The sequence below is a fragment of the Mesorhizobium sp. M0293 genome, from assembly GCF_040321735.1.
GTDB lineage: Bacteria > Pseudomonadota > Alphaproteobacteria > Rhizobiales > Rhizobiaceae > Mesorhizobium.
Map to the genome: position 1 here is coordinate 1 of NZ_JAMYSA010000022.1, position 56,180 is coordinate 56,180.

A 56,180-nucleotide genomic window follows, 5' to 3' on the forward strand; every position below is an offset into this window, starting at 1 on the left:
CAAAAAGCACAGCCGATCTCCCCCTCAAGGGGGGAGATCGGCTGTGCTTTTTGCTTTCGCCAATTGTGAATGCTGAAAAAGAGGCGGTTCGACCGAAGCTGCCAATCTCCCTCCTTGAGGGGGAGATGTCCGGCAGGACAGAGGGGGGTAGGCCTTGATACCAGCCTCTGGCTCCTATCGCCTTGCCAATGCACGCGTTCATCAATCCATCACGCCTGGCTTTGCCGCAACCTTCGATAACGACGGTTTCGCGCTGGCCGACATTACCGTCGCCGACGGCAAAGTCGTCAGCATTGCAGCGCATGGCAAATCGAAAGCACCTGCTGGTGCCATCGACCTCGCCGGCCGCATAATCCTCCCGTGCTTCGTCGACTGCCACACGCATATCGACAAGGGCCATATCTGGCCGCGAAAGCCCAATCCCGACGGCACCTTCATGGGCGCGCTGAACGCCGCCGGCGCCGACCGTGCCGCACGCTGGAGCGCCGAGGACGTAGCGCGGCGCATGGATTTTTCGCTGTGCTCAGCCTACGCGCATGGCACCAGGGCGCTGCGCACGCATCTCGACAGTGTCGCGCCGCAGGAGGAAATCTCCTGGCCGGTGTTCGAGACAATGCGCGAGGCATGGCGTGGCCGCATCGAATTGCAAGGCGCCTGCCTGCTCGGCATCGAGGGCGTGCGCGACAAGAAGTGGTTCGACAGGCTGGCAAAGCGGGTTGCCGCGGCCAAGGGCGTGCTCGGGGTCGTCACCTATATGGTGCCGGACCTCGAAGAATTGCTCGACCACGTCTTCGCGCAAGCCATCAGGCATGGCCTCGATCTCGATTTCCATGCCGACGAGACCGACGATGTTTCCGCCATATCGCTGAAGAAGATTGCAGAGGCCGCGCTCTGGAACGGCTTCGAGGGCAATATCCTCGTCGGTCATTGCTGCTCGCTGGCGCGCCAGCCGGATCTCGATGTGCTCGACACGCTGGACAAGGTGGAGAAGGCGGGGCTCGCCGTCGTCTCGCTGCCGATGTGCAATCTCTATCTGCAGGACCGTCGCGGCGACGGCACCACGCCGCGTTGGCGTGGCGTGACGCTGCTGCACGAAATGAAGGCGAGGGGCATTGCGGTTGCCGTCGCATCCGACAACACGCGCGATCCGTTCTATGCCTATGGCGATCTCGATATGCTGGAGGTCTACCGCATGGCGACGCGCATCCTGCACTTCGATCATCCGGTCGCCGACTGGCCGCAAGCTGTCACCGCGACGCCGGCCAAAGTGATGCGGCTCGATGGTTTCGGCACGCTGGCCGCCGGCGGCGATGCCGATTTCATTGTGTTCAAAGGTCGAAGCTGGACGGAATTGCTGTCGCGGCCCGAATCGGATCGCATCGTCGTGCGCCGCGGACGCGCAATCGAGCGGCAATTGCCCGATTATGCCGAACTCGACGAACTGATGGTGGAATGATGGACGTTTCGGCGCTCAAACGCGATCTCGAAGGCCTGAAGGTTGACGACAATCCGGCCATCGTCCAGCAGAAGAGCCGCGATTTCTATTGGTATAGCCCGGTGCTGAAGCAACAGCTCGATCATGTCACCGGCGATTTGATCGTGACGCCGAAGAACGAGGCCGAACTGATCCGCGTGCTCGCCGCCTGTCATCGGCATGGCGTCCCGGTGACGCCGCGCGGCAGCGGCACCGGCAATTACGGCCAGGCGATGCCGCTTTCAGGCGGCGTCGTGCTCAACCTTGCCGAGATGAACGAGGTCAAGTCGATCGCACCGGGGCGCGTTGTGACCGGACCTGGGGCCATTCTGGCCGACATCGACAAGGCAACGCGGGCGCATTCCGGGCAGGAGCTGCGGTTGTCGCCGTCCACCTACAACACGGCCTCGATCGGAGGCTTTATCGCCGGCGGTTCGGGCGGCGTCGGCTCGATCAATTTCGGTGGCCTGCGCGATTTCGGCAATGTGCTTCGCCTGCGCGTGGTGACCATGGAGGTGGAGCCGAAGGTGCTCGAACTCACCGGCGAGGATCTGCACAAGGTGACCCATGCCTATGGCACCAACGGCATCATCACCGAAGTCGAAATGCCGCTGACGGCAGCCTACGACTGGGTCGATGTCATCGTCGGCTTCGACACTTTCATGGATACGGCGCGCTACGGCAACGCGCTGGCTTGCCAGGACGGCATCCTGACCAAGCTGATCACGCCGATAGCGGCACCCGTGCCGCAGCTCTATTTCAAGCGGTACCAGAAGTTCCTCAGGGAAGGGCAAAGCATCTGTGTCGTCATGGTGGCGCAGCATGGGTTGGATGCCTTTCTGGCCTTCACCCGCCGTGCCGGTGGCGAGGTTATTTTCAGCGCCGCCACAGCGACGCCGGACGAGAAAAAGGGCCTGCCGCCGGCCTATGAGCTTGCCTGGAACCACACGACGCTCAGGGCGCTGCGCGTTGACCCTTCGATCACCTATCTGCAATCGCTTTATCCCTTTCCCAACCAGCTGGCGCTGGTCGAAAAGATGGACGCGATGTTTCCGGGCGAGGTTTTTTCGCATCTGGAATTCGTGCGGCTGGACGGCAACATCACCTGCTTCGGCCTGCCGCTGGTCAAGTTCACCACCGAAGCGCGGCTCGACGAGATCGTGCGCCTGCATGAGGAGAACGGCTGCCCGATTTTCAACCCGCATCGCTACACACTGGAAGAGGGCGGCATGAAGCAGACCGACGCGGTGCAGCTTGCCTTCAAGCGCGAAACCGATCCGCAAGGCCTGCTCAACCCCGGCAAGATGATCGCCTGGGAGAACCCGGACTACGACTACCGGTCGGGCCGGACATTCCTGTTCAAGGGGCTGCAGAGGACGGGATGAGAGGTTCGCGCTTGAGCACCCCCCTCTGGCCTGCCGGCCATCTCCCCCGCAAGGGGGGAGATTGGCAGCGAGGGCGCTGCGGCCAATCTGCCACGCTGACAGTTGGCGAAAGCGATGCGGCAGTCCGATCTCCCCCCTTGCGGGGAAGATGCCCGGCAGGGCAGAGGGGGGTGCCTCGCGCTGACCTGCGAGACTTCATCCCATGAACATCCTCGTCCTCTACGCCCATCCGGTCGAGACCAGCTTCAATGCCGGCCTGCACCGGATGATCGTCGAGCGGTTGACGGCAGCGGGCCATACGGTCGATGACTGCGACCTCTATGCCGAAGGTTTCGATCCGCGGCTGACGCGACATGAACGGCTGGACTATCACAACCAGCGCGGCCCCGCCGACGCTGTGGCGCCTTATGTCGAACGCCTGCTGCGCGCCGAGGCGCTTGTGCTGTCCTATCCAGTCTGGAATTACGGCTTTCCGGCGATCCTGAAAGGTTTTTTCGATCGCGTCTTCCTGCCCGGCGTGTCGTTCAAGCTGGTCGACGGCAAGGTGCAGCCGTCGCTGCATAACATCCGCAAAATTGCAGCGGTGACCACCTATGGCGGCAGCCGGTTCCGCGCCATGCTGATGGGCGATCCGCCGCGCAGACTGATCAAGCGCATGCTGCGCGCCACCGTAAAACCGGGCGCGCCGGTGACCTATCTCGCGCATTACGCGATGAACCTGTCGACCGACGGCACGCGCGACGCTTTCATGGCCAAGGTCGCGGCACGCATGGAGGCGTTCTGATGCGTGCGCTGGTGGTCTACTGCCATCCGGTACCCGACAGCTTCTGCGCGGCAATTCGTGACAGCGCCGTCGAGGTCCTGACGCGAAGAGGCTGGGAGGTGCGGCTGCTCGATCTCTATGCCGAGAAATTCGACCCGGTGATGGGCTGCGACGAGCGGCGCTCCTACAATGACCAGGCGCCGCAGGACCCGGCGCTGAAGCCGCATTTCGAACTGCTCAACTGGGCCGAAGCGATCCTGTTCGTCTATCCGACCTGGTGGTATGGGCTGCCGGCGATGCTGAAGGGCTGGCTCGACCGGGTGTGGGCGACGGACGTCGCCTTCAAGTTGCCGGCGGGCAAGGGGCGGATCAAGTCGCTGATGACGCATGTGACAAAGGTCGGCGTCATCACCACCTGCGGCGCGCCGACCTGGTGGAGCGTCGTCGTCGGCCAGCCCGGACGCAAGACCCTTTTGCGCGGCATGCGCGCGCTGTGCGCGACGCGCTGCCGGACGTTCTTCCTGGCGCACTACCTGATGGATTCCTCGACACCGCAGACGCGGGCAGCGTTTTTGGCGAAAGTGCGGGCGAAATTGGAGCGGTTTTGAGTTTTTCACCCTCCCCCTTGAGGGGAGGGTCGCGCAGCAAATGCCGCAAAGCGGCTTTTGCGAAGCGGGGTGGGGGTCTCGTCGGGCGCTATCCCCCACCCCGTCCCGCAATCTCCGCTCCGCTCCGATCGCGAGCCGACCCTCCCCACAAGGGGGAGGTAAGAGGCGCTACATCCTCACCCGCTCCGACTTCGGGTCGTACATCGGCTTCAATGACGCTTCCGCCGCAAAACGCTCGCCGGCGATCTCGATCTCGTAGGATGAGCCCAGCACGTCCGCCTCGCTCTCGCCCTGGCACTTGATATAGCCCAGCCCGACAGCGCCGCCGAGATGATGGCCGTAATTGCCCGAGGTGATCGGACCGACGATCTTGCCGTCGCGCAGGATCGCTTCGTTGTGGAAAAGCAGGGGTTGCGGGTCCTTCAGGCGGAACTGGACCAGCCGGCGTGACAGGCCGGCTTCCTTCTTCTTCAATACTGCATCACGCCCAATGAAGTTGCCCTTGGCCGTTTTGACCGCGAAGCCAAGGCCGGCTTCCAGGACATTGTCCTCATCGGTGATGTCATGGCCGAAATGCCGGAAGGCTTTTTCGATGCGGCAGGAATCTAGCGTGTGAAGGCCGCAGAGTTTCAGGCCGACTTGGGCGCCGGCCTCGTCGATCGCTTCGAAAACATGGGCCGCCTGGTCGGTCGAGACATAGAGCTCCCAGCCGAGTTCGCCGACATAGGTGACACGGTGCGCACGGGCCAGGCCCATGCCGATCTCGATCTCCTGGAACGTGCCGAACGGATTGGTTTCGTTGGAGAAGTCGTTCGGGCTGACTTTCTGGATCAGTTTTCGTGCGTCCGGTCCCATCAGGCAGAGTACGCTTTCGGCCGCCGTGACATCGGTGATGACGACGAATTCATCGGTCAGATGCTTGCGCAGCCAGGCGAGGTCGCGCTGCAGCGTGGCGCCGGGGACGACTAGAAAGAAAGCCGTTTCCGACAGGCGCGAGACGGTGAGGTCGCTCTCGATACCGCCGCGCTGGTTGAGCATTTGGGTGTAGACGATCTTGCCCGGCGCGACGTCCATGTCGTTGGCGCACAGCTTTTGCAGGAAAGCGCAGGCGTCGCGGCCCTCGACACGGATCTTGCCGAACGAGGTCATGTCGAACAGGCCGACCTTGTTCCTGACCGCGAGGTGCTCGTCGCGCTGGTTGTCGAACCAGTTCTGCCGCTTCCAGGAATAGCGGTATTCGCGCTCCTGGCCCTCGCGGGCGAACCAGTTGGCGCGCTCCCAGCCGGCGACTTCGCCGAAGACAGCGCCACGCGCTTTCAAATGCTCATGCAGCGGCGAACGCCTGACATTCCGCGACGTCGCCATCTGTCGGTAAGGAAAATGATCGGCATAGAGCAGGCCGAGCGTTTCGGAGACGCGCTCCTTGAGGTAACGGCGGTTCTTCTGGAACGGCTGCGCGCGGCGGATGTCGACTTCCCACAGATCGAAGGGGGCTTCGCCGTCATTGATCCACTGCGCCAGCGCCATGCCGGCGCCGCCGGAGGAGACGATGCCGATCGAATTGTAGCCGGTCGCCATCCAGTAGCCGGACAGCTCCGGCGCTTCACCCAGGTAATAGCGGTCGTCCGGCGTGAAGCTCTCGGGACCGTTGAAGAAGGTGTGGATGCCGGCGGTCGCCAGCATCGGCATGCGGTTGACGCCCATTTCGAGGATCGGCTCGAAATGATCCATGTCCTCGGGCAACTGGTCGAAGCAGAAATCCTCGCGGATGCCGTCCATGCCCCAGGGCTTGGCCACCGGCTCGAAGGCGCCCAGCATCATCTTGCCAGCGTCCTCCTTGTAGTAGGCGCATTCGTCGGGCACGCGCAGCACCGGCAGCCGGCCGAGGCCGGGGATCGGCTCTGTGACGAGATAAAAATGCTCGCAGGCATGCAGCGGGATGGTGACGCCGTTCTGCGCGCCGAGTTCGCGCGCCCACATGCCGGCGCAGTTGACGACGATGTCGGCCTCGATGGTGCCTTGTTCTTCGCCCTGTGCCCAGGAAACGCCGGTGACGCGGCCGGCCCTAGTGTGGACCTTGGTGACCTTCACATTCTCGACGATGGTGGCGCCGCGCTGGCGGGCGCCCTTGGCCAGCGCCATGGCGATGTTGGCGGGGTCGCACTGGCCGTCGAGCGGCAGATGCACGGCGCCGACGACGTCCGAGACATTCAGATGTGGGTACATCTGCTTGACTTCATTGGGAGAAATCTCGCGGACATCGACATCGAAGGCGCGCGCCAGCGACGCCTGCCTGTAAATCTCGTGCTTGCGCTCCTCGGTCAGCGCCACAGTGATCGAGCCGACCTGGCGCATGCCGGTGCCGACCTCGGTCTCGGCTTCCAGCTTGACGTAGAGATCGGCGGAATATTTCGCCAGCCGGGTCATGTTCTGCGAGCCGCGCAACTGGCCGATCAGGCCGGCGGCGTGCCATGTCGTGCCCGATGTCAGCTGCTTGCGTTCCAACAGCACGATGTCGGTCCAGCCAAGCTTGGCCAGGTGGTAGGCGACCGAACAGCCGGAGACGCCGCCACCAATGATGACGGCTCTTGCTTTATTTGGAATGGCCTTGGCGGTCATGCGGCCTCGCGACGGTAGCTAGAAGCAAAGCGGCGCAGCCGAAGCGCTGCTTCTTGCAGCACGGGCTCTGGCTGGCAGAGGCTGATGCGGATATGGCCGGCGGCGGCCTCGCCGAAGCTGGAGCCGGGCATCACGCCGACATTTTCCTTGTCGAGCAAGGCCCAGGCGAATTTCTCGTCATCGGGTTCGACGGCTGAGATGTCGAGCATGACATACATGCCGCCCTCTGAACCGCGCACGGTGACATCGTTCATGCCGCGCACGGCATCGAGGAAGACGGTCCGGCGCGCGGCGTAGCGCTCGGCGATGTCGTTGACGCCATAATGGTTCTCCAGCGCTTCGGAACAGGCGATCGAGATGAAGGCCGGCAGGCCGTAGGTCGTCACCAGATTGAGATTGATCATCAGCGTGATCATCTCCTCCGGCCCCGTCAGCCAGCCCATGCGCCAGCCGGTCATTCCATGGCTCTTGGACATCGAATTGATAACCAGAGTGCGCTCGGCCATGCCGGGCAGCGAGCGCGGCGAGACGTGCTCGCCGCCACCCAGCGTCCAATAGACTTCGTCCGACAGCAGCCACAGGTCGTGCTCCCGGCATACTTCCGCCAACTGCTCCAGCCGCTCGCGCGAATAGACCGCACCGGTCGGGTTGTTCGGCGTGTTGATCAGGATGGCGCGCGTGTTCGGCCGGATTGCCGCGCGGATCATGTCGGCACGCGGTTGGAAGCCATCCTCGGCGGGTGTCTCGACGACGGTGAAATCCGCGCCTGCGGCGCTGAACGTGTTGGGATAGGTGGCGTAGTAGGGCGCCACGACGATAGCGTGGTCGCCCTGGTCGAGTACCCCCTGCACGGCAGCGTATAGTGCGGCCTGGCCGCCCGGCGTGGCGATGACCTGATCCGGCGACGTCTCGACGCCGGTGCAGGCGCTCGAGGCTGCCGCCATCGCCTTACGCAGGCGCGGCAACCCGGGAAGCGGGGTGTAGTGATGATTGCTGCCGCGAACCGCGGTCACGCAGGCTTCGATCGTCTGCGAAGGCGTGTCGAAATCATGGTCGCCAACCGACAGCATGATGATGTCTTCGCCGGCCTCCTTGCGGGTCCAGGCGGCGAAATGGACCTCCCAGCCGTCCTTGCCAGAAGGCACGATGCCGGAAATGCGCGATGATGGTCTAGGCATGCAAAACTCCCGAAATTTTGTAGCCGGCCTGTTCGAGCCGGTCGCGCAGAGCGGCGATATGCGGCGGTCCGACTTCGCAGCAGCCGCCAACGATGCTGGCGCCAGCCTCCACCCAGCCGATCGCCTGGTCGGCATAGGCGTCCGGGCCGAGATCATGGCGGGCATGCAGCACGTCGACGGTGCCGCCGTGCTTGAGTGCTTCGGTCGAGGTGAAGCCATTGGCATAGGCGCCGACCGGGCCGCCGAGGTTGATCAGTTCAGGCAAGGCTGCGGCGATTGCTTCCGGCCGGCAGCAATTGACCAGCCGCGCCGCGACGGTCAGGCCGTCAAGCGCGCCTGCCGCGGCGGCTATTGCCTCGCCGCTGCGCAGCCGCGGTTTGCCGTGATCGGCCAGCGTCCACGACACCCAAACCGGCTTGCCGCTTTCCGATGCAGCGGTGACGGCCGCGCGGGCTTCGTCCGCCGACGCCATGGTTTCACACAGGAACAGATCGACGCCTTCGGCCTGCTCGGCAACGATGCGGCGGTAGATGTCGAGCGTCTCCTCGAAGGAAATGGTCAGTGCCGGCGCATAGCTGCCGAACAGCGGCGACAGGCAGCCGGCAATCGCGGTGTCGCCAGCCTCGTCGCGGGCTTGCCTGGCCAATTCGATGCCGCGCTTCTGCAAAGGCTTGAAGAGGTCTTCCGCGCCTTCGCGCGCCAGGCGTTCGGGTGTCGCCGAATAGGTGTTGATGGTGATGACACGGGCGCCGGCACGGATGAATTCCGCGTGCAGATCACGCACCAGATCCGGTTCGTCGATCAGTACCCTGGCCGACCATAGCGGTGTCGGCTCGGACTTGCTGCGGCGGACCAGTTCCTGGCCCATGCCGCCATCGGTGAGGATGACGTTCTTCATGCGCGCAGCCTCTCGTTCTTCGGATCCCATAGCGGCTCATCTTTCTGCACGGTCGCCTGGAAACGGTCGCCGAAGATTTCGACCTCGACGGTCGTGCCGGGTTCGGTCAGGTCGGCGCGCAGCATGCCGAGCGCGATCGATTTATCGATGCGATGGCCCCAGCCGCCCGACGTCGTCTCACCAACGATCCGCCCGTCATGCCACAGCGTCGACATAAAGGGAGCGTCGCAGTCGCCGGGATTCTCGACGACCAGCGTGACGAAGCACTTCTTCACGCCCTGTTGTTTTTCGTTCAGCAACGCCGCCTTGCCGCGGAACTCGGGCTTATCCGATTTGACGAAGCGCTCGAGCCCGCCTTGCAGGATCGAATAGTCGGTCGAAAGGTCGCCCTTCCAGGTGCGGTAGCCTTTTTCAAGCCTGAGCGAATCCAGAGCATACATGCCGAACGGCTTGAGCCCATGCTGCTGTCCGGCCGCGCAGATGGCGTCGAAGATGGCGGCGGTGTCGTCAACCCTGGTGTGGATTTCCCAGCCGAGTTCGCCGGCGAAGGAGACGCGCACAAGCTTCGCCCACCGACCAGCGATTTTCGTCTCCTGATGCGTCAGCCATGGCAGAGTGAGGTCAGCCTCGCAGACATCGGCGAGGATTTTCCGCGAGTTAGGGCCGGCCAGGATCTGGGTCGAGAATTCCTCGGTCCGGTCGATCAGCTTGAACGGCGCATCCTTGGGCATGCGCGATTTCAGCCATTCGAAATCATGCCATTGCGCGACCGCGGCGGTGATCAGCGTCATCACATTCTCGTCGTGGCGCACGACTGACATTTCGGTGACGATGCGGCCCTTATCGTCGGCAAAATAGACCAGGCCGATGCGGCCGGGCTTGGGCACCAGCCCGGTGACCTGCAGGCTCAGCCATTCGGCGGCACCCGGCCCTTCGAGATTGAAGCGGGAGAAGCCCGGCAGGTCCAAAATGCCGGCGGCATCGCGCACCGCCAGGCACTCCTCGCGCACGCGATGTTGCCATGGCCCGTCGCGGCGGAAGGTCAGCGTCGCTTCCTCCGAAACATCATCGCCATCTTTCGCGTACCAGGTGGCGCGCTCCCAGCCATTGTAGGCGTCGAAGCAGGCGCCGAACGCCTTGATACGATCGTGGATCGGCGACAGTTTGCGGTCGCGCCCTTCCGGCCAGGCATGGCGTGGAAACTGGATTGCGTATTCGTTGCCGTAGATCTCCATGCCCTTGGCGACACAATAGTCCGGCGCCGAGGCAAAGGAGGTGAAGCGGCGCGGATCGCACGACCACATGTCCCATTCGGTCTGGCCCTCTGTCACCCATTCGGCCAGTACCTTGCCGGCGCCGCCGCCCTGGGCGATGCCGAAGGTGAAGACGCAGGCCTCGAAGGCGTTGGGAACGCCGGGCATCGGCCCGATCAGCGGATTGCCGTCCGGCGTGTAGGGGATCGGCCCGTTGATGACCTTGGACAGGCCGGCGGTGCCCAGGATCGGCACGCGGGCGACGGCGTCGGCCAGATAATGTTCCAGCCGGTCGAGATCGTCGGGGAACAGCTGGAAGGAAAAATCCTCCGGCATCGGATCATTGTGGGTGGCCCAATGCGCGCGGCAATTGCGCTCATAGGGGCCGAGGTTCATGCCGTTCTTCTCCTGGCGCAGATAGTAAGAGGTGTCGACGTCGCGCAGCAGCGGCAGTTTTTTGCCCTGTTCCTTCGACCACGCCGCCAGCTCGGGGATTTCCTCGAACAGTATATACTGATGGCTCATCACCATCATCGGTACCTCGCGGCCGAACATCTTGCCGACTTCGGCGGCGCGATAACCGGCGGCGTTGACGACGATCTCGCAGCGGATCTCGCCTTGTCCCGTCTCGACCACCCATTCGTCGTTCTCGCGGCGCACGCCTGTGACCGGGCAGAAACGGATGATTTTTGCGCCCATGTCGCGCGCGCCCTTGGCCAAGGCCTGGGTGAGTTGCGCTGGATCGATGTCGCCATCGCTCGGGTCGTAGAGCGCGCCTTTCAGATCATGCGTCTCGATGAACGGGTAGCGGCGCTTGATCTCGTCGACGCCGACAATGTCGATGTCCATACCCTGGTAGCGGCCCATGCCCTTGGCGCGCTGGAACTCCTGCATACGCTCGACGGAGTGGGCAAGGCGCAGCGAGCCGGTAACGTGATAGTTCATAGGATAGTCGACCGCTTCGGCCAGTCCGCGATAAAGCTCGGTCGAATAGCGCTGCATGTTCATCAGCGACCAGGACGAGGAGAAGGTCGGCACGTTGCCTGCGGCATGCCAGGTCGAGCCGGAGGTTAGCTCGTTCTTTTCCAGAAGCACGCAGTCGGTCCAGCCCGCCTTGGCGAGATGATAGAGCGAGGAGGTGCCGACGGCACCGCCTCCGATGATCACCACGCGCGCCGTGCTCGGCAAACCCGCCATGTTCTTCTCCCACACATTCACTTAGTAGACTGGTGGCGAAACCACCCAGATGACAATTGCCGGCTCGGAACCCGGATTGCGCCAGCGGTAGGGCTTGCCTTCGAAGCGAAAGGAATCGCCCTCGCCAAGCCGATGCCAGACGCCCGCTATCTCGATATCGAACAGTCCGGACGCGACGTATCCGGCTTCCTCGGTCGGCCGCTGCGCCTCGGCCTTCAGTTCCGCGCCCGGCGCGAAGACCGACCGCACCATCTCGAAGCTACCGCCGAGATCGGGCGACAGAAGCTCCTCCACCAGGCCGGATTCGCTTGTGCCAAGCGTCCGGCGCCGGCCGGCGCGCACAACCACGCCGCGCTCGCTTTCGATAGGCACGTCATGGCTGAAGAACAGGCTGATCGGTACACCGAACAATTCGGCGAAGGCCCTGAGATCACTGAGCGACGGCGTCGACAGGCCGCGTTCGACCTGGCTGACCCAGCCGACCGAACGGCCAAGCTTCAGGCCGATCTCGGCCAGCGTCAGTCCGCGCGCCTTGCGCAGCGCCCTGATGTCGCTGGCCAGCACGCGTTCGTCAGGTCCCTGCAATGTTCTTGCGATAGGCGAAGGCAAAGCGCTCACTTCGTGAAAAATTCCAGATGAATTTCATGAGAAATCAAGCGCATGAAAAAATCAAGCGGATTTTCACGCATGCTCAAGATTTGCTTGCACGATTTTGACGGTTCATGCAAAGGCTCGGGCACGAACGGCGAGTGGGGACGTCTGGTCGAGACGAGGGTTAAGGGACGGCCCATGCTGGAAAACACCACCCGAATTGCGGGCGAAGCCGAGATTGTCGACGAGGCGATCCTGTCGCGCCGTTCGGTGCGCGCATTCCTGCCCGACATGGTCGACGACGACACCATTCGTGCCATTCTGGAGGTTGCGGCGCGGGCTCCGTCGGGCACCAACATGCAGCCCTGGAAGGTCTACGTCACCAAGGGCGAGACCAAGCGGCGGATATCAGACGCCATTCTCAATTCTGGCATTCGCGCCGAAAAAGCCGACTGGGACGAGTACCGCTACTATCCCACCCAGTTCTTCGAGCCGTATCTGACCCGGCGCCGCGCCAACGGCTTCGGCCTCTATGGCGCGCTCGGCATCGGCCGCCGCGAGGTCGACAGGATGCGCGCCCAACACGACCGTAACTTCGTCTTTTTCGACGCGCCGGTCGGCATGATCTTCACCATCGACCGCCGGCTCAACCAGGGCTCGTGGATCGACTACGGCATGTTCCTGCAGAACATCATGGTCGCGGCGCGGGGCAGGGGTTTGCATACCTGCCCACAAGCGGCGTTCGCGCCCTACCACCGGCAGATCAGGCCGGTGCTCAACATTCCCGACGAGGAGATCGTCGTTTGCGGTATGGCGCTTGGCCATGAAGACACGTCAAAACCTGAAAACACCTTCCGCACCGATCGCGTGCCGCTGGAAGAGTGGGTGACGTTCAGCGAATAAGCCGGCCGGCTAGGAACCCGGGTGGTAGGTAGGCAAGCAGCGCACAGAGCGTGATGACGCCATCGATCACGACCAGGAGGCGGAAGTCGTCGGCGAGAGGCCGGCCGCCTACTGCACCTCGTAGCCGACTTCCTCGCTGGCGTGACAGAGCGCCTTCCAGAATGAGCGCGCGAAGGAGCGGAAGACATAGATGTCGAACTGGTCGGCGCCGGTGCGCTGGAGCTGGGCGAAGACGTCGTGATGGGTGGTCGAACGGCCGGCGCCGACCGGAAAGGCCGGCAGCGAAAAGTCGATGGCGAAGAACTTCGCCAGCACCCATTCGGCCTTCGGCCCGGCGATGCGGATAGCGGTGCGGCCATGCGAGAGGTCGGTGACGGTACCAATGGCCGGGGTAACCACCTTGGCAAAGGCCGCGGCCAGCCCTTCGGCCTCGTCGGCAACGGTGAACTTTCCCGGCGCGAAGCCGAACACCGACTTCACGCCGTCGCTCAAGCCGCCGCCAGCACCATCGGGTAGAGCAAGCCCGGTGACGCTGCGGATGGCTGCAATCAGCTTCTTCTCCTCGCCGGGCCAAGCCGCGAGCTGCACGATCGAGCCAGGCGTCGTTTCGGTCAGGATGATTTCGACGCCATGCTCGAAATTGCCGTGCGAGCCGACGTGAAATTCCGGCTCGAGTGGCGATTGACGCTCAACCATGCATGCGGCTCCCGTCCGGATCGAAGAAGTGGTTGGAGACGATCTCGACCGGTCCGAACCGGTTGCGCAGGGGATCGGAGACATGGGCGCGTGTGCCTTGCCTTGCGTTGCCGCCCTTGACCAGCGCCAGCGCTATATGCTTGCCGAGCGCCGGCGAATAGCAGCAGGCGGTGATGTGACCGATCGAGCCGTGCGGATTGGCTTCGTCAACCTCCTCGACGATGTGCGCGCCGCCATTGAGCGGCCGGTTGTCGAGGGCGATCAGGCCGACCAGTTCCAGGCGGTCAGATGCGATCAGGCCTTCGCGATCCATCATCGCCGAGCCGATGAACGGCTTCTTCTTCGACAGCATCCAGTCGAGATGCAGATCGCGCGCCGTCGTGCGGCCGTCGATCTCGGCGCCGGTGACATGCCCCTTCTCGATGCGCATCGTGCCCAGTGCTTCAAGACCGTAGGTGACGAGCCCGAACGGCCTGCCGGCCTCGACCAACGCTTCCCAGACATGGGTGCCGTAGCCGGCGCCGGAATAGACCTCGAAGGCCATTTCACCGGAGAAGGAGAGCCGGCAGATCATAACCGGCACGCCTGCTATCTCGCCACGCACGATGCCCATGAAGGGCAAGGTGGCATTGTCGACCGACGTGCCGGTGACACAAGCGGCGAGGATCTGCCTGGCCTTCGGCCCGCCGATCGCGGCACCCGCCCATTCGTCGGTCACCGAGGTGACGTGCACTTTCAGGTTCGGCCAGATCACGTCGAGGAAATACTCCAGATGCTGCATCACCTTGCCAGCGTTGGCCGTGGTGGTGGTCATCAGGAAATCCTGCTCGCCGAGCCGCCAAGTGGTGCCGTCGTCGAAGGCGAGGCCGTCCTCGCGCAGCATCAGCCCGTAGCGCGCCTTGCCGACGGCCAGCGTCGAAAACATGTTGGTGTAGACGCGGTCGAGAAACGCTGCGGCGTCGGGCCCTTGCACCGCAATCTTGCCCAGTGTCGAGACATCGACGATGCCGGCGCTGTCGCGCGTCGCCTTGGCCTCGCGGACATAGGCCTGTTCGACCGTTTCGCCGGCAAGGCCGTAGATCATCGGCCGGTACCAGAGGCCGGCGGAGTACATCGTCGCGCCATTGGCGACGTGCCAGTCATGCATCGGCGTCAGCCGCTCGGGCTTCAGGTCGCCAAAACGCTCCGCCGCCAGCGAGCCGATCGACACCGGCGCAAAGGGCGGCCGGAAGCGCGTCGTGCCGACCTCGGGGATCGGCTTGCCCAGCGCTTCGGCCATGATGGCAAGGCCAGGCACGTTAGAGCTCTTGCCCTGGTCGGTCGCCATGCCGAGCGTTGTGTAGCGCTTCAGATGCTCGACCGAGACGAAGCCTTCGCGGTGAGCCAGCCGCACGTCCTCGGCCGTGACGTCGTGCTGGAAGTCGACAAAGCTCTTGCCGTTGGCCCTGATCTCGAACACCGGCGCCGGATCGGGATCGCCGGGTGCTGCCTCAACCGTAGGCAGCACGGCGGGTGTGCTCTGCCCGCCGGCGGCGGCGAGGCCGGCGGCGCGTCCTTCGGCGAGCGCTTCGAGCGTCGAAAAACTGCCGGTGAAGGCACCGGCGCCGATCCATTGCTGTGTGGGCCACTTTTGTGTCGGCTTCGGCGGCAGAAAGGCTTGCCGCGCGGCGTTCCATTCCGCCTTGGCGCCGGCCTGGCTGGCCAGATGGATGGTCGGCGACCAGCCGCCGGACATCAGCAGGCAATCGGCATGGATGCTGCGCGCATCGCCGATGAGCGCGCCATTGGTCATGTCGAAGCGTTGCAGCTTGAGGCTGGACAGCGCCTTGCCGCCTTCGGTGGCGACGACCGCATGGCCGGCGAAGATTTCGGCTTCGGCTTCGGCGGCCAGCTTGCGCATCTCTGGCGAAAGTTCCGGCCTGACATCGGCGATGGCGACGACCGCGGCACCGGCTTTCTTCAAGGCGACGGCCGCCCGATAGGCGCTGTCATTGTTGGTGAACAGCGCGATCTTCTCGCCCGGCAGCACGCCGAACTCGTTGGCATAGCGCTCGGCTGCATGTGCCAGCATCACGCCTGGCCGGTCATTGCCGGGGAAGACCAGCGGGCGCTCAAAAGCACCGGTGGCCAGGACCACGGATTTGGCGCGGATCGCCCAGTAGCGATGGCGCGGCTCGCCCTTGCCGGGCTGGTCCTTGTGGTCGCTGACCCGTTCGAGCGCGGCAAGCGTGTTGTTGTCGTAATAGCCCCACACCGTGGTGCGCGGCAAAAGCCGGACATTGTCGCGGCCCTCGAGCTGGGCGACGGTGCGGCGGGCCCAGTCGCCGGCCGGCGCACCGTCAATCGTTTCGTCGGACCAGTTGGCCGAACCGCCGAAACGCGGCTCGAGATCGGCCAGCATGACGCGCGCGCCCTGATCGGCGGCGGCCTTGGCGGCCATCAGGCCGGCCGGGCCGGAGCCGACCACCAGCACGTCGCAAAAGGCGTTCATGCGCTCGTAGCGGGCCGGATCCTTTGCCGATCCGGCGCTGCCGAGACCGGCGGCGCGGCGGATGAAGTGCTCGCAGAACATCCAGAAGCGCGTGCCCTTGAGCGGACCGAACACCGGTCCCATGAAGGTCTTGTAGTAGAAGCCGGCCGACAGGATCTTGCCGCCAAGCTGGTTGACGGCGTTGATGTCCCAGGCAAGCGACGGAAAACGGTTCTGGCTGATGGCAACCAGCCCGTCATGGATCTCGACCATGGTCGCCGGAATGTTGGGCTCGCGAACCTCACCCTTCAGGACCGTCACCAGGGCGTTGGGCTCCTCGACACCGGCAGTCAGCAATCCGCGCGGGCGGTGGTGTTTGAACGAGCGGCCGTAAAGGGTGACGCCCTTGGCCAGCAGTGCCGATGCCAGCGTGTCGCCGGCATGGCCGGTATAGGGCGCGCCGTCAAAGGTGAAGCGGATGGTTTTCAGCCGGTCGATGCGGCCGCCGGTGTCGGTGCGGCGCGGGCTCATGACTTGCCCTCCGCCTTGCGGCGCGCGGCCGAGGTGTGATCGCCGCGCCCATGATCACCCCTTACGAAGGCGACGCTCAAAATCTCATGCGTCAGCGTGTTGCGCACGACCCGCAGATGCGCGCGGCAACCGCCGGAATGTTGCCAGATCTCATTGTGGTCACCGGCCGGATTCAGCCTGTCATAGACATAGGCGTTCCACGCCTCGAAATTCTGCGAGGCGGGGTCGGGACGCTCACGATTGCCGTCACCTTGATAGGTGAACTCGATGACGTCGCGCGGGCCGCAATAGGGGCAAGTGATCAACATTGGATTTTATTCTTCTTGTTTGACCATGATCTTATCGGAAAACCGGCATCCACTTTTCCGGATCATGGTCTAATGCAGCCGCGGGTTTGCACCCTGGCCCTTGTCGTCGATCACCAGGCCGCGGTGGAAGCGGTCGAGGGTGAAGGGTGCGTTGAGGTCATGCGACTGGTCCTTGGCGATGGTCCAGGCGAAGCACCAGCCGGAAGCCGGCGTCGCCTTGAAGCCGCCATAGCACCAGCCGCAGTTGAGATACATGCCGGGCAAGGGACCGGCGGTGATGATCGGCGAGCCGTCCATCGACATGTCGCAGACGCCGCCCCAGGAGCGCAGCATGCGCACGCGGGCAAGGCCCGGAAACAGCGCCAGCATCTCGCTCATCACCTCGTCGACGACAGGCAGATTGCCGCGCTGGGCGTAGCTGTTGTAGCCGTCGATGTCGCCGCCATAGATGAGGCCGCCCTTGTCCGATTGCGACATGTAGAAATGGCCCATGCCGAAGGTGACAACCGTGTCGATGAAGGGTTTCAGCGATTCGGTGACGAAGGCCTGCAGCACATGGCTCTCGATCGGCATCGTCTCGATGCCGGCCAGCTGCATGACGCGTCCGGTGCTGCCGGCAACCGCGACAGCCACCTTCTTGGCGCGGATGTCGCCACGCGAGGTGGTGACGCCGGTGACGCGGTCGCCGTCGCGCAGGAAGCCGGTGACCTCGCAATTCTCGATGATGTCGACGCCGCGACGGTCGGCGCCGCGCGCATAGCCCCAGGCCACCGCATCGTGGCGGGCGGTGCCGGCGCGCCGCTGCATCAGGCCGCCGACCACCGGAAAGCGTGCGCTGTCGGAGATGTCGAGCGCCGGGATCAGGCGCTTGATCTGCGCCGGCGTCATCAATTCCGCATCGACGCCGAGATGGCGCATGGCATTGCCGCGCCTTGCATACTCGTCGAACTGGGCCGGCGTGTGTGCCAGGTTCAGGCAGCCGCGCTGCGAGAACATGACGTTGTAGTTGAGGTCGTGCGAGAGGTTCTCCCACAGCTTCATCGAATGTTCGTAGAAGCGGGTGTTGGCCGGCAGCAGATAATTCGAGCGCACGGCCGTCGTGTTGCGGCCGACATTGCCAGAGCCGAGCCAGCCCTTTTCCAGCACGGCGACATTGGTGATGCCGTGTTCCTTGGCGAGATAGTAGGCGGTGGCCAGCCCGTGACCGCCGCCGCCGATGATGATGACATCATAGGATGCCTTCGGGTCCGGCTTGCGCCATGCCGGCTTCCAGTCCTTGTTTCCCTTGAGCGCGTTCGCGAGCAGCGAAAAGGCCGAGTACTCTGCCATCATTGTCATCCGGTTCGGGCAATGCGGCAGACTATAGAGCAGGCCGCATCGGCAAAGCCAATATTGCGCCATGGCCTTTCGACTGGCCGACGCCTGTGTGATCGGATGGGCCAGCGATGGTTGCGACGGCTTGCCCCATGATATGGCCGTCTCTATCAAGGACAGGCTTTCAAATTGCCTTTGCCGCACGAGTCGCCGTCAAAATCATGATTTTCCGATTGCTTCGCCGCATTTTGATTCTCGCGCTCGTTTTCTCGGCGCCGCCCTCGTTCGACGCCATGGCGCAAGCGCTCGGCCAGGGCGCCGCCGGACTGATCACCGATCAGCAGAAAGTCATTCAGGGCCTGACGGCCAAGACTGACGACCTCGACAAGAAGATACAGCAGGACGGTGAGGACGATGCCTCGCTGGTGGATGTCCGTCTGCAGCTGGAGGATCTGTCGCGGGCGGCACTCACCAGTGCGCTGGCGTTCCGTTCTCGCCTCACCGATATCAACAATCGGATCGAGATGCTGGGTCCGTCGCCCGCGGCGGGCCAGCCGCAGGAGCCCGACATAGTGACCGGCGAACGCCAGGCGCTGGCGTCGGAAAAGGCCGAGATCAACGCGGTCGTCGCCAGCGCGCAGAACCTGTCGATCCGCATCAGCGGGCTGATCGACAGGATCGGCAACATACGCAGCGAGCTATTCCGCAACCTTTTGACCAAGCGCTACGTGCTGTCCGATGCCCTGAGCCCGCAGGTCTTCTCCGACGCCCAGGACGAATATGCCAACCTGTACAAGGCTGTGTCGTCCTGGCTGAGCTTCGCTTTCAAGTTCAAGTTCCAGGCCATCCTGGCAGCGACCTTCGTGGCGCTCGGGCTGGCGCTGGTGCTGCTGGTCGGCGGCAGGCGGCTGTTCGGACGCGTGTTCGAAGCCGATCCTTCCAACGAGGATCCGTCCTATCTCAGCCGCTTGTCGGTGGCCTTCTGGTCGACATTGCTGCCGTCGCTGGCGGTCAGCGTGTTTCTCGCCTCCACGGTGTTCTTTTTCAACTATTACAATGTGTTACGCGGCGACATCGGTGTCTTCCTGAATGCGCTGGCGGCCGTCATCGCGGGGGTGTTCTGCGTCAACCGGCTGACCAATGCGGCGCTCGAGCCGCGGCTGCCGAACTGGCGGCTCATTCCCGTCGAAACCGGCCCGGCGCGCTGGCTGGTGCGGCTGACGACCGCCATGGCCGTGGTCATCGGCGTCAACTATTTCCTGTCGATCGTCAACGACAAGATGGGCTCGCCGTTGTCGCTGACCATCGCCCGCAGTTTTGGCGCCACCATCATCGTCGGCGTCATCCTGATCCTGATGGCGATGCTGAGGCCGTTCAAGGCGCGTGATGGAAGCTGGCGGCCGTGGCCGGCATGGCTGCGCTACACATCGCTTGCGCTTGGCCTTTTCACCATCATTGCCGCGCTGCTCGGCTATATCGGCCTTGCCTTGTTCGTGTCGCTACAGGTCGTGGTTACCGGCACCGCGTTGATCACCGCCTATATCGGCTTCCTGTCGGCGCGCGCGATCGGCGAGGAGGGCGCTTTCGCCAACACATCCGTCGGGCGCTGGCTGTCGGCCAATTCCAGCTATGAGGATACGGCTCTCGACCAACTCGGCCTCGTCGTCAGCGTCGCCATCAATGTGATGATCGTGCTGGTGTTCCTGCCGCTGATCCTGCTGATGTGGGGCTTCCAGCCCGGCGACATCCAGGCCTGGGCCTACAAACTGGCAACCGGGATCAATATCGGTTCGGTGACGATTTCGGTCACCGGCATCCTTTCGGGCATCGTCGTCTTCATCATCGGCTATTTCCTGACGCGCTGGTTCCAGGGTTGGCTCGACGGTTCGGTGATGGCACGCGGCAAGGTCGATACCGGGGTACGCAATTCGATCAGGCTGGCGGTCGGCTATGCCGGTGTCGCGCTGGCGGCGCTGGTCGGCATCTCTGCAGCGGGCATCGATCTGTCCAGTCTGGCACTGGTTGCCGGCGCTCTTTCCCTCGGTATCGGTTTTGGCCTGCAGAATGTGGTGTCCAATTTCGTTTCCGGCCTGATCCTTCTGGCCGAGCGGCCGTTCAAGGTCGGCGACTGGATCGTCGCCGGCGATGTCAGCGGTACCGTGAAGAAGATCAGCGTGCGCGCAACCGAGATCGAAACCTTCCAGCGGCAATCGGTGATCCTGCCCAATTCGAACCTGATCAACAACGCAGTCGGCAACTGGACGCACCGCAACAAGCTTGGCCGCATCGACATCAAGGTCGGCGTCGCCTATGGCAGCGACGTCAAGCAGGTTCATGCCGTCCTGCTGGACATCGCACGCGGCCATCCGCTGGTGCTGAAGAATCCCGAACCCTTCGTGCTGTTTTCCAATTTCGGGCCCGCCGCACTCGAATTCGAGATCCGCGTGTTCCTGGCCGATGTGATGAACGGCAACGTCGCGCAAAACGACATCCGATTTGCCGTGCTCGAAAAATTCAGCGGCGAGCACATCGAGATTCCCTCGACGCCGCGCGCCGTCGTCGAAGTCCACAAGCCCAAGGCCTGGCCGACCGACGACGACAAGATCGAGGCCGACTTCGCCGAACAGGAGCAGGCCAGGGTAGAGGCCGCGGCCGAAGCGAAACGGGCCGCCAAGACGGGGCGCAAGCTGCGCAAACCCGATCCCGACTAGGGGTATGTCGATGTTCAGCCAGCCTGCCCGGCTAAAGCCAATTGCGGCATGAATGCGGCATTCAGTTGCGGTTCAGCTTCCATCTCATATAAGCTCCCATGCAAAGGCGAAAATGCCTTGCGAAATGCAACAGAGGCGGTGGGAACACCGATATTGCAACATGTGGAAGTCTCTCGTCGCTGCCGTCGCCCTGGTCGCCGCCATCGGCTCGGCCCATGCCGCAAGCGCGGTCAACAAGGACGCCGAGACCCGCACGCTGATCGTGACGGAGGGCGGCAGCAAGACTGACCTTGCGCTGGCCGGTGGCGAAACGGTCGAGTTCTGCCCGAATGGCTGTTTCGTCACCTTGCCCAATGGCGACCTCGAAGCCCTGACCGGCTCGGAAACGGTCGAAATCTCAGGCGGCGTCGCCCGCATCAAGTAATTTTGGTGGCATGATTGGAAAGGCCGGGCATTTGCTCGGCCTTTTATCGTTTCCGGTATCGATTGTTTAACAATGACGCCGGAAATACCACCACGGCAGCCGTCTACAACCGTGCGTTTTAACGTTCGCTACGCCGTTCCCCGCTATACCAGCCTCAAGACGCCGAAAAGCGGCGCGCAACGAGATCCGGGGTTCCGGAACATACGCGGGCAGGGCAGGACAGACATGGATGCGCGGTCGGACAGGAACGCAATACCGCTTGCGGTCGATCTCGACGGCACGCTGATCGCGACCGACCTGTTGTGGGAAGGGCTGTTCATCCTTCTCAAGAAGAACCCGCTCTATATTTTCCTCGTGCCCTTCTGGGCGGCCGGTGGCCCGGCGCGGTTGAAGCAGGCGATCGCGCAGCGCATCGACATCGATCCGGCATCGCTGCCCTATCGTGAGACGCTGCTTTGCCGCCTTCGGACCGAGCACGCCGAGGGCCGCAAGATCGTGCTGGCGACCGGTACGCCGCGCAAGTTCGCGAACGCCATCGCTGCCCATCTCGGCATTTTCGATCGGGTGCTGGCCACCGACGGTCTCGCCAATCTCACCTCGGGCAGGAAGCGGGCCTCGCTGATCGCGGCCTATGGCGATGGCGGCTTCGACTATGCCGGCAACAGCCGCCACGACCTCCAGGTCTTCGACGCCGCGCGCAACGCGATTGTCGTCGCGTCCGACCGCCATGCCGCGCGCTGGCAGATGGCACACGGCGCCGAGACGATGCCGGTGCCGAAGCCAAATTTGCGGACCATCGTCAAGATGCTGCGCGTCCATCAGTGGCTGAAGAATTCGCTGATTGCAGTGCCGATGGTGCTCTCGCATGAATATTTCAACACCGATATGATCTGGGAATGCCTGCTGGCGTTCGTCTCGTTCAGCGCGGTGGCATCGGCCATCTACATCCTCAACGATTTCTTCGACCTCGCGCTCGACCGCAAACACCTCACCAAGCGCAATAGGCCGTTCGCCAGTGGTGCGCTGTCGATCCCGTTCGGCCTTGGCGCGATCGCGGTGCTTTTGGCGATCGGCGTCGGCACCGGGCTGTTCTTGTCGCCTGAATTCCTGGCCGTGCTCGGTGGCTACATGGTCGTCACCACGGCCTATTCGCTGTCGTTCAAACGCATGCTGCTGGTCGACGTACTGACGCTCGCCGGCCTCTACACGATCCGCGTCCTGGCCGGTGCGGCGGCGACCGGCGTCGACGTTTCGTTCTGGCTGCTCGCCTTCTCGATCTTCTTCTTCCTGTCGCTGGCGCTGGTGAAGCGCTTCGTCGAACTGCGCACCACCGCCATTCCACATGGCGAGCGCATTGCCGGCCGCGGCTATCGCACCGAGGACCAGGAGATCGTCGCCCAGGCCGGCGTGGCCTCGGCCTTCTCCTCGGCGCTGGTGCTGGCGCTCTACATGGACAGTGTCGCGGTGCGCGAGCTTTATCCGCATCCGTGGCTGATCTGGCCGCTGGCGCCGATCGTGCTTTATCTCACCATGCGTGTCTGGATCCTGGCGCGCCGCAACGAGATGCATGACGATCCGGTCGTCTTCATCATTCGCGACTGGCGCAGCCAGATCGTGGTGCTGATCGGCGCGGTGATGCTGGTCATCGGGGGCTGGTAGGCATGGCCGCCGGACGCTTCCCCAGCTTTGGCCTTGCCACACCGCCGGCGCCGCGCGCGATCGGCGCCGATGAGGCGATCGCGCTGCTGAAGGGCGGTCAGGCGAAGCCAGCGTCTTTGCTTGCCTATGGCAACGGGCGCTCCTACGGCGATTCCTGCCAGAACCAGGCCGGCGCGGTCGTCGACATGCGATCGCTGAACCGGATCCGCGCCTTCAACGCCGAAACCGGTGTTCTCGAGGCGGATGCCGGCGTGCTGTTGTCCGACATCATCGCCCACGCCGCCCCTTACGGCTTCTTCCCGGCGGTTGTGCCAGGCACGCAATTCGTCACGCTCGGCGGCGCCATCGCCAACGACGTGCATGGCAAGAATCACCACCGGCGCGGCACATTCGGCTGCCATGTCGAGAGCTTCATGCTGCTCAGGTCCGACGGGAAGACCCGTCGCTGCTCGGCATCAGACAATACGCGGCTGTTTCGGGCGACGATCGGCGGCATGGGGCTGACCGGTGTCATCCTGTCTGCCTCGATCAGGTTGATGCGGGTTCCTTCCCTCGACATCGTCGAGAAGGCGACGCCGTTTCGCGATCTGAGCGAATTCTTCGGCCTGGCCGAGGCTGCCGATCAGGCCAACGAGTACGCGGTGGCCTGGATCGACCAGCTTGCCGGCGGCCGCAACAGTGGCCGAGGGCTGCTGTTGTCAGGCAATCATGCAGAACACGGCTCGCATGCCGCCTCGCGAGCCGGCGGCAATCTCTCGGTGCCGGTCCAGCCGCCGTTCAATGTGCTCAATCGGCCGTTCCTGGCCGCCTTCAACGCCGCCTACAGGTGGAAGAAGGGCCGGGCAACCGTGCCGCGCCAGGTCGGATATCAGGGCTTCTTCTTCCCACTCGACGGCGTGCGCGACTGGAACCGGCTTTACGGACCGAAAGGGCTTTTCCAGCACCAGAGCGTGGTGCCGGAAGAGACGGCGCGCGAGGCGGTGCCGGCGCTGCTGGCGGCTGCGAGGCAAGCCGGGCAGGGCTCGTTCCTCACCGTGTTGAAACGCTTCGGCTCGATCCGCTCGCCGGCGCTGCTGTCGTTTCCGCGCCCCGGCTACACTTTGACCCTGGATTTCCCCAACAGGGGGGCTGCGACGCTCGCCTTGCTGCGGGAACTCGATCGCATCACGGTCGCGGCCGGCGGCGCGGTCAACCCCTACAAGGACGCCCGCATGGGCGCCGACATCTTCGCTTCGTCCTTTCCCGAATGGGCACGGTTGGAGACACTGCGCGATCCCGCCTTCATGTCTGATTTCTGGGCGCGGACGGCAGGGAACCTGGACACGCGGCGCGGCGTGATCGAGGCGGCGGAATAGATAAAACCTGAGTAATTCTTGGTTATCAAATCGTTAAATCCAGGATTCACTCAAAACATTCTTGTGGCTTCACGAAATGTTTGCGGGTTTGTAGTAGTAAACGTGAAGGGGTGGCTTGGAACACATGAAATACATCGTCTTCATTCTCTTCACCGTCGTGACCAATGCTGCTGCACAGCTGATGCTGAAGCAAGGCATGATGTCGCTTGGGCCGATCTCGTTCGAGGGCGTCAATCCGCTGGTCAAGCTGTTGCAGATCGTCTTCAGTCCGTGGGTGTTCCTGGGCCTCTGCACCTTCGTCATCTCGATGGCCTCGCACCTCTATGTGCTGTCCAAGGTCGAGCTCTCCTTCGCCTATCCATTCCTCAGCCTCGCCTATGTCGCTGTCGCCATCTTCGCCTATTTCGTCTTCCGCGAGGACCTCAATGGCTGGCGCATCGCCGGCATCGCCTGCATCTGCGTCGGCACGGTGCTGATCGCGCAAAGTGGACGCGGGCATGACACGGAAACAGCTTCCCTTTCGTCCGACAAGATTCACAGCGAGACCGTTCGATGAGACATGTGATTTTCGGCGGCGACGGTTTCGTCGGCCGCCACCTTGCCCCGAAACTTATGGCCGATGGTGAAGAGGTTGTCGTCGCCGACATCGTCAGGAGCGACCTGCCGCACTACCGCAGCGTCCGCTTCATCAAGTGCGATGTCACCGATCCTGCGTCCGTTGCCAGGGTTGGGCTGAAGGTCGACGACATGGTCTACAATCTGTCGGCCAAGATGCTGTCGCCGATCCAGGTGCGCGCCAAGCGGCACGACTTCTTCTTCCCGGTCAATTTCCATGGCACCGAGCATATCATGCAGGCCATGGACAGAGCCGGCGCAGCCAAGCTCGTCCATTACACGACCGACATGATCTACGGCCACACGGTCACCCAGCCGATGACCGAAGAGCATCCGGTCGCGCCGCTCGGCGAATATGGCTGGTCGAAGCAGAAGACCGAGGAGCTGGCCGCCGAATGGCGCAAGCGCGGCATGTCGATCTCGCTGTTTCGCCCGCGCCTGATTATCGGACCCGGTCGGCTCGGCATCCTCGAAAAACTGTTCAAGCTGATCGACTGGAGTTTCCCCGTGCCGATGATCGGTTCGGGCAAAAATCCCTATCAGTTCATCTCGGTGTTCGATTGTGCCGAGGCCGCCCGCGCGGCCTGGAAAGCCGGTGTGCCTGACGAGGCTTATAATCTGGGTTCGCTCAATCCGCCGCCGGTCAGGAAATTGCTCGGCGATCTGATCAGGCATGCCGGCTCGAAATCGATCCTGATTCCGACACCCGGCTGGGCGGTGAAGCGCACGCTCGACCTGCTCGACCTCATGAACATGCCGATCATGGATCCGGAGCAATATCTGATCGCCGACGAGGAGTGCGTGCTCGACGTGTCCAAGGCCGGGCGCCAACTCGGCTGGGTGCCGCAATATCGCGACGAGGACATGCTGATCGCCGCCTACAGCGAGTACCGCGCCAAGAAGGCCGGTCATGCTGTCGCCACCAAACATGTGCCCGCCGAATAGCGGCTCGCAAAACAGATTTCGTTGCGCCCGATCCTGGTCGTGCGTGCAGACAGGAGACTGAAATGACCGTCATGGCCAAGCCCGAACAGACGAACGTGCGCACCATGGTCAGCGCGCCGTCGCTGTCGCCCGCCACCATCGCCAAGCCTGACCTGATCAGCGTCGAACAGGCCAAGGCGATGGACGTCGCCCGCATGACCGACCTGTTCAAGGCGCATCTCAACCCCGGCCAGCTGCATTTCATGAAGCTGCTAGGCTTCCACAAGATCAAGATCGAGCGCGCCGAAGGCATGTTCTACATCGACCAGAATGGCCGCAAGATCCTCGACTTCTTCGGCGGCTTCGGTTCGCTGGCCTTCGGCCACAACCATTCGCGTATTCTGGAAGCACGCAAGAAATTCCAGGAGGAGAAGCGCCAGGAAATCGCCATCGCCTTCATGTCGCAATATGCGGCGGCCCTTGCGCACAACATCGCGAAGTGCTCGCCTGGCGATCTCGACATGGTGTTTTTGGGCTCGTCCGGCTCGGAAGCCATGGAAGCGGCGGTGAAGCTCGCCGAGCGCGCCGCCGGCCCGAAGCGACCGAAGATCGTTTATGCCGAGAATTCCTTCCACGGCAAGACCAAGGGCGTGCTGGGCATCACCGACGGCCAGCTTTACCGCGCCGACTTCAAGATGGCCGACAACACCGTCCGCATCCCCTTTGCCGACATCGAAGCCGTCGAGCGCCTGTTCCGCTCCGACCCCGAGGTCGGCGTCATCGTGCTGGAGACCATCCAGGGCGGCGGCGGCATCATCCAGGCGCCGGCCGAATACTGGCAGAAGCTGCGCACGCTTTGCGACCAGTATGGCGTGCTGTGGGTCGCCGACGAAGTGCAGTGCGGCTACGGCCGTTCGGGCCGCTTCTATGCCTTCGAGCATTACGGCGTCATTCCCGATGTGACGGCGCTGGCCAAGTCGCTCGGCGCCGGCAAGGCGGCGGTCGGCGCCATGATTGCCCGGCGAGAGGTCTACATGAAGGCCTATGGCACGCCGAAGACGGCGATGATCCACGCCATGGCGACCTTCGGCGGCATGGGCGAGGCCTGCGTCACCTCGATAGAGGGACTCAACGTGCTCTATGACGAGGGGCTGATCGACAATGCCGCCGTCACCGGCGACTATTTGCTGCAGCGGCTGCAGGCGCTCAGGGAAAAATACCCGAAGATCATCAAGGATGTGCGCGGCAAGGGTTTTATGATCGGCCTGGAGTTCCACGACTTCTCGCAGACCTTGCCGATGGTGCTGCGGCCGATCGTCAGCGTGCTCGACGACAAGCTGAAGGGCTCGCTGTCCGGCTTCGTCGGGGCGCTGCTGCTGCGCGATTATGACGTGCTCGTCGCCTTCACCGAATACAACCGCAACGTCATCCGGCTCGAGCCGCCACTGATCTGCCAGCGTGAGCATGTCGACCGCTTCGTCGATGCCTTCGACAGCCTGCTGTCGCGCGGCATCGTGTCGATCGTGAAGGACTTCGTCAAAAGCCAAGTCCGTTAAGCGAAGGCGCCGAGCAAGACCATGCTGACCAAGTCTCCCGCTCCGAAAACCCCGCTCGACCGGCTTACCGAGGCCGGTCTGGCGTGGGGCGAGGGGACTTATACGCGGCTGGCAGCACCGATCGGCGCGGCGACCTTCGCGCTCTACATCCTTTTGACGGCGTTTACGGCATGGGTGATGCCGGACGCCAACTGGGACATGCTGCCCTATCTCGCCATATCAGAGGAACGCACTTATCCCGATGCGCAGGCACTGCACGACTACGCCTACAATACTGTCAAATCAGGCGTTTCGGCCGGCGACTACAAGGCGCTGACCGATGATGGCGGCGGTTTTCGCAGCCATATGACGGAGAATGCCGCCGATTTCCATTCGCTGCTCGGCATGTACCGGATCAAGTTCCTTTATGCCGAGATATTGTCGACACTGAGCGCGGTAATGTCGCCGGTCGAGGCGATGCGCCTCGTCTCGGTGTTGTCCGTGGTGCTGTTTGGCACGATCACGTTGCTCTGGCTGCGCTCCGAGGGCGCGCTGGCCTTGGCGCCTCTGGTCGGCGCGGTGATGATCATGGCCGATTTCGGCGATGCGGCGCGTGCCTCGACGCCAGACCTGTTGTGCTCGGCGCTGTTGCTGGGCGGGCTTTACGCCTATGTCCGCGGTCGCGAGGTGGCAACGGCGATCCTGCTCTTCCTCGCCTTCATGGTGCGGCCGGACAATATTGTTTTCCTTGCTGTTTTCGCGGTATTGCTGGTCGCCTTCCGGCAGAAGGCATGGGGCGCGCTGGTCGGCTTTGCTGCGTCCTTCATCGCCTATTTCGCCATTTCGCACTGGGCTCATCATCCCGGCTGGTGGCCGCATCTGTGGTTCTCCAGCATCGAGCAGCATTACAATATGGACGGGTTTGAGCCGCCATTCTCGGTTGCAGCCTATCTCAGGGCCTTTGCCACCTCGCTGTTGCGTGCCGTCAGCCTGAACAGCTGGGTCGGCGTATCGGTGCTGGCACTGGCCGGCTGGTACGCGGCCGGTCGCGCAGGCTTCCGCCTCGATCGCCGCGCCGGCATCCTGTTTGCGGCGCTGGTGCTCGGTGCGCTGGCGAAGTTCACCGTCTTCCCGATTCACGACACGCGCATCTATTTCCCGCATCTGATCCCATCCTTCCTGCTGCTGGCGACGCCGCTCATGGCTCTGTGGGCAACGGCGGGGCGTGGCCAGCATCGCCCCACCTTGCAAATCATTCCTGGAGACAAGCCATGAGTTCGGTATCCAGCCTGGCGCGCGTAGCCCTGTCGCTGGGGCTTCCGGCCGGTCTGCTCGATCGCGGGCCGTCGCTGCGCGGCACGAAGTTCCTGGCCAAGGCGGCGCTGAAGGCGCGTTTCGGTAGGGCAGGGCGGCCATTTCAGATGGTCAATGTCGGTGCCTGCGACGGCGCGCTGTTCGACGATGTGACGCCGTGGCTGCACCGTATTCCGGGCGCGCGCGCCATGCTCGTCGAGCCGATCCCGTATAATCAGAAGAGACTGCGCGCCAACTATCGCGACACGGACCGTTTCATCATCGAGCCGGTGGCGGTGACAAAGGCCAAAGGCACGATCACCGTCCACACCTTCGATGCCGCAGCACTTGAGGCCGGCACGCTGCCCATCGAGTTCATCGGCTGCTCGTCGGTCACCGACACCAATTTGATGTCGGGCAAGAATGCCTGGGGCGAGGCCGACATCAACTTCAACAAGTTCGCACCGCATCTCAGGGATATCGAGGTGCCGTCGGAAACGCTGCAGACATTGCTCGACCGCAACGGCATCACCCATATCGACGCCTTCCTGGTCGATTGCGAGGGCGCCGACTGGATCGTCTTCGAACAGCTCGACCTCAAGCGCTACCGCCCCGGCATGATCAAGGTTGAGGTCGGCGCGCTGCCGGCGGCGGAGATCGGCCAGGTCGTGGTCAAGCTCAAGACGGCGGGCTACCAGGTCGGGTTCCAGGCCGAGGATGTCTGGGCGTTTGCGTGAGTTGGCTCCACCTCGGAAAGCGAACCGCCCAAGGCGCCCGACGTGAACCATTTCACCCGATGGTCGCTCGGCTTTTTGCTAATGTCGCAAACAGGCTTCATCAGGCCCATCGCTCCGCCCTATAGTCCGCCCGCTTTATCACTTTGGAGTCGCGGGCAATGGCAGAGTTTCCGAAAAAGGCGAAGGTCGTCATCGTCGGCATGGGCGGTATTGTCGGAGCATCGATCGCCCATCATCTGATCGAACGCGGCTGGGACGATATTGTCGGCATCGACAAGTCAGGCATCCCAACCGATATCGGCTCGACCGCGCACGCCTCCGACTTCTGCTACACGACCAGCCACGATTTCCTGTCGTGCTGGACGACGCTCTACTCCATCGATTTCTACGAGAAGATGGGCCACTATGCGCGCATCGGCGGGCTTGAGGTCGCACGTGTCGGCGACGACAGCCGCATGGAAGAAATCAAGCGCAAGATCGCGTCGGCCAAGGCGTTTGGCACGCGCGCCCGGCTGATCGAGCCGGCCGAGATCAAGGAAAAATTTCCGCTTATCGAAGAAGCGATGGTGCAGGGCGGCCTGTGGGACCCGGACGCCGGTCTCGTCATTCCGCGCTCGCAGACCGTCGCCGGCAAGCTGGTCGACCAGGCTGAAGCGTCGGACAAGCTGAAGTCCTTCGCCAACACGCCGGCCCGATCGCTTGTCGTCAAGGACGGCCGCATATCAGGCGTGGTGACCGATCGCGGCACCATCGAGGCCGATTATGTCATCGTCTGCGCCGGCATCTGGGGCCGGCTAATTGCCGAAATGGTGGGTGAGGACCTGCCGGTCATGCCGATCGATCATCCGCTGACCTTCTTCGGCCCGTACAACGAGTTCGCCGGCACCGGCAAGGAGATCGGCTGGCCGCTGCTGCGCGACCAGGGCAACTCGGCCTATATGCGCGACACAGGCGATCCCAGGACCGCTGAGGGCGGGCAGATCGAATGGGGCTACTACGAGGAGACCAATCCGCGCCTTTGCCACCCGCGCGACCTGCTTGAGAAGGACCAGGCGCGGCTTTCACCCTCGCAGCGCGATCTCGACATGGAACAGATCCTGGCGCCGCTCGAACGCGCCATGGAGCTGACGCCGATCCTCGGCGAACTCGGCTATAACGAAAGCCACTCCTTCAACGGTCTCTTGCAGGTGACCGCGGATGGCGGCCCGTCGATGGGCGAAAGCCAGAAGGTGCGGGGCCTGTGGTATGCCGTCGCCATCTGGGTCAAGGACGGCCCCGGCATGGGCAAGCTGATCGCCGATTGGATGACCGACCGCCGAACCGCGATCGATCACCACGCCATCGACTATGCGCGCTTCTATCCGCACCAGACTAAGGAGCAGTTCATCTGGGATCGCTGCACCGAAACGGCGATGAAGGTCTACAATCCGGCGGTGCATCCGCGCGAGCCTTTTTCCAAGGCCCGCAACATCAGACGTTCGCCGTTCTGGGAGCGCGAGAAGGAACTCGGCGGCTATTTCATGGAGCTGGGCGGCTGGGAGCGCGCCCATGGTTATGCCGCCAACGAGCATCTGCTGGAAAAATACGGCAACCGGGTGCCGGTGCGCGAGAACGAGTGGGACAATCGCCATTTCTGGCGCGTCTCCAATGCCGAACACCTCGCCATGAGCGAGGATGTCGGTATCGTCAACCTGTCGCACTTCGCCATGTACGACATCGAAGGTCCCGACCATGTCGCGTTGCTGGAATGGCTTTGCGCGGCCAAGATCGGTGGCGACAACAATATCGGCAAGGGCATCTACACCCACTTCCTCGACGAGGAAGGCATGGTGCGCGCCGACTTTACCGTCATCCGCATGGCCGACCGCTGCCGTTTGATCGACGGCGCCGACGCCGGCCCGCGCGACTTCCAGTACATGCGCCGCACCGCACAGGACAAAGGCTTTAACGTCACCATCACCGACGTGACCGAGAAATACGTCACCATCGGCATCTGGGGGCCGAACGCCCGGGCAACCCTGCAGAAAGTTGTCGAGAATCCGGACGGGCTTTCGCATGAGAATTTCCCGTTCGCGGCGATCAAGCCGGTCAGGATTGGCGGCAAGGATGTCACGGCTTTCCGCATCTCCTATGTCGGCGAGCAGGGCTGGGAACTGCATATGCGCTACGAGGACGGCCTTGCCGTCTGGGATGCGTTGCGCTCGACCGGCGTGATGCCGTTCGGCGTCGAGACCTATGCCAATACGCGCCGCATGGAGAAGAGCCTGCGCCTGCAGAACGCCGACCTTTTGACCGAGTACAATCTGCTCGAAGCGGACCTCGCTCGTCCGAAGGTCAAGGAGAACGATTTTTGCGGCAAGGCCAAGCATGTCGAATACCGCGCCCGCGAGCACCAGCCGGCCATGCTGTGCACGCTTGTGATGACCGAAAACGTCGATTCCAAAGGCGTTGCCCGTTATCCCGTCGGCACGATGCCGGTGATGGACCCGAAGACCGGCGAAACGCTGGTCGATGAGCTCGGCCGGCGGTCTTTCACCACGTCGATGGCCTATGGCCCGACCATCGGCAAGAATATCGGTCTCGCCTATCTGCCGTGGGCCTACGCCCAGGAAGGCCGCAAGCTCACCATAGAGTATTTCGGTGAGACATATCCCGTCGAAGTGGCTGCCGTCGGTTACAAGCCGCTCTACGACCCTGAGAACCTCAAGCCGCGCAGCTGATCGCTGCAGGATTGTGAGCGCGAAGCCCGGCTCCTGGTCGGGCTTTTCTCTTTTTAAACGGGCTGTTTTCGCTTACCCTTGCGGAATGTCTGCTTTCTCGTGCGCAAGACATTTGCTCTCAGGCAGCGCCGCTCTAGCGCTGATGTTCTTGCTGATGCCAGCGGCCCAGGCGGATGAGCCGGTCGATGTGGAATTGGTGCTGGCTGTCGATGTTTCGCTGTCGATGTCGCCGGACGAACTCGAGATCCAGCGTCACGGTTATGCAGCGGCGCTGACGCACGACAATGTGCTGCAGGCCATTGCCGATGGCGCCCACGGCAAAATCGCCGTCACCTATGTCGAGTGGGCCGGCACCAGTTGGCAGCGCGTCATCGTGCCGTGGACGGTGATTGCCAGCCGCGCTGACGCGGAGCGAGTGGTTGCGCAATTGTCCGCCCAGCCTCCCAACAGTGCGCGGCGAACTTCGATCTCCGGCGCGCTCGAATTCGGCAACGACCTCTTTGCCGAAAGCGGCTACCAGGGGACAAAGCGGGTGATCGACATTTCGGGCGATGGTCCCAACAACCAGGGCGCGCCTGTCAACCTCACTCGCGACGAGCTGATCAAGCAAGGCATCGTCATCAACGGCCTGCCGCTGATGACCCGAGGCGGCTTCACTGGCGCCTACGACGTCAACAATCTCGATCGCTACTACAGCGACTGCGTCATCGGCGGCCCCGGAGCCTTCATGATCCCCGTCAACGACTGGACGCAGTTTCCCGAAGCCATCCGCCGCAAACTGGTGCTGGAACTCGCCGGCCCGGCCTCGCCGCAATGGGCGGTGGCAGAAGCCGCGCATCCGCCGGTGGTGTTGGCGCAGGACAGTCCCGCCACAGACTGCCTGGTCGGCGAGAAAATGTGGCGCAACCGCAGCTGGATGTTCGACAGCCGCTAGGCGACAGGGGTTACGAACGGTCCCTTCGCAGCCTTCGCCGGCGCGTTGGCTGACGGAGCATCAAACGAAAACCCGCCTGTGCGGCGGGTCACTGGCGCAAATCAGCACCATGGATGAATATGTACCATAGCTGAGGGCACGGGGTCAAGAAAAAATTCCTATCCTAAAAAGCTGCCGGCACAAAAGCTGCCGACACCGCCGAACTGGCTGTCGTCAGGTCTTTTGTTAAGCTGAGTTCGGTGCCCTACGCCAGGCGGCCAAAGCATTGGCAAAATGGCCGGACCGCGCTATCCAGCCGGAGGGGGCCGCGGTCGAAACGGAGGAAACATCAGATGAAACGTCTAGCCATCCTGACTGCTGTCGCGTCCGTGCTTTTTGCAGACGGCGCGAGCGCCCAATACAATGACGAGCCCGCCTGCATGATGTTCGAGCACGCGAATTTTCGCGGACGGTCCATCGGTATGGGCCCCGACGATTCCGTGAACTTTCGCGGCGGTCAGTTCTGGAACGACCGTGTCTCGTCGGTGATCGTTCGCCGCGGCTGCACGCTCGTTGCCTACGAGGACTCGCGCATGGGGGGCCGCTCGATCGAGATACGGCGCAGGATCCGCGATTTTGGTGGCAGCGACTGGAACGACCGCATCTCCTCGGCGGAGTGCTACTGCAACGACTACTGAAGGCCATGCTGGGTTTCGGGCCGCCCGCACCTGTTCGGGCTGCCGATCGAGCTGCCTTCGCCACCAGGCCTGCCGGGTGCCTCACCAAGCTGTTCATTGACAAGCCGACTAGCGTCTGTGAGACAATTTCCTCAGCGAAAACAAAAGGGGAACTGACATGACCAGGATCGCCGCTCTTGCTGCAACATTGACACTTGCCGCCGGTCTGTCCGCACCGGCGATGGCCGCCACTTCGGTTACCATCGGCATCAGCGGCTGGACCGGCTTCGCGCCGCTGACGCTTGCCAAGCAAGCGGGCATCTTCGAGAAGCACGGCCTGAACGTGACCTTGAAGAAGGTGCCGCAAGCGAGCCGGCCGCTCGCCATAGCCAGCGGCGACCTGCAATGCGCCGCCACCACGGTCGAGACCTGGCTGGTGTGGAACGCCAGCGGGGTCACCACCAAGCAGATCTTCCAGCTCGACAAATCCTATGGCGCCGACGGCATCGTTGCCCGCAACGACATCAAGACCGTCGCCGATCTGAAGGGCAAGAACGTCGCGTCCTCGGCGCCGGGCACGTCGCCCTATTTCATGCTCGCCTGGGTGCTGAACAAGAACGGCATGTCGACCAAGGATGTGACCGTCGTCAATCTGGAGCCGGATGCGGCAGCACAGGCCTTCCTCGCCGGGCAGAACGATGCGGCGGTGACCTATGAGCCGTTCATCTCGGCGGTGCGCGACAAGTCCGACCAGGGCCATATCCTGGCGACCACACTCGACTATCCGATGGTGCTCGACACGGTCGGCTGCACGCCCGAATTCCTCAAGGCCAATCCCGATGCCGCCAAGGCGCTGGCCGACAGCTATTTCGAAGCGCTCGACCTGATCAAGAGCGATCCGCAGAAATCCTATGAGACCATGGGCGCCGACGTGAAGCAGTCGGCCAAGGAGTTCGAGGATTCGGCGAAATACCTGAAATGGGCAGACAGGGCGGAGAACAAGCAGTTCTTCACCAAGGAATTCCAGGACTTTTCCAAGACCGCCGGCGAACTGCTGCTGCAAATGGGGCTGATCAAGGAAGCGCCCGACGTCGCCACGCTGGCCGACACCAGCGCGGTGTCGAACTGACAGTCCGGCCTTTGACCATCATGCGGCGGCGCCTGGCGCCGTCGCCTTCTCCTGGACAAGTGACGAAGATGGGGACGATTTGACGATGCGCCCCTTGCATCCAGTCTCGCCGGGCATCCGAACCGTGCTCGGCATTTCCTTCTTCGTGCTGTTCGTCGCCTTCTGGGCGTGGATCACGCTCGGCGGCCACGTCAACCGCATCTTCCTTGCCGATCCGCTGTCGATGCTGAAGGACGGCTGGCGGCTGCTGGTCGAGGACCGTTTCTGGCTCGACATACTGATCACCATCTGGCGGGTTTTCGGCGGCTTCCTGCTGGCGTCGGTTGTCGCGATGCCCATCGGCATCGCGATGGGCGCCTGGAAGCCGGTGGAGGCGTTTCTGGAGCCGTTCGTCTCCTTCGCCCGCTATCTGCCGGCCTCGGCCTTCATTCCGCTGCTCATCCTGTGGGCCGGCATCGGCGAGTTGGAAAAACTGCTCGTCATCTTCGTCGGCTCGGTGTTCCAGATCATCCTGATCATCGCGGTCAAGGTCGGCAGCACACGACGCGACCTGGTCGAGGCGGCCTATACGCTGGGCTCCACCAACAACGGCATCGTCAAACGGGTGATCATGCCGGCCAATGCGCCCGAGATCGCCGAGACGCTGCGGCTGGTGCTTGGCTGGGCCTGGACCTATGTCATCGTCGCCGAGCTGATCGGCTCGTCCTCCGGTATCGGCTACATGATCATCAACAGCCAGTCGCGGCTGGCGACGGGACAGATCATCTTCGGCATCATCGTCATCGGGCTGATCGGGCTGTTGTCCGATTTCGCCTTCAAGGCATTCAACCGCTGGCTCTTTCCGTGGAGCCTGGCGTGAGCAAGCTTCTCATCGAAGGCGTCTCGCGCACCTTTGCCGGCGTGCGCGGCGGAGAGCCGGTCAAGGCTTTGATGCCGATCGACCTGGCGGTCGCCGCCAACGACTTCATCACCATCCTCGGGCCGTCCGGATGCGGGAAGTCGACACTGCTTCGGATTGTCGCCGGCCTGGAAGCACCGAGCGAGGGCCGCGTGCTGCTTGACGGCAAGACGGTAACCCGGCCGGGTCCGGACCGTGGCATGGTCTTCCAATCCTACACGCTGTTTCCCTGGCTGACGGTTGCCGAAAACATCGCCTTCGGCCTGCGCGAACGCGGCATGCCTGAAGAGGAGCGGGATGGGATCGTCGCTTCCTATGTCGATCTTGTCGGCCTGAAGGGGTTCGAGAACCATTGGCCGAAGCAGCTCTCCGGCGGCATGCAGCAGCGCACGGCGATTGCACGGGCGCTGGCCAACGATCCCGAGATACTCTTGCTGGATGAGCCGTTCGGCGCCCTCGACAACCAGACCCGCGGGCTGATGCAGGAGCTGCTGCTCGGCATCTGGGAACGCCGCAAGAAGACGGTGCTGTTCGTCACTCACGACATCGAGGAGGCGATCTTCATGGCCTCGCGCGTCATCGTGATGACGGCGCGGCCCGGCCGCATCAAGTCGGATGTCGCCATCGACCTGCCGCACCCGCGCCATTACACGCTGAAGACCAGCCCGGAATTCTCGGCGCTGAAGGCGCGGCTGACGGAGGATATTCGGGTCGAGGCGATGCGCACGGTGCAGGTGTAGACAGCTTGGCTCACACTGGATCGCTATCGGAAAAGATGCTCGGCTCGCTCAACAGGCGTTTCAGGCGTGAAAGGTCACGCGTCGAGGCATCCAGAGCCGCCATGAACGCAGCCCATTTCTTCGCGTCGAGGCGAAAGCTGCGCCGGTCGGCCAGTTTTTCGGATCGGGTCGTTCTCTTACTCACGTGACACCTGATCAGGCCGCCAGCAACTGCTTGCGGTCGACGCGCTCCTGCTGCGGCGAGCGGGCGTAGAGTTCGCGGTAGCATTTGGAGAAATGCGAGGCCGAGACGAAGCCGCAGGCGACCGCCACCTCGACCACCGGCATCGACGACTGGATCAGCAGGTGCCGGGCGCGGTCGAGCCGGATTTCGAGATAGTAGCGGGCAGGGGAGCGGCCCATCTCGGTGCGGAACAGCCGCTCGATCTGACGGCGCGACAGGTCGACATGGTCGGCGATCTCGATCAGCGACAGCGGCTCGGAAAGATTGCCTTCCATCAGTTCGATGATGGTCAGCACTTTCGAGTTCTGGACGCCGAGGCGGGCGCGCAGCGGCAGGCGCTGGCGGTCGGTGGGGCTGCGCACGCGGTCGGTCAGCACCTGCTCGCAGACGCGGTTGACGAGGTTTTCGTCAAAGTCGTCGCCGATCAGCTTCAGCATCATGTCGAGTGCCGCTGTGCCGCCGGCGCAGGTGTAGATGTTCTGGTCGATCTCGAACAGGTCGGCGAAGACATTGGCCTTCGGGAACGCCTCGGAAAAGCCCGGCAGGTTTTCCCAGTGGATGGCACAGCGCTTGTTGGACAAAAGGCCGGCGGCGGCGAGGATATGCGCGCCGGTGCACAGACCGCCGACGGCGACGCCCCGATTGTACTCCTCGCGCAGCCAGGCGAAGGCCGACTTGTTCTGATAGCGCTCGACATCGATGCCGCTGCAGACGATTGCCATGTTCGGCCGGTCGGGACCTGCCATCTTCTTGCGCTCATCCTCCAGCGAGGTGTTGACTGCGCATTCGACCCCGTTCGAGGCGCGCACCGGCTTGCCGTCGATGCTGGCGAGGCGCCAGCGGTAAGCCTCGTAGCCGAGCATGCGATTGGCCGAGCGCAGCGGGTCGAGCGCGGTCGCAAAAGCGATCATGGTGAAATCGGGGACAAGGAAGAATACAAACGATCGCTTGATCGGATGCTTTACGGCGTTCAAGGGAACCTCACACAGCCATGGCGCGAACAGGATGTCGCGAATAGCATAGCGACATCAGGAAAAACCATGTCTGTCAATCGGCTACGCCGCCCGGACAAGATTAAATTTGCGACATGGGTCGCAAATGGGCAATTGGTGTGCGGCAATGCCCCGGGACACAGCACCAACTGTTCAAGAGATGGGCAAAGTGCGCATAGGCAACAAAAACGCCGCCTTGACTGGAGCGAGGCGGCGTTACAGTTTCAAAGCAGCGGCAGGGATGCGCTGCCCCTAAAAATCTTCAGGCGACGAAGCCGAGGCGCGCCGCATTCATGGCGCCAGTCTGGCCGGGCATGGTGTTGGCGAGACGCTGACGCTCGAGAGCGGTGGTCAGGTTCATTTCGCGGCGGGCGAAGAGGCGTGCAAAAAGCTTCATAATCATCTCCATTTGTTGCTCAGACGGGTCGCCTTCGCTTGATGGAGTGGGGCAGCTCGTTTGCTGGCGGTGATATAGGCTTGTGTAAGCAGAAACTAAATCGCAAAAGCGAAGCACTTGATATGAAATACGACATCGATTGCGACAAAATTGGGCAAGATGCCCGAAATTTACGATTGTTTACAACGAATTAATTGGAAACAGGAGCTGCCATGCGGCTTTCTCATATGCGTCATGCACGGGCGACATGGCTCCGAAACTCATTTGAATGCAAATAAAATAGAGAAGGCCTGCCGGGCGGGCTGCGCGGCAGGCCTTCAGCACATGGTACACACGATCTACTTTGCTCCAGCCCAGGATCCGACGCCATGGCGTGCATTGGTCTTGGTGTCGGAAGCTTCGGGCCAGCCGATATCCTTCTGCAGTTCGATCGGCAGGGAGCGGATGGCGCGTTCGGTCTGGTAGCGGGCGCGGGCCGCACTGAATTCGGTCGCGATCCGACCGAGGGACGACAGGATAGACATTTCATTCTCCTTTGGTGGCTGGCGGATGCCAGACAGCGCGTTGGTTATGTCAGGTCTGTTTCAACTTCATTTCGTGTCGAATGCAGGTCTGTGTCGAGGTCGTTTCATGGCTGCTTGTGGCAGCTACCTGCTTCGATGGAGTTGACTATCCTCCCAATCTGATGTTCAATCAAACGAAATGGAATGATGCTTTGTATCAGAAAAATTGAAGGTCAGTTCCCATGAACGCCCCACTCAATCATCCGCTGCCGCTGCTCGATCTCGACGTTTTGCGCACTTTCGTGGCGATTGCCGAGACCGGCAGCTTCACCACTGCCGCCAATGCGGTCTTCCGCACGCCGTCGGCCGTCTCGATGCAGATCAAGAAGCTGGAGGACATTCTCGGCCGCTCGGTGTTCGCGCGCGACGCCCGCTCGGTGTCGCTGACCACGGACGGCGAAATGCTGCTCGGCTATGCCCGCCGGCTGCTGTCGATCAACCGCGAGGTGGTGTCGAAGTTCATCATTCCCGAGATTGTCGGGGTGGTGCGGCTTGGTTCGCCGGACGACTATGGCGAGCGCGTGCTGCCGCATGTGCTGAAGCGTTTCGCGCAGTCGCATCCGTCGATCGCCGTCGACGTCACCATCGACCAGAGCAGCAATCTGCGCCGGCGCATGGACGATCGGGCGCTCGACATCACGCTGTTGACCAATTCCTACAAGACCAGCGCGCTCGGCGCCGAGGTGCTGCTGACAGAGCCGATCGTCTGGGCTGGCGCCAAGGGCGGCTGCGCGCATCTGCGCGAGCCGCTGCCGGTGTCGTTGTGGGAAGAGGGCTGCGCGTGGCGGGCCGGAGCGCTCGATGCGCTTGGCCGCGAAGGCCGCAACTACCGCATCGCCTATATGAGCGCGCACACGGCCGGCCAGCGCGCCGCGATCATGTCCGATCTCGCCGTGGCGCCGCTGCCGAAATCATTCCTCGGCAACGACATGGTCGAACTCTGCCCGAAGGACGGCATGCCCGACATCGGCACCTACAATCTGGCGATAGTGGTGGCGCCGGACGCCAGTGCGCCGGTCAAGGCCGTCGCCGACCACATCCGTGCGACCTTCGAAGTGTTCCGGGAAACCGGCAAGTTCTGATCCGCCAGCAGCGCCGGATCCAAGGAGAAAAGCACTATTGCGCCGCCTCGGCGGAGGGCGCCTCAAACCTTGTCTCCGCATCTTGCCTGACCGGCGAGCGGTTCTCATTGAGAAACGCAACGATGTGCTGGCGGGCGCGGCGTGCCTCCGGCATATCGATCAACGGCCAGACATGGAACATGCCTTGCTCATAGACGACATCGACTTCGACGCCGGCGGCGCGCGCTTTCTCAGCGAAGATCAGATTGTCGGGGCTGAGCAGGTCGTGCGAACCGGTCAGAAGCAGCGTTTTCGGCAGCACCGACAGATCGCCATAGACCGGGCTGATATGCCAGTCGCTGCGGTCGATGCCGGCGCTGTACATCCGGATCGCTTCCAGGCCGCCGGGAATGCCAAGCCACGGATCGTTGCGTTCGGCCTCGAACAGCTTGGGGTTGGAAAGGGACATATCGAGGCCGGGTGAAATCAGCACATGTCGCGACGGCAGCGGCAGAGCCTGCTCGGCCGCCATCATGGTCAGCACCACGGCCATGTTGCCGCCGGCGGAATCGCCCATGAAGACGATGTCTTCGGCCTCCGTCTCGTCGAGCATCTGGCGGTAGACGTCGCCGACCATGCCGAACATGGCATGGAAGTCGTGTTCGGGGGCGATGGGATAGATCGGCACGGTGATGCCGTAGCCCAGCCGATCCGCCATGTCGGCAATCAGATGCCAATGATAGGGCGTGATTTCAAAGACATAGGCGCCGCCGTGCAGATACAAAATCCGCTTCTGCTCACCGGTCCTCGGAGCGATTTCATAGACGGGGAAGCCATCGACCGTATGCATCCCGATGTCGAGACGCTGGTGCAGTGAGGCAGGCGGCTGGTGGTTCTCGGTCTTGCGCGCGGCAGCGATCCAGCGCTGCAGGTTCTCCGGGCTGGCAAACGCCTGCTTGCGGCTGTGCCTAAGGACAAACGACACGACGTGGCTTTTCAAACTTGGCATGCGAATACACGAACTTCGGCTAAAGCCGACTAAGAGAACCCCCGCTATCTCCGAAGATCGTGCCGTGGCCGAAAATGTCAAGATTTGCACCGTGTCTACACGGTGGTGTGATCCGCGCCGCAGTGCGGCGCGGCAAAAGTGCGGCACGCAGCCGGTTGCTGGTGGTCGCCGGGGACATGCGAGATCCTCGGCGTCTGCCGAGCAATTTGCATTTGTCGGCGAAGGTCATCAGCGCGACGTACCCAGAAGCAGCGAGGTAAGCGCGACTTGCGGATCGTTCGGCGGCGATGCCGGCCAACCAATGTCCTTCTGGACATGCGCCGGCAGGCTGTTCAGCGCGCGGATCGCCTTGTTCCTGGCGTGGGTCTGCCTGATGGTCACACCGAAGCGACCGAGATTTCCGAACATCGACATTTTCATCTCCCTTGAAGAACGGCAGCGGCCGACGATTATCTTCGACCGCCGTTCGATGCCCCGGTAAATGCACCTGCCATGTATCGGATGGATTTCGCGAAAACAGCGTTTCGGTTTCCGGATCAGGCGATCCGGAAACATTTGCATGCAAATGAGTTTGGAGAAGCGGCGGCCTGGGTGCGGCCGCTTATTCGCGGCCGCGCCTTGCCGCGTGGCCTTCGCGCGAACGCCGGCGAGGCGCGGCGTCGCCGGCAACGCCATCCTCGCTGACCGTCTTGCGCGGCGGCAGTTTCACCGCCGCCGACAGTTTCGGGAACGGATCGACCTTGTTGGGCAGCGCCATGGCGTAGACGAAATGCTCCTGGAATTTCGGTTCCAGCGCCGTCTCGATCTTCTCGATCTTGCTGACCGTGTCCTCGATCTCGCGGCGATAACCGCGGTTGAGCAGCGCCATGCGAGCGCCGGCGCCGGCAGCGTTGCCGACCGCGGAAACCTTGTCGAGGTCGCAATCCGGGATCAGGCCCAGCACCATGGCGTATTTCGGATCGATGAAGGAGCCGAAGGCGCCGGCGAAATGGATGCGGTCGACATGGTCGGTGTTCTGCTTTTCCATCAACAGCTTGGTGCCGGCATAAAGCGCCGCCTTGGCGAGCTGAATGGCGCGCACGTCGGTCTGGGTGATGGTGATCTTCGGCCCATCTTCCTTCAATTCGGCGGAGCCTTCCTTCAGCACGTAGGAGAAGGTGCGGCCGTTGGCGGTGACGCGCGGCGAGCGGGCCGAAAGTCCGCCGTCGATGACGCCGTCTTCCGAGATGATGCCGGCGAGATACATCTCGGCCACCACTTCGATGATGCCGGAGCCGCAGATGCCGGTGACGCCGGTCGCCTGCACGCTTTCGAGGAAGCCCCGCTCGTCGGACCACAGCTCCGAGCCGATAACGCGGTACTTTGGCTCCAGCGTGTCGGGATCGATGCGCACGCGCTCGATGGCGCCGGGCGCGGCCCGCTGGCCGCCGGAGATTTCAGCGCCCTCGAAGGCCGGGCCGGTCGGAGAAGAAGCAGCCACGACCCGCGCACGGTTGCCGAGCACGATCTCGGCATTGGTGCCGACATCGACGATCAGCATCATCTCGTCCTGGCGATGCGGACCTTCCGACAGCGTCACCGCCGCCGCGTCCGCACCGACATGGCCGGCGATGCAAGGCAGCATGTAGAGCCTGGCGCCCTGGTTGAGCTTCAGGCCGATGTCGGATGCCTTGATGTGCACGGCACCCGAGACGGCGAGCGCGAAGGGGGCGCCGCCAAGCTCGGTCGGATCTATGCCGAGGAACAGATGGTGCATGATCGGATTGCCGACGAAGACGGAATCCAGGATGTCGTTGCGCTGCACATTGCCTTCGGCGCAGACCTTGTCGACGAGACCGGAGATCGCCTCACGGACGGCGACCGTCATGCCTTCGCGTCCGTCCGGGTTCATCATCACATAGGAGACGCGGCTCATCAGATCCTCGCCGAAGCGGATCTGCGGGTTTGAGGTGCCGGACGAGGCGGCGACGCGACCCGACAGCAGCGACACCAGATGCATGGCGATGGTGGTCGAGCCGATATCGCAGGCGAGCCCATAGGCTTCGTTCTTGAGGCCGGGCCAAAGTGCCACGACGCGCGCGGTCTCGCTGTCGGCATCCTTGTAGATGGCGGCGGTGGCGGTCCAGTTGCCCTTGCGCAGGATGCCTTGCACCTGCGGCAGCAGATAAAAATCGAAATCGAGGCTTTTCAGACCCCAGTCGTGCATCAGCGCGATCTTCAGGCGGTCGAGATCGCCAAGCGGCTTGTGCATGTCGGGTTCTTCGATCTCGACATAGCACATGCGGATCGCTGAATCGCGGGCGATCACCCTGGTGTCGGCATCCTTGCGGATGGTCTGCGCGTTGATGACCGTATCTTGCGGTACGTCGATGACGAGGTCGCCGAGGATCTGCGCCGAGCAGGAGAGGCGGCGCCGTTCGGGCAGGCCGCGGACGCGCTCGTAGCGCTCTTCCTTGGCACCCTTGGGCGTGATGTGATCGTTGGAGGAAACGATCTTGTGCTTGGCGAAATTGCCTTCCTGCACTTCGATCTGGCAGCGCCCGCAGGTGGCGCGTCCGCCGCAGACGCTTTCGACATAGACGCCGAGCTGGCGCGCGGCATCGAGCACGGGCGTGCCGACAGGAAACCGCCCGCGCTTGCCCGATGGCATGAACAGCACGAGCGGGTCGGTGATGTTTGCAGGTGAATTCACGATTGCGCGCTTATCCTCGACCCATACGGGCTTCACGACCGCCACGGCGACGGCCACCATTATTGGCGCCTTCGCCTGGCGTGTTGACTTGTGTCGGGGCGGCAACCGCCTGGCCGCCTTCGGCCGGCTTGTAGTCCTTGTAGGTCCTGATCCAGTTGGTGCAGTTCTCGTCGGTGCCGTTCAGCACATTGGCGCCGCGCACGGCTTCCATTTCCTGCGGACGCACCGGGTTCATGATGGCTGATGTCATGCCGGCGCCGATCACCATCGGGATGAAGGCGGCGTTGATGCCGTGGCGATGCGGCAGGCCGAAGGAGATGTTGGACAGGCCGCACGTGGTGTTGACCTTGAGCTCTTCACGCAGGCGGCGCAGCAGCGCGAACACCTGGCGGCCGGCATCGCCCAGCGCGCCGATCGGCATGACCAGCGGGTCGACGACGACGTCATGCGCCGGGATGCCGAAATCGGCGCAGCGCTCGACGATCTTCTTGGCGACGGCGAAGCGCACGTCCGGATCCATCGAGATGCCGGTCTCGTCGTTGGAGATGGCGACGACGGGCACGTTGTACTTCTTGACCAGCGGCAGGATGGCTTCGAGCTTTTCTTCCTCGCCGGTGACGGAGTTGACCAGCGGACGGCCCTTGGCGACCTTCAGCGCGGCTTCGATCGCAGCGGTGACCGACGAGTCGATCGACAACGGCAGGTCTACCAGTCCTTGCACGATCTCCAGCGTCTGCACCAAAAGGCCGGGTTCGGTCTCGTTCGGGTTAACCGAGGTGACGCCGGCATTGACGTCGAGCATGGTGGCGCCACAGGCTGCCTGCTCAAGCGCGTCCCTGATGACGGTCTCGAAATTGCCCGCGATCATCTCGGCGGCCAGCTTCTTGCGACCGGTCGGATTGATGCGTTCACCAATCACGCAGAACGGCTGGTCGAAGCCGATGATGATTTCTCGGGTCGCCGAGGCGACGATGGTACGGGTCATGAAGTCTCTCCGCCATGATATAAAGATTTCTTTATATCGTTGTCTGTTTTCGTTCAAGCGAATGGGTGGTCGTCCGCGCCTTCAGTGCGCGGTCTTCACCATGTCCACCTGCGTTTCGGTAATGTCGTCGTGCAATATGCTGTCGAGCCGGTCGGCGACAAGCTGGTCGTCGCGACGGATCTCGCGTTTCCATGGCTGGCGGCCCTTCAGCACGCCCGATTCATCGACGATCTCGGCGACATATTCTTCCTGCCGATAGGCCATAACATGGACGCCAGAAACGCCTGATATTTCCTTCACCTCATTGATGATGTCGATGCAGAGCTGCTTGCCTTCTTTCTTCTGGTCCTGGGCGCCTTCCAGCCGCTTGATGACCTGATCGGGAATATGGATGCCCGGCACGTTCGAGCGGATCCACTTGGCCGTCTTGGCCGAGGCGAGTGGGCCGACGCCAACCAGGATGAAGCATTTTTCGGTGTAGCCGAAGTCGCGCACCTTCTGCATGTAGGTGCGGAACATCGGCACGTCGAAGCAATATTGGCTCTGCACGAATTGCGCGCCGGCGGCGATCTTCTTGCCCAGGCGATGCGGGCGGAAATCGATCGGTGGCGCGAACGGATTGATCGCAGCACCGAGGAAAAGCTGCGGCGGCGTCGTCAGCTTGCGGCCGGACAGGAACTTGCCATTGTCGCGCATGATACGGCAGGTTTCCAACAGCGACATGCAGTCGAGGTCGAACACTGGCTTGGCGCCGGGCTGGTCGCCGGCCTGCACGCCGTCGCCGGTGAGGCACAGCATATTGGCGACACCCATCGCGGCACCGCCCAGTACGTCGCCCTGGATGGCGATGCGGTTCTTGTCGCGGCAGGCGATCTGCATGATCGGCGCGTAGCCCATGCGGGTGAGCAGTGCGCAGATGCCGACCGACGACATATGGCAGTTGGCGCCGGACGCGTCGACGGCGTTGATGGCGTCGACCCAGCCGTCGAAGATTTTTGCCCTGTTATAGACGTCTTCCGGATCGGCGCTGTCGGGCGGATTGAGCTCGGTCGTCACCGCGAATTCGCCGCGCCGAAGCACGCGTTCCAGCCGGCCGCGCGAAGTGTGGCCGGGCAGGGGCTCGAGCGGCAGGTGGATACCGGCCGGGTTCTCGTCGCGCTGGCGGCCGATCATGCCGATGCCCCGGTTTTTGCCGCCCCATTTTTGGCGGCGGCGGCTGCTTCACGCGCGGCGGCGGCCTGCGCGGTCACCCGCAGCCAGGCCGAGGTTTCGCGCAGCGACTGGTCGACCGGCTTCTGCACCGTCAGGATCCTGTCGCCATGCACCATGTTCTGCGAGCCTTCCCAGGCCTTGACCCAGACGCAGGGCATATCAGGCTCGACCTCGCAATTGCCGTTGGCGCGCACGCCGCCGCAGGGGCCGTTGCGCAATTGCTTGGGGCAGTTCATCGGGCACGACATGCCGGTCGACGACAAGATGCACTGGCCGCACATGCGACAGTCGAACATGAAGCCCTTGACGCGCTTCTCGACGAATTTGATCGGCCCTTCGACGCGGCCGTAGCCGATGCCCTTCCACAGGGGATGGAGGAGCAGGAACATGTCGGCGAATTTTGCATAGAACCATTCGAGCAATCGCGAGTGCCGCACAGACCACAATCTAACCGCGAAGGAACGCTGTACGCGCCGCTGCGGCGACACGTCGGCCGGCTTGTAGTCGGATTTCGGCGCTGCCTTCTTGACCAGAGTGGCCTGGGTAACCGCCGGGTTGGTGTCAGACATTTTCTTTGCCGCCCGCCTTGACCAGAGCGACCAGCCGCTCGCGGTCGTATTTGGTGTCGATGTCGTTGAACGCCTTCTCGACCTCGGCTTCGAGGTCGTCGCCGACCGGAATGGGATCGGCCTTGCGCCATTCGGCCAGATAGTCGTCAGTGCCGCCGGCGCCGGTGCGCATGGCGCACATGTCGATCGCCTCGGTGAAGCGCAGCGGCAGTTCGCGCTTGGCGTTCTGCCGACCCTTCTTGACCATGATCTGGGCAGGAATGTCGCGCCAGTAGACGACGATCAGATCGGCCATGAATTCTCACTCCCGTAGAGCGCTGTGCGTCCACTTGGACGCACAAAGGACGCTCTACCACCTCAATCTGCTGCATCGTGCTTTCCGAAGATCGATTCCGATTTTCGGGCTGATGCAGTATCGGAGCATTGCCGGAAGCGCAGTTGGGCCGCTTGTTATGGGACGACGCGCGCGCATTCAAAAGCGACGCATTTGGATGTCGTAAAATGAAAGGTGCGTTTATTCGTCTGCGGCGCGTGCCGGCGGCAGATTGGACGCGTTGGAGAAGCCGGCGCGCGGCATGCGGATCCGGGCGAAGGAAGCGTTACCAGATGCCGGTTCTCAGGCCGGTCCAGAGGTAGAACCAGATCGTCGGGTGATACCATTGCTGCGATGGCAGGCCCGGGTCGAAGGTGGTGAGTTTTCCGGCCAGCACGTCGCTGACCGCCTCGACGCAGATGTCGCGCGAGAACGCGGCCTGCCGAAGGGCATAGCTGGAGATGGTGTCGCCGCGTTTCGGCTGACCGTGCACCTGTTTCAGCACGCCGCCCGTGTCGACGCCGGCATCGACCAGATGCACGGTGGTGCCGAAATTCTGCGGATCGCCTGATGTCAGCGCCCAGTAGCCGCCATTCATGCCGCGGTATTTCGGCGTGATGCCGGCGTGATAGTTGAGCACCGGGCAAGGCATCCTGGCCAACATGTCTTTCGACAACAGCCTGCAGCCGTTGAGCAGGACAACGCCAGGCTGGATCTTCTCGATCGCCTCGAGGCACTCCGGCCCGTTGGCGGAAGCAACATGGATGATTTCCTGGCCTCGCCGCGGCTCGACCTCCAGCTTTTCTTCGGCAATCAGCCGGGCGGCATGGCTGGCGAGAAGCCGTTTGCCGAGTCTGCTGAGCACCATCGTGCCAAGTTGACCCACGGCGGAGATCCAACCCTGACGGCGAGCCCGACCACGAAGCAATTGCTTTTTGGATTCAGGCGTTTCGAGGACGACGCTGACAGGGCCGACGCGGTCGGCAATCGCGTTGATGATAGCCCAGACATGCTGGCCTCCTCCGGTGACGACCACGATCCGCGTACTGGATTCTGATGCTGCCATGGATCTTGCCCCCTCCAAGCAACCCGTTCTCGACAATGGGCGGGATGCTAGGGCGTCCGGGTTAATCCTTGGTGATCAGCTCTTCGATACACGCTCAGCGCTTGAACTCGATGATGTCGAGCTTCGATTCATAGTACGGCGCCGGGAATTCGATGCGCCATGCCTTGGCGCTGTTGCGGAAGGCATAGCCGACCTGGTCGGTTTGCGGGCCGCTGCCATAGGGTTTTGCCGGATCGCTGTTGACATAGAAGGAGCCGAGATAGATCGCACGTTTCTCGCCATCGTCGAAGAAACGGCCCTTGGTGCGCTGTGAGCCGCTGATCTTTTCCAGCCGCCAGCCGGAACCGTCGTCGGTCACCTTGCATTTGAACCAGCCATAGATGACGAGCGGCAAAGATCCGCCGGCCTTGATCGTGCGGCACTGCCAGTTGCCGGTCAGGTCCTTGTCGGAGAAGGCCACCAGCGGTTTTGCCAGCAAGGTATCGAGTTGCTTGACCTCGGCCGGATCTCCCGCTTTCGCCTCGGCGAGCGCCACCTTGCGGGTCTCGCCATATTTGTCGAGCCGCGCCTTGTCTGCGGCGGTGATGAGTTTCTGCACCTCGCCATCGCCAAGGGCGGGAAGAGTGCAGCAGAGCAGGCCGACAAGGGCGAACAGCGGGCGAAGTGTCATAGGAGGCCTCCCGGTTGAAGTCTGGCGCAGCGCCGGCTGGTGCATAATCTATCGGGTCGCTGGCGCCTGTCATCCGTGCTTAACAGCGTCACGGTCAAAAATCATGGTGTGACGAATGCGAATCTTGCTGACGGGGTCGTCGGGTTGGTTGGGCAGCGCTTTGGCGCCGCGTCTGCGCGCACTTGGGCACGACGTCACCGGGCTCGATCCTGTGCCATCGGCAGAGACCCACATCGTCGGCTCAATCGCCGATCGCGACCTTGTCATGCGGACAGTTCGGGACAACCGGATCGAGACGATCATCCACAGCGGCGCGCTGCACAAGCCCAACATAGAGAGCCGCGCCAACAGCGATTTCGTCGCCACCAACGTGCAAGGCACGCTCAACCTGCTCGACGCGGCGGTGGCGGCCAGCGTGCAGCGCTTCGTCTTCACCTCGACGACCTCGCTGATGATTTCGCAGGCGATACGCGACGGGTTCAGCGGTGGTGCGCGCAAGGCGGCCTGGCTGACGGAGGCGATGTCGCCCGAGCCACGCAACATCTATGGCGTCACCAAGCTTTCGGCCGAGCATCTCTGCCGCCTCTACCATATCCAACATAGGCTGCCGGTGGTCGTGCTGCGCACGGCCCGCTTCTTTCCTGAAGCCGATGACATGGCGCATGCGATCGAGCAGTCGGATGCCAACACCAAGGCTAATGAACTGCTGTTTCGCCGGTTGACGGTCGAGGACGCGGCCGATGCCCACATCCTTGCGCTCGAAAAGGCGCCACAGCTCGGCTTTGATATTTTCATCGTATCGGCGCCAACGCCGTTCCGGCCCGATGATTGCTCGGCGCCGATTGCCGATGCCCCGTCGGTCGTCGCGCGCTACTTTCCGGATTTTCCGGCCCTCTACGCGCGAAAAGGCTGGACGATGTTTTCCTCCATCGACCGGGTCTACGACGCGTCGCGGGCGAGGGACAGGCTGGGTTTCGTCTGCAAGACGAGCTTTGCCGATGTGCTTGCGGCGCTGCGGGCGGAAGAGGACGTTGCCTAGCCGGTGACCGCTGCGGCGTGCGCCATTCCGGCCGTCAGGTCGCCATAGCCAGTGGCGCGGCGCTCATAGACGAGACCGAGCATATTGGCGGCCTTTTCGGCGACCTTGTCGAGCTCCGGATCGTTGGTCTGGGCAAGGTAGATCAGCTTTTCGTAGTTGCCGAAATAGTCCTTGATCAGCTCGGGGTGCTTGTCGAGGCCGAGCGGTTTCATGAAGAAGGCGTCGAACTGACGGCAGAGGAAGTCGGTCATGTAGAACGACATCATGTCGTCGTCGGCAATCTTCGCGTAGGCCTCCATGCCTTGATAGAAGGCGAAGCAGTGCGGACCGGCCATGCGCTCGACGCCATGCTTCTCGCAGATGCGGTCGAGGAGGCCGCCGGTGCCGCAATCGGCATAGCCGACGAAAATGTTGGTGTAGCCTTCCGCCTTGGCCTTTTCGATCGCCTGGTCCATGGCAGGGCCGATGCGGTCGGGATAGAAATGGAATTCCGCCGGCAGGCAGGTCAGGTCGAGGTGGTCCAGTCCAAGCTGTTCCTTGACGGCCAGAACTTCGCGCGCAATCATCCCACAGGCGATAACGAGCAGCCTGTCGTCTTGATTCGGTTTTGTTTTTTGCGTCTTGGCCATGGAACCCGTCGAGCCGGCCTTCGTTGCTGTGGCGCTAATTTATCTGTTGAGGGAGACATCGTCCATGAAACTGCTACGCATCACGCCGATTGCCATCCTGGCCTGCGCCTTGGCCCTTACGGCTTGCGCGAACACCGTCCGTGGCGTCGGCAGGGATGTCAAATCAACGGCCAAAGCAGTCGAGGATACCGTCACCAAGCCCTGATCCGCGCGCGGCCACGTTCATCATCTGGGAACAAAAAAGCCGCGCTGCAAGGCGCGGCTTTTTCTTTTGTCCATGCCTAATTGGCCAATCAGGCCGAAGCCCGCACATTGTGCTTGCGCTTCATGTAATCCTTGGCGGTCTCGACCGCCACCGCCGCGTCGCGGCAATAGGCATCGGCGCCGACGGCCTTGCCGAATTCCTCGTTTAGCGGCGCGCCGCCGACCAGCACGACATAGTCGTCGCGGATGCCCTTTTCCTTCATCGTGTCGATGACGACCTTCATATAGGGCATGGTCGTGGTCAGCAGTGCCGACATGCCGATGATATCGGGCTGATGCTGCTCGATCGCATCGAGATATTTCTCGACCGCATTGTTGATGCCGAGGTCGATGACGTCGAAGCCGGCGCCCTCCATCATCATGCCGACAAGGTTCTTGCCGATGTCGTGGATGTCGCCCTTGACCGTACCGATGACCATCTTGCCCTGCTTCGGCGCGCCGGTGGCGGCGAGCAGCGGACGCAGGATGAACATGCCGGCCTTCATCGCATTGGCGGAAAGCAGCACTTCGGGAACGAACAGGATGCCGTCGCGAAAATCCTCGCCGACGATGCGCATGCCTTCGACCAGCGCCTCGGTCAGCACCTTGTAAGGCACCCAGCCGCGCTCGAGTAGGATGTTCGTGCCTTCCTCGATCTCTTCCTTCAGCCCGTCATAGAGATCGTCGTGCATCTGCTGCACCAACTCGTCGTCGGAAAGTTCGGAAAGGATGATCTCGTCGTCGGACATTTGTATCGAACTCCTGCCGGCATCGCGACTGCGTCGCAAGGCACAAAATATTCACGGTCATTCCTAACCCGCTGAGGGCATGTATCCATAGCTGATTTGCGACTTCCCGCAAAAGGAAAGCGACCGCAAATCTCTTGGAATTCTTGTCGATTTTGCGACAGGTGTTGGCGCTGGCGGGCCGTTTCGAATAGGGTGCATGGCTACGATCTGGCAAGAAGCGGCGAGAGGCAGCCGCTATGGATTCCAGACAAGAACAGATTCAGGGAAGAACCACCATGAGCGAACACGCGGCAGTCGATCAGGAAGCGTCAAACGCGCGACGTGGGCGCGGCGCCAGCGGCGGGGCTGCTGCCCGGCGGGCAGCACGTTCGGGCGGCGGTCCCGGCACGCAGCTCACCTACATCAAGCGCAAGATCAACGTTTATGAGGTGCTGGACGAGGAAGGCCTGGCGCTGATCGAGAAGAATACCGACACGGTGCTAGAGGAGATCGGCATCATCTTCCGCGACGACGCCGAAGCGCTGCAATTGTGGAAAGAGGCCGGCGCCGACGTCAAGGGCGAGCGCGTGCACTTTCCGAAGGGGCTCTGCCGTTCACTGCTCAAGACCGCCCCGCCTGTCTACACCCAGCATGCCCGCAATTCCGAGCGCTCGGTGCAGATCGGCGGCAATGCCACGGTTTTTGCGCCAGTCTATGGACCGCCCTTCGTGCGCGACCTCGATGGTGTCAGGCGCTATGCGACGATCGAGGATTTCCGGAATTTCGTGAAGCTCGCCTATATGGCGCCGTCGATCCACCATTCGGGCGGCACGGTGTGCGAGCCGGTAGACGTGCCGGTCAACAAGCGCCATCTCGACATGATCTACAGCCACATCAAATATTCGGACAAGCCGTTCATGGGCTCGGTGACCGCGCCGGAGCGCGCTGAAGACACCGTCGCCATGGCCAAGATCGTGTTCGGCGACGATTTCGTCGAGAACAACACGGTGCTGACCAGCCTGATCAACGCCAACTCGCCGATGGTGTTCGACGAGACCATGCTCGGCGCGCTAAAGGTCTATGCGCGCCATAACCAGGCCTGCATCGTCACGCCGTTCATCCTTGCCGGCGCGATGAGCCCGGTGACGGTTGCCGGCACGCTGACGCAGGTTCTGGCCGAAGTGCTGGCTGGTGCTTCGTTCACGCAGCTGATCCGGCCGGGCGCGCCGGTGCTTTTCGGCACCTTCGCCTCGTCGATCTCGATGCAGTCAGGCGCGCCGACCTTCGGCACGCCGGAGCCGTCGCTGGTTTCCTATGGCGCCGCACAGCTGGCGCGCCGTCTCGGCCTGCCGTTCCGCACCGGCGGCTCGCTCTGCGCGTCCAAGGTTCCGGATGCACAGGCGGCCTATGAAAGCGCCAACACGCTGAACTCGACCATCCTGGCCGGCACCAACTTCGTGCTGCACTCGGCCGGCTGGCTCGAGGGCGGGCTCGCCTCCTGCTACGAAAAGTTCATGATGGACATCGACCAGCTCGGCATGACGCAGAAGTTTTCCGAGGGCGTCGACCTGTCGGAAAACGGCCAGGCGATGGATGCCATCCGCCAGGTCGGGCCGGGCAGCCACTATCTCGGCTGCGACCACACCCAGGCGAATTTCCAGACCGCTTTCTACCGCTCCAACATCGCCGACAACAATTCCTACGAGCAGTGGCTGGCCGAAGGCGAGAAGACCGCGCCGCAGCGTGCCAACGAACTCGCCCGCCGCTGGCTGGAAAGCTACGAGGCGCCTCACCTCGATCCGAGCATCGACGAGGCCTTGAAGGACTTCATCGCCAAGAAGAAGGGGTCGATGCCCGACGCCTTCACTTGAAAGGAGCCCGAGTCAGGCGGGGCTAAAGTCGCCAACATCATCCATAAGGAAGTCTGGCGGAGCGCGTTCTCCGATCCGGTCAAGAAGGAATGATTGCGCCCGCCGCCGGCAGCGTTGACCGTATTGCTGCGGCGCTTCTCGCCAACGGCCTTGTTCTTCGTGGCGGTTTCAATTTTGCATCAGGCGAAGCGCCGCCAACGGGATCATCGGGCGCGGCTGCAGCGGCCGTCTTGCTGGTCGGGCAGGCGGGTGCCGCGCCTTGGTCGCATTTCCTGCGTTGGCGCGAAAAGCAACCGCAGAAAATCCCCAATCCGCTCGACACCTGGTCGCGCGAAGTGATCGGTGCCGTGGCGGAGACATTCGGGGCGCGGGCCGTTTCGCCTTCCGACAAGCCTTATCTGCCGTTCCAGCAATGGGCGATGCGGGCGGAGGGGCTGAGACCGTCGCCGCTCGGCATCCTCATGCATCCGCGATACGGGCTCTGGCACGCCTATCGCGGCGCGCTGCTGTTTGAGGACGCGCTTCCGGTTCAGGCCGCTGAGGCAGCGCCCTACCTTTGCGATACCTGTGTCGAAAAACCCTGCCTGAAATCCTGCCCGGTCGACGCCTACTCGGCGCAAGGGTTCGCCTATCAATCCTGTCTGGCGCATGTGCGAGGGGTGAATGGCGAGCCGTGCCGCAGCGGCGGCTGTCTTGACCGCAATGCCTGTCCCTATGGCACGGCCTATCGCTATCCACAGGAGGTCCAGGCGTTTCACATGGCGGCATTCGCGGATCTGTAATTCGCCACGCAATCCTGCACGAAATGTTGACGGCCAGGCTCAGGGAACGCCTTGCCGGATCGGCTTGGCGGGATATGTATCGCGCGACAACGGAACGGAGCGGGCGATGACGAAACAAGACCTTCAGATCCGGACCAGGGATGGCGTGGCAAGGGCGGGTCTGTTCCGTGCGGCAAACGCATCTTCGGCCAAGGCCGGCGTCATTCTCTATCAGGACGCTTTCGGTCCGCGGCCGGCGCTCGATAGCATGGCCGAGCGGCTGGCGAATGAAGGTTATTCAGTGCTGCTGCCGGACCTGTTCTACCGCAACGCGCCTTACGGGCCGTTTGACGCCAAGACCGCCTTCGTCGAGGAAAAGACCAAGGCGGCGCTGACGGCACTGGTCACCGGCACGACGCAGGAGATGACCATCAGCGACAGCGCTGCATTCCTCGACGCACTGGCTGCCGAGGGCGTCACCGGACCGGTCGGCACAGTCGGCTATTGCATGGGCGGCGGTCGAGCATTGAATGCCGCCGCAACTTATCCCGACAGAATAAAAGCGGCCGCGAGTTTCCACGGCGGCAATCTGGCCAGCGACGCCGCCGACAGCCCGCATCGCAAGGCAGCCTCCATCAAGGCGCGGGTCTATGTCGGCACATCCGGTGTCGATGGGAGTTTTCCGCCGGAACAGTCGGCGCGGCTGGCCGAGGCGCTCAGGGTGGCAGAAGTCGACCATGTGCTGGAAAACTATGCCGGCATGGCGCATGGCTGGTGCGTGCCCGATCATCGCGTTTTCAATGCCGCGGGCGCCGAGCGCCACTGGAAGCGATTGACGACGCTGTTCGCGGAGACGCTCGTCTAGTGCCGGGATTCACGGCCAGGTCAGAAGATGCCTGAGCGCACCGTCATAGCGACGTGGCCTATTCCATTGATCGCACAGATCGCACTGCGCCATGCGATTACGACCGCACGACCGATGGGACGAAGAATGAGCGGCGGCGGCAGATGATTTTCACCTTGCCGCCGCCGTACCCAGGCAGCGCCTACTAGCTCTGCTCTTCCGCGGCGGTTCTTGCCTGTTGGCTGTCTGGACCGTTCGCGGTATCAGGCAGCACAAATGGCGTGGCCCCCCGATGAGCGGGGCGAGCGGGAACGAATAGCCTGATGCAATCCTATGATGTCGTGATCATCGGCGCCGGTGCCGCCGGAATGATGTGCGCCTTGGAGACGGCCAAGCGCGGCCGTTCGGTGCTGATCCTCGACCATGCGGCAATGCCCGGCGAAAAAATCCGCATCTCAGGCGGCGGCCGGTGCAATTTCACCAACATCCACACCAGCCCGAAGAATTTTCTCTCGGGCAATCCGCATTTCTGCATTTCGGCGCTCAGCCGCTACACGCAGCGCGATTTCATCGCGCTCGTACAACGCCGCCGCATTGCCTACCACGAGAAGACGCTGGGGCAATTGTTCTGCGACGGCTCCGCACGCCAAATCATCGACATGCTGGTCTCGGAAATGCAGGGCAGGGGCGTGGAACTGGCCCTGTCGACCAGCGTCGCGGATGTCCGCAAAACCGCCGAGGGGTTTATGCTCACCCTCTCCACCGGCACGGTCACTTGCCAGTCCGTTGTTGTAGCCTGTGGCGGCAAGTCGATCCCCAAGATGGGGGCGACCGGTTTCGGGTATGAGCTCGCCGAACGGTTCGGCCTTGCCGTTGTCGAAACGCGGCCGGCGCTGGTGCCGCTGACCTTCGACGCAAACACGCTCGAGCGGTTGGCGCCCCTGGCTGGCAACGCCGTCGACGTGGAAGTCGCCTGCGGCAGGACGCGGTTCGCCGAAGCAATGCTGTTCACGCATCGCGGCGTCAGCGGACCGTCCATCCTGCAGATATCGTCCTATTGGCGCGAGGGCGACGAAATCCGTATCGCCATGCTGCCGGGAGTCGATGTGGCGGACCTCATTCGCACCGCCAAGCGCGGCAATGGACGACAGGCTGTGCAGACGGTGCTGGCAAACCATCTGCCGAAGCGGCTTGCGCAGTCGATCGCCGAGCGAACCGGGATCGACGGTAACCTCGCCGATCTTTCCGACGCCCAGATCAAGACCGTCGCCGCTGCGGTCAATGAATGGCGCATCAAGCCGGCCGGTTCAGAGGGCTACCGCACCGCCGAAGTGACACTGGGCGGGGTCGACACCAACGGACTCGACCAGAAGACCATGCAGGCAAAATCCGTGCCGGGCCTGTTCTTCATCGGCGAAGCCGTCGATGTCACGGGTTGGCTGGGCGGCTATAATTTCCAGTGGGCGTGGTCGTCGGGCTGGGTGGCGGGCCAAGCGGCTTAGGACCCATTACTTCTGTACCTTCGCCCGAGCACCCGCCGGCGCTTTCTGCTTCTTTTTGGCCTGGTTGTAGTCGATGGCGGCCCGGACAAGGTCTTTCAGGGCGCCCTCATCGAGCTTGTCGCCCTCAAGGATATCGATTGCCCGCCACACCTTGCCGCCAAAACCGTTGTTGAACAGCTTGTCGGGGTCCGGCAGGCTTGCGCCATGGGAAAAGGTGAGCTTAACCTTGTCCTTGTGGGCGTTGCCGACCACGATGTTTCCGTCGAGGCACCAGACCGGGCTGCCCATCCACT

52 protein-coding genes (1 of these 52 running past the window's edge) are annotated in these 56,180 nt (G+C 62.8%); 27 read left to right on the forward strand and 25 right to left on the reverse strand.

The genetic code is table 11. The annotated features are described in order from the left end of the window. The first annotated feature begins 154 nt into the window (after positions 1 to 154). The 4 genes from NKJ06_RS11005 (at position 155) to NKJ06_RS11020 (ending at position 4,230) form a co-directional block, all read left to right on the forward strand. Positions 155 to 1,456, forward strand: a complete 1,302-nt coding sequence (locus NKJ06_RS11005; protein WP_352809783.1) for a cytosine deaminase — start codon at positions 155 to 157, stop codon at positions 1,454 to 1,456. Continuing rightward, on the forward strand, positions 1,456 to 2,859 hold the full coding sequence (locus tag NKJ06_RS11010; RefSeq protein WP_352809796.1) for an FAD-binding oxidoreductase: 1,404 nt from the start codon (positions 1,456 to 1,458) through the stop codon (positions 2,857 to 2,859). Before NKJ06_RS11005 ends, NKJ06_RS11010 begins: the two co-directional genes overlap by 1 nt. 202 nt (positions 2,860 to 3,061) lie before the next feature. Continuing rightward, positions 3,062 to 3,643: an NAD(P)H-dependent oxidoreductase gene (locus NKJ06_RS11015; RefSeq protein ID WP_352809785.1), complete on the forward strand. Its 582-nt coding sequence runs from the start codon at positions 3,062 to 3,064 to the stop codon at positions 3,641 to 3,643. Beyond that, the gene (locus NKJ06_RS11020) at positions 3,643 to 4,230 is read left to right on the forward strand and encodes an NAD(P)H-dependent oxidoreductase (RefSeq protein WP_352636076.1); all 588 of its coding nucleotides are present in this window, start codon (positions 3,643 to 3,645) and stop codon (positions 4,228 to 4,230) included. Before NKJ06_RS11015 ends, NKJ06_RS11020 begins: the two co-directional genes overlap by 1 nt. Positions 4,231 to 4,398: 168 nt before the next feature. Here NKJ06_RS11020 and NKJ06_RS11025 read toward each other — a convergent pair whose 3' ends face one another. From NKJ06_RS11025 to NKJ06_RS11045, 5 genes are read right to left on the reverse strand one after another with little or no spacing between them, the layout of a single operon-like run. After that, positions 4,399 to 6,849 carry a GcvT family protein gene (locus NKJ06_RS11025; RefSeq protein WP_352809786.1) on the reverse strand — a complete coding sequence of 817 codons (2,451 nt, stop codon included), beginning with the start codon at positions 6,847 to 6,849 and terminating at the stop codon, positions 4,399 to 4,401. Continuing rightward, positions 6,846 to 8,027 (reverse strand): pyridoxal phosphate-dependent aminotransferase, encoded by a 1,182-nt coding sequence (locus tag NKJ06_RS11030; protein ID WP_352809787.1) that lies wholly within the window; start codon positions 8,025 to 8,027, stop codon positions 6,846 to 6,848. The genes NKJ06_RS11025 and NKJ06_RS11030 overlap by 4 nt, the downstream gene beginning before the upstream one ends. Beyond that, positions 8,020 to 8,925, reverse strand: coding sequence for a homocysteine S-methyltransferase family protein (locus tag NKJ06_RS11035; protein WP_352633043.1), 906 nt, complete (start codon positions 8,923 to 8,925; stop codon positions 8,020 to 8,022). Before NKJ06_RS11035 ends, NKJ06_RS11030 begins: the two co-directional genes overlap by 8 nt. Then, positions 8,922 to 11,375: a GcvT family protein gene (locus NKJ06_RS11040; protein WP_352809788.1), complete on the reverse strand. Its 2,454-nt coding sequence runs from the start codon at positions 11,373 to 11,375 to the stop codon at positions 8,922 to 8,924. The genes NKJ06_RS11035 and NKJ06_RS11040 overlap by 4 nt, the downstream gene beginning before the upstream one ends. A gap of 21 nt (positions 11,376 to 11,396) precedes the next feature. Beyond that, the gene (locus NKJ06_RS11045) at positions 11,397 to 11,993 is read right to left on the reverse strand and encodes a helix-turn-helix domain-containing protein (protein WP_502905609.1); all 597 of its coding nucleotides are present in this window, start codon (positions 11,991 to 11,993) and stop codon (positions 11,397 to 11,399) included. A gap of 171 nt (positions 11,994 to 12,164) precedes the next feature. Between NKJ06_RS11045 and NKJ06_RS11050 the strand changes: the two genes are divergently transcribed. After that, positions 12,165 to 12,869: a nitroreductase gene (locus tag NKJ06_RS11050; protein ID WP_352633046.1), complete on the forward strand. Its 705-nt coding sequence runs from the start codon at positions 12,165 to 12,167 to the stop codon at positions 12,867 to 12,869. A 108-nt stretch (positions 12,870 to 12,977) separates the two neighbouring features. Here NKJ06_RS11050 and NKJ06_RS11055 read toward each other — a convergent pair whose 3' ends face one another. The 4 genes from NKJ06_RS11055 to NKJ06_RS11070 all read right to left on the reverse strand — a co-directional run bounded on the left by NKJ06_RS11055 (position 12,978) and on the right by NKJ06_RS11070 (position 18,203). Then, complete coding sequence (locus NKJ06_RS11055; protein WP_352633047.1) at positions 12,978 to 13,565, reverse strand: sarcosine oxidase subunit gamma; 588 nt, start codon at positions 13,563 to 13,565, stop codon at positions 12,978 to 12,980. Beyond that, positions 13,558 to 16,566, reverse strand: a complete 3,009-nt coding sequence (locus NKJ06_RS11060; protein WP_352633048.1) for a sarcosine oxidase subunit alpha — start codon at positions 16,564 to 16,566, stop codon at positions 13,558 to 13,560. Before NKJ06_RS11060 ends, NKJ06_RS11055 begins: the two co-directional genes overlap by 8 nt. Then, positions 16,563 to 16,874, reverse strand: a complete 312-nt coding sequence (locus NKJ06_RS11065) for a sarcosine oxidase subunit delta (protein ID WP_352633049.1) — start codon at positions 16,872 to 16,874, stop codon at positions 16,563 to 16,565. The genes NKJ06_RS11060 and NKJ06_RS11065 overlap by 4 nt, the downstream gene beginning before the upstream one ends. Positions 16,875 to 16,943: 69 nt before the next feature. Beyond that, the gene (locus NKJ06_RS11070; protein ID WP_352633050.1) at positions 16,944 to 18,203 is read right to left on the reverse strand and encodes a sarcosine oxidase subunit beta; all 1,260 of its coding nucleotides are present in this window, start codon (positions 18,201 to 18,203) and stop codon (positions 16,944 to 16,946) included. A gap of 206 nt (positions 18,204 to 18,409) precedes the next feature. On the opposite strand from NKJ06_RS11070, the gene NKJ06_RS11075 reads away from it, so the two are divergent. The 15 genes from NKJ06_RS11075 to NKJ06_RS11145 all read left to right on the forward strand — a co-directional run bounded on the left by NKJ06_RS11075 (position 18,410) and on the right by NKJ06_RS11145 (position 36,518). Beyond that, a complete protein-coding gene (locus tag NKJ06_RS11075; RefSeq protein ID WP_352633051.1) occupies positions 18,410 to 20,899 on the forward strand; it encodes a mechanosensitive ion channel family protein in 2,490 nt (829 codons plus the stop codon). 160 nt (positions 20,900 to 21,059) lie between these two features. Continuing rightward, positions 21,060 to 21,323 (forward strand): hypothetical protein, encoded by a 264-nt coding sequence (locus NKJ06_RS11080; RefSeq protein WP_352633052.1) that lies wholly within the window; start codon positions 21,060 to 21,062, stop codon positions 21,321 to 21,323. A 225-nt stretch (positions 21,324 to 21,548) separates the two neighbouring features. Beyond that, positions 21,549 to 22,982, forward strand: coding sequence for a UbiA family prenyltransferase (locus tag NKJ06_RS11085; RefSeq protein ID WP_352633053.1), 1,434 nt, complete (start codon positions 21,549 to 21,551; stop codon positions 22,980 to 22,982). Between the two features lie 2 nt (positions 22,983 to 22,984). Then, positions 22,985 to 24,337: an FAD-binding oxidoreductase gene (locus NKJ06_RS11090; RefSeq protein ID WP_352633054.1), complete on the forward strand. Its 1,353-nt coding sequence runs from the start codon at positions 22,985 to 22,987 to the stop codon at positions 24,335 to 24,337. 124 nt (positions 24,338 to 24,461) lie between these two features. Continuing rightward, positions 24,462 to 24,893 carry an EamA family transporter gene (locus NKJ06_RS11095; protein ID WP_352633116.1) on the forward strand — a complete coding sequence of 144 codons (432 nt, stop codon included), beginning with the start codon at positions 24,462 to 24,464 and terminating at the stop codon, positions 24,891 to 24,893. Further along, positions 24,890 to 25,897 (forward strand): NAD-dependent epimerase/dehydratase family protein, encoded by a 1,008-nt coding sequence (locus NKJ06_RS11100; protein ID WP_352633055.1) that lies wholly within the window; start codon positions 24,890 to 24,892, stop codon positions 25,895 to 25,897. The genes NKJ06_RS11095 and NKJ06_RS11100 overlap by 4 nt, the downstream gene beginning before the upstream one ends. A gap of 104 nt (positions 25,898 to 26,001) precedes the next feature. Continuing rightward, positions 26,002 to 27,432 (forward strand): aspartate aminotransferase family protein, encoded by a 1,431-nt coding sequence (locus NKJ06_RS11105; protein WP_352633117.1) that lies wholly within the window; start codon positions 26,002 to 26,004, stop codon positions 27,430 to 27,432. 21 nt (positions 27,433 to 27,453) lie between these two features. Beyond that, positions 27,454 to 28,686, forward strand: coding sequence for a hypothetical protein (locus NKJ06_RS11110; protein ID WP_352633056.1), 1,233 nt, complete (start codon positions 27,454 to 27,456; stop codon positions 28,684 to 28,686). Further along, positions 28,683 to 29,441 carry an FkbM family methyltransferase gene (locus NKJ06_RS11115; protein ID WP_352633057.1) on the forward strand — a complete coding sequence of 253 codons (759 nt, stop codon included), beginning with the start codon at positions 28,683 to 28,685 and terminating at the stop codon, positions 29,439 to 29,441. The genes NKJ06_RS11110 and NKJ06_RS11115 overlap by 4 nt, the downstream gene beginning before the upstream one ends. Positions 29,442 to 29,599: 158 nt before the next feature. Further along, positions 29,600 to 32,161 (forward strand): GcvT family protein, encoded by a 2,562-nt coding sequence (locus tag NKJ06_RS11120; RefSeq protein WP_352633058.1) that lies wholly within the window; start codon positions 29,600 to 29,602, stop codon positions 32,159 to 32,161. A gap of 85 nt (positions 32,162 to 32,246) precedes the next feature. Next, positions 32,247 to 33,095, forward strand: a complete 849-nt coding sequence (locus tag NKJ06_RS11125) for a DUF1194 domain-containing protein (RefSeq protein ID WP_352633059.1) — start codon at positions 32,247 to 32,249, stop codon at positions 33,093 to 33,095. A gap of 332 nt (positions 33,096 to 33,427) precedes the next feature. Then, complete coding sequence (locus NKJ06_RS11130; protein ID WP_023757764.1) at positions 33,428 to 33,772, forward strand: peptidase inhibitor family I36 protein; 345 nt, start codon at positions 33,428 to 33,430, stop codon at positions 33,770 to 33,772. Between the two features lie 157 nt (positions 33,773 to 33,929). Next, complete coding sequence (locus NKJ06_RS11135; protein WP_352633060.1) at positions 33,930 to 34,880, forward strand: ABC transporter substrate-binding protein; 951 nt, start codon at positions 33,930 to 33,932, stop codon at positions 34,878 to 34,880. Positions 34,881 to 34,965: 85 nt separating this feature from the next. Then, on the forward strand, positions 34,966 to 35,739 hold the full coding sequence (locus NKJ06_RS11140; protein ID WP_352633061.1) for an ABC transporter permease: 774 nt from the start codon (positions 34,966 to 34,968) through the stop codon (positions 35,737 to 35,739). Then, positions 35,736 to 36,518 carry an ABC transporter ATP-binding protein gene (locus NKJ06_RS11145; protein WP_352633062.1) on the forward strand — a complete coding sequence of 261 codons (783 nt, stop codon included), beginning with the start codon at positions 35,736 to 35,738 and terminating at the stop codon, positions 36,516 to 36,518. Before NKJ06_RS11140 ends, NKJ06_RS11145 begins: the two co-directional genes overlap by 4 nt. A 10-nt stretch (positions 36,519 to 36,528) precedes the next feature. Here NKJ06_RS11145 and NKJ06_RS11150 read toward each other — a convergent pair whose 3' ends face one another. The 4 genes from NKJ06_RS11150 to NKJ06_RS11165 all read right to left on the reverse strand — a co-directional run bounded on the left by NKJ06_RS11150 (position 36,529) and on the right by NKJ06_RS11165 (position 38,654). Further along, on the reverse strand, positions 36,529 to 36,702 hold the full coding sequence (locus NKJ06_RS11150; RefSeq protein WP_352633063.1) for a type II toxin -antitoxin system TacA 1-like antitoxin: 174 nt from the start codon (positions 36,700 to 36,702) through the stop codon (positions 36,529 to 36,531). A gap of 11 nt (positions 36,703 to 36,713) precedes the next feature. After that, on the reverse strand, positions 36,714 to 37,652 hold the full coding sequence (locus tag NKJ06_RS11155) for a GlxA family transcriptional regulator (protein ID WP_352633118.1): 939 nt from the start codon (positions 37,650 to 37,652) through the stop codon (positions 36,714 to 36,716). Between the two features lie 343 nt (positions 37,653 to 37,995). Further along, entirely contained in the window at positions 37,996 to 38,130 is a 135-nt protein-coding gene (locus NKJ06_RS11160; protein ID WP_013531161.1) for a hypothetical protein, read from the reverse strand. 338 nt (positions 38,131 to 38,468) lie between these two features. Further along, entirely contained in the window at positions 38,469 to 38,654 is a 186-nt protein-coding gene (locus tag NKJ06_RS11165; protein ID WP_352633064.1) for a hypothetical protein, read from the reverse strand. Positions 38,655 to 38,875: 221 nt separating this feature from the next. Here NKJ06_RS11165 and NKJ06_RS11170 point away from each other — a divergent pair, with 221 nt between their 5' ends. Beyond that, entirely contained in the window at positions 38,876 to 39,775 is a 900-nt protein-coding gene (locus NKJ06_RS11170) for a LysR substrate-binding domain-containing protein (RefSeq protein ID WP_352809790.1), read from the forward strand. 34 nt (positions 39,776 to 39,809) lie between these two features. Here NKJ06_RS11170 and NKJ06_RS11175 read toward each other — a convergent pair whose 3' ends face one another. The 9 genes from NKJ06_RS11175 to NKJ06_RS11215 all read right to left on the reverse strand — a co-directional run bounded on the left by NKJ06_RS11175 (position 39,810) and on the right by NKJ06_RS11215 (position 48,270). Next, the gene (locus NKJ06_RS11175; protein ID WP_352633065.1) at positions 39,810 to 40,763 is read right to left on the reverse strand and encodes an alpha/beta hydrolase; all 954 of its coding nucleotides are present in this window, start codon (positions 40,761 to 40,763) and stop codon (positions 39,810 to 39,812) included. Between the two features lie 228 nt (positions 40,764 to 40,991). Beyond that, positions 40,992 to 41,177: a hypothetical protein gene (locus NKJ06_RS11180; protein ID WP_352633066.1), complete on the reverse strand. Its 186-nt coding sequence runs from the start codon at positions 41,175 to 41,177 to the stop codon at positions 40,992 to 40,994. Between the two features lie 187 nt (positions 41,178 to 41,364). Continuing rightward, positions 41,365 to 43,515 carry an ASKHA domain-containing protein gene (locus NKJ06_RS11185; protein ID WP_352633067.1) on the reverse strand — a complete coding sequence of 717 codons (2,151 nt, stop codon included), beginning with the start codon at positions 43,513 to 43,515 and terminating at the stop codon, positions 41,365 to 41,367. Beyond that, complete coding sequence (locus tag NKJ06_RS11190; protein ID WP_352633068.1) at positions 43,466 to 44,440, reverse strand: methyltetrahydrofolate cobalamin methyltransferase; 975 nt, start codon at positions 44,438 to 44,440, stop codon at positions 43,466 to 43,468. The genes NKJ06_RS11185 and NKJ06_RS11190 overlap by 50 nt, the downstream gene beginning before the upstream one ends. Positions 44,441 to 44,521: 81 nt before the next feature. Beyond that, a complete protein-coding gene (locus NKJ06_RS11195; RefSeq protein WP_352633069.1) occupies positions 44,522 to 45,613 on the reverse strand; it encodes a methylenetetrahydrofolate reductase in 1,092 nt (363 codons plus the stop codon). Beyond that, complete coding sequence (locus NKJ06_RS11200; protein WP_352633070.1) at positions 45,610 to 46,221, reverse strand: methylenetetrahydrofolate reductase C-terminal domain-containing protein; 612 nt, start codon at positions 46,219 to 46,221, stop codon at positions 45,610 to 45,612. The genes NKJ06_RS11195 and NKJ06_RS11200 overlap by 4 nt, the downstream gene beginning before the upstream one ends. After that, complete coding sequence (locus NKJ06_RS11205) at positions 46,214 to 46,516, reverse strand: virulence factor (RefSeq protein WP_352809791.1); 303 nt, start codon at positions 46,514 to 46,516, stop codon at positions 46,214 to 46,216. Before NKJ06_RS11205 ends, NKJ06_RS11200 begins: the two co-directional genes overlap by 8 nt. Positions 46,517 to 46,820: 304 nt before the next feature. Continuing rightward, positions 46,821 to 47,600, reverse strand: a complete 780-nt coding sequence (locus tag NKJ06_RS11210) for a formyl transferase (RefSeq protein ID WP_352633071.1) — start codon at positions 47,598 to 47,600, stop codon at positions 46,821 to 46,823. A 94-nt stretch (positions 47,601 to 47,694) separates the two neighbouring features. After that, a complete protein-coding gene (locus NKJ06_RS11215; protein WP_352633072.1) occupies positions 47,695 to 48,270 on the reverse strand; it encodes a DUF4893 domain-containing protein in 576 nt (191 codons plus the stop codon). 115 nt (positions 48,271 to 48,385) lie between these two features. Here NKJ06_RS11215 and NKJ06_RS11220 point away from each other — a divergent pair, with 115 nt between their 5' ends. Continuing rightward, a complete protein-coding gene (locus tag NKJ06_RS11220) occupies positions 48,386 to 49,309 on the forward strand; it encodes an NAD-dependent epimerase/dehydratase family protein (protein WP_352633073.1) in 924 nt (307 codons plus the stop codon). On the opposite strand, the gene NKJ06_RS11225 is transcribed toward NKJ06_RS11220, so the two are convergent. Further along, the gene (locus NKJ06_RS11225; protein WP_352633074.1) at positions 49,306 to 49,938 is read right to left on the reverse strand and encodes a DUF1638 domain-containing protein; all 633 of its coding nucleotides are present in this window, start codon (positions 49,936 to 49,938) and stop codon (positions 49,306 to 49,308) included. The genes NKJ06_RS11220 and NKJ06_RS11225 overlap by 4 nt on opposite strands. Before the next feature lie 64 nt (positions 49,939 to 50,002). On the opposite strand from NKJ06_RS11225, the gene NKJ06_RS11230 reads away from it, so the two are divergent. Continuing rightward, positions 50,003 to 50,143 carry an EncA/B family entericidin gene (locus NKJ06_RS11230; protein ID WP_352633075.1) on the forward strand — a complete coding sequence of 47 codons (141 nt, stop codon included), beginning with the start codon at positions 50,003 to 50,005 and terminating at the stop codon, positions 50,141 to 50,143. An 88-nt stretch (positions 50,144 to 50,231) separates the two neighbouring features. On the opposite strand, the gene NKJ06_RS11235 is transcribed toward NKJ06_RS11230, so the two are convergent. Next, positions 50,232 to 50,930: a cobalamin B12-binding domain-containing protein gene (locus NKJ06_RS11235; RefSeq protein WP_126069400.1), complete on the reverse strand. Its 699-nt coding sequence runs from the start codon at positions 50,928 to 50,930 to the stop codon at positions 50,232 to 50,234. 275 nt (positions 50,931 to 51,205) lie between these two features. Between NKJ06_RS11235 and NKJ06_RS11240 the strand changes: the two genes are divergently transcribed. From NKJ06_RS11240 to NKJ06_RS11255, 4 genes are all read left to right on the forward strand, one after another. Further along, a complete protein-coding gene (locus tag NKJ06_RS11240) occupies positions 51,206 to 52,780 on the forward strand; it encodes a trimethylamine methyltransferase family protein (RefSeq protein ID WP_352633076.1) in 1,575 nt (524 codons plus the stop codon). 89 nt (positions 52,781 to 52,869) lie between these two features. Next, positions 52,870 to 53,562: a 4Fe-4S dicluster domain-containing protein gene (locus tag NKJ06_RS11245; protein WP_352633077.1), complete on the forward strand. Its 693-nt coding sequence runs from the start codon at positions 52,870 to 52,872 to the stop codon at positions 53,560 to 53,562. A 106-nt stretch (positions 53,563 to 53,668) separates the two neighbouring features. Then, the gene (locus tag NKJ06_RS11250) at positions 53,669 to 54,406 is read left to right on the forward strand and encodes a dienelactone hydrolase family protein (protein WP_352633078.1); all 738 of its coding nucleotides are present in this window, start codon (positions 53,669 to 53,671) and stop codon (positions 54,404 to 54,406) included. Between the two features lie 302 nt (positions 54,407 to 54,708). Next, positions 54,709 to 55,887, forward strand: coding sequence for a BaiN/RdsA family NAD(P)/FAD-dependent oxidoreductase (locus NKJ06_RS11255; protein ID WP_352633079.1), 1,179 nt, complete (start codon positions 54,709 to 54,711; stop codon positions 55,885 to 55,887). Positions 55,888 to 55,893: 6 nt separating this feature from the next. Here the strand turns inward: NKJ06_RS11255 and NKJ06_RS11260 are convergent, their stop codons facing one another. Beyond that, positions 55,894 to 56,180, reverse strand: partial view of a DUF1801 domain-containing protein gene (locus tag NKJ06_RS11260; RefSeq protein ID WP_352633080.1) — the 3' portion only. Its footprint extends 121 nt past the window's final position; 287 of the gene's 408 nt are visible here — the last part of the coding sequence; its start codon lies off the right edge, out of view; its stop codon occupies positions 55,894 to 55,896.

Excerpts from the sequence above, each read along its gene's own strand:
- NKJ06_RS11010 (WP_352809796.1), top strand. The coding sequence starts at position 1,456 with ATGGACGTTTCGGCGCTCAAACGCGATCTCGAAGGCCTGAAGGTTGAC.
- NKJ06_RS11015 (WP_352809785.1), top strand. The coding sequence starts at position 3,062 with ATGAACATCCTCGTCCTCTACGCCCATCCGGTCGAGACCAGCTTCAAT.
- NKJ06_RS11020 (WP_352636076.1), top strand. The coding sequence starts at position 3,643 with ATGCGTGCGCTGGTGGTCTACTGCCATCCGGTACCCGACAGCTTCTGC.
- NKJ06_RS11025 (WP_352809786.1), bottom strand. The coding sequence starts at position 6,849 with ATGACCGCCAAGGCCATTCCAAATAAAGCAAGAGCCGTCATCATTGGT.
- NKJ06_RS11030 (WP_352809787.1), bottom strand. The coding sequence starts at position 8,027 with ATGCCTAGACCATCATCGCGCATTTCCGGCATCGTGCCTTCTGGCAAG.
- NKJ06_RS11035 (WP_352633043.1), bottom strand. The coding sequence starts at position 8,925 with ATGAAGAACGTCATCCTCACCGATGGCGGCATGGGCCAGGAACTGGTC.
- NKJ06_RS11040 (WP_352809788.1), bottom strand. The coding sequence starts at position 11,375 with ATGGCGGGTTTGCCGAGCACGGCGCGCGTGGTGATCATCGGAGGCGGT.
- NKJ06_RS11050 (WP_352633046.1), top strand. The coding sequence starts at position 12,165 with ATGCTGGAAAACACCACCCGAATTGCGGGCGAAGCCGAGATTGTCGAC.
- NKJ06_RS11055 (WP_352633047.1), bottom strand. The coding sequence starts at position 13,565 with ATGGTTGAGCGTCAATCGCCACTCGAGCCGGAATTTCACGTCGGCTCG.
- NKJ06_RS11060 (WP_352633048.1), bottom strand. The coding sequence starts at position 16,566 with ATGAGCCCGCGCCGCACCGACACCGGCGGCCGCATCGACCGGCTGAAA.
- NKJ06_RS11065 (WP_352633049.1), bottom strand. The coding sequence starts at position 16,874 with ATGTTGATCACTTGCCCCTATTGCGGCCCGCGCGACGTCATCGAGTTC.
- NKJ06_RS11070 (WP_352633050.1), bottom strand. The coding sequence starts at position 18,203 with ATGGCAGAGTACTCGGCCTTTTCGCTGCTCGCGAACGCGCTCAAGGGA.
- NKJ06_RS11075 (WP_352633051.1), top strand. The coding sequence starts at position 18,410 with ATGATTTTCCGATTGCTTCGCCGCATTTTGATTCTCGCGCTCGTTTTC.
- NKJ06_RS11080 (WP_352633052.1), top strand. The coding sequence starts at position 21,060 with ATGTGGAAGTCTCTCGTCGCTGCCGTCGCCCTGGTCGCCGCCATCGGC.
- NKJ06_RS11085 (WP_352633053.1), top strand. The coding sequence starts at position 21,549 with ATGGATGCGCGGTCGGACAGGAACGCAATACCGCTTGCGGTCGATCTC.
- NKJ06_RS11090 (WP_352633054.1), top strand. The coding sequence starts at position 22,985 with ATGGCCGCCGGACGCTTCCCCAGCTTTGGCCTTGCCACACCGCCGGCG.
- NKJ06_RS11095 (WP_352633116.1), top strand. The coding sequence starts at position 24,462 with ATGAAATACATCGTCTTCATTCTCTTCACCGTCGTGACCAATGCTGCT.
- NKJ06_RS11100 (WP_352633055.1), top strand. The coding sequence starts at position 24,890 with ATGAGACATGTGATTTTCGGCGGCGACGGTTTCGTCGGCCGCCACCTT.
- NKJ06_RS11105 (WP_352633117.1), top strand. The coding sequence starts at position 26,002 with ATGGTCAGCGCGCCGTCGCTGTCGCCCGCCACCATCGCCAAGCCTGAC.
- NKJ06_RS11110 (WP_352633056.1), top strand. The coding sequence starts at position 27,454 with ATGCTGACCAAGTCTCCCGCTCCGAAAACCCCGCTCGACCGGCTTACC.
- NKJ06_RS11115 (WP_352633057.1), top strand. The coding sequence starts at position 28,683 with ATGAGTTCGGTATCCAGCCTGGCGCGCGTAGCCCTGTCGCTGGGGCTT.
- NKJ06_RS11120 (WP_352633058.1), top strand. The coding sequence starts at position 29,600 with ATGGCAGAGTTTCCGAAAAAGGCGAAGGTCGTCATCGTCGGCATGGGC.
- NKJ06_RS11125 (WP_352633059.1), top strand. The coding sequence starts at position 32,247 with ATGTCTGCTTTCTCGTGCGCAAGACATTTGCTCTCAGGCAGCGCCGCT.
- NKJ06_RS11130 (WP_023757764.1), top strand. The coding sequence starts at position 33,428 with ATGAAACGTCTAGCCATCCTGACTGCTGTCGCGTCCGTGCTTTTTGCA.
- NKJ06_RS11135 (WP_352633060.1), top strand. The coding sequence starts at position 33,930 with ATGACCAGGATCGCCGCTCTTGCTGCAACATTGACACTTGCCGCCGGT.
- NKJ06_RS11140 (WP_352633061.1), top strand. The coding sequence starts at position 34,966 with ATGCGCCCCTTGCATCCAGTCTCGCCGGGCATCCGAACCGTGCTCGGC.
- NKJ06_RS11155 (WP_352633118.1), bottom strand. The coding sequence starts at position 37,652 with ATGATCGCTTTTGCGACCGCGCTCGACCCGCTGCGCTCGGCCAATCGC.
- NKJ06_RS11160 (WP_013531161.1), bottom strand. The coding sequence starts at position 38,130 with ATGAAGCTTTTTGCACGCCTCTTCGCCCGCCGCGAAATGAACCTGACC.
- NKJ06_RS11165 (WP_352633064.1), bottom strand. The coding sequence starts at position 38,654 with ATGTCTATCCTGTCGTCCCTCGGTCGGATCGCGACCGAATTCAGTGCG.
- NKJ06_RS11170 (WP_352809790.1), top strand. The coding sequence starts at position 38,876 with ATGAACGCCCCACTCAATCATCCGCTGCCGCTGCTCGATCTCGACGTT.
- NKJ06_RS11175 (WP_352633065.1), bottom strand. The coding sequence starts at position 40,763 with ATGCCAAGTTTGAAAAGCCACGTCGTGTCGTTTGTCCTTAGGCACAGC.
- NKJ06_RS11180 (WP_352633066.1), bottom strand. The coding sequence starts at position 41,177 with ATGTCGATGTTCGGAAATCTCGGTCGCTTCGGTGTGACCATCAGGCAG.
- NKJ06_RS11185 (WP_352633067.1), bottom strand. The coding sequence starts at position 43,515 with ATGGTGGCCGTCGCCGTGGCGGTCGTGAAGCCCGTATGGGTCGAGGAT.
- NKJ06_RS11190 (WP_352633068.1), bottom strand. The coding sequence starts at position 44,440 with ATGACCCGTACCATCGTCGCCTCGGCGACCCGAGAAATCATCATCGGC.
- NKJ06_RS11195 (WP_352633069.1), bottom strand. The coding sequence starts at position 45,613 with ATGATCGGCCGCCAGCGCGACGAGAACCCGGCCGGTATCCACCTGCCG.
- NKJ06_RS11200 (WP_352633070.1), bottom strand. The coding sequence starts at position 46,221 with ATGTCTGACACCAACCCGGCGGTTACCCAGGCCACTCTGGTCAAGAAG.
- NKJ06_RS11205 (WP_352809791.1), bottom strand. The coding sequence starts at position 46,516 with ATGGCCGATCTGATCGTCGTCTACTGGCGCGACATTCCTGCCCAGATC.
- NKJ06_RS11210 (WP_352633071.1), bottom strand. The coding sequence starts at position 47,600 with ATGGCAGCATCAGAATCCAGTACGCGGATCGTGGTCGTCACCGGAGGA.
- NKJ06_RS11215 (WP_352633072.1), bottom strand. The coding sequence starts at position 48,270 with ATGACACTTCGCCCGCTGTTCGCCCTTGTCGGCCTGCTCTGCTGCACT.
- NKJ06_RS11220 (WP_352633073.1), top strand. The coding sequence starts at position 48,386 with ATGCGAATCTTGCTGACGGGGTCGTCGGGTTGGTTGGGCAGCGCTTTG.
- NKJ06_RS11225 (WP_352633074.1), bottom strand. The coding sequence starts at position 49,938 with ATGGCCAAGACGCAAAAAACAAAACCGAATCAAGACGACAGGCTGCTC.
- NKJ06_RS11230 (WP_352633075.1), top strand. The coding sequence starts at position 50,003 with ATGAAACTGCTACGCATCACGCCGATTGCCATCCTGGCCTGCGCCTTG.
- NKJ06_RS11235 (WP_126069400.1), bottom strand. The coding sequence starts at position 50,930 with ATGTCCGACGACGAGATCATCCTTTCCGAACTTTCCGACGACGAGTTG.
- NKJ06_RS11240 (WP_352633076.1), top strand. The coding sequence starts at position 51,206 with ATGAGCGAACACGCGGCAGTCGATCAGGAAGCGTCAAACGCGCGACGT.
- NKJ06_RS11245 (WP_352633077.1), top strand. The coding sequence starts at position 52,870 with ATGATTGCGCCCGCCGCCGGCAGCGTTGACCGTATTGCTGCGGCGCTT.
- NKJ06_RS11250 (WP_352633078.1), top strand. The coding sequence starts at position 53,669 with ATGACGAAACAAGACCTTCAGATCCGGACCAGGGATGGCGTGGCAAGG.
- NKJ06_RS11255 (WP_352633079.1), top strand. The coding sequence starts at position 54,709 with ATGCAATCCTATGATGTCGTGATCATCGGCGCCGGTGCCGCCGGAATG.